At 66.8% G+C, this 56,711-nt stretch carries 53 protein-coding genes (1 of these 53 running past the window's edge); 42 read left to right on the forward strand and 11 right to left on the reverse strand.

All coding sequences use genetic code 11. From position 1 onward, the window contains the following. The first annotated feature begins 373 nt into the window (after positions 1-373). Positions 374-760, forward strand: coding sequence for an ester cyclase (locus ODR01_RS21760; RefSeq protein WP_316979815.1), 387 nt, complete (start codon positions 374-376; stop codon positions 758-760). A gap of 68 nt (positions 761-828) precedes the next feature. Here ODR01_RS21760 and ODR01_RS21765 read toward each other — a convergent pair whose 3' ends face one another. Beyond that, a complete protein-coding gene (locus ODR01_RS21765) occupies positions 829-1,611 on the reverse strand; it encodes a GntR family transcriptional regulator (protein ID WP_316979816.1) in 783 nt (260 codons plus the stop codon). Between the two features lie 198 nt (positions 1,612-1,809). Here ODR01_RS21765 and ODR01_RS21770 point away from each other — a divergent pair, with 198 nt between their 5' ends. Further along, a complete protein-coding gene (locus ODR01_RS21770; RefSeq protein WP_316979817.1) occupies positions 1,810-2,904 on the forward strand; it encodes a 4-hydroxyphenylpyruvate dioxygenase family protein in 1,095 nt (364 codons plus the stop codon). 5 nt (positions 2,905-2,909) lie between these two features. Further along, positions 2,910-3,821: a hypothetical protein gene (locus tag ODR01_RS21775; RefSeq protein WP_316979818.1), complete on the forward strand. Its 912-nt coding sequence runs from the start codon at positions 2,910-2,912 to the stop codon at positions 3,819-3,821. A 133-nt stretch (positions 3,822-3,954) separates the two neighbouring features. On the opposite strand, the gene ODR01_RS21780 is transcribed toward ODR01_RS21775, so the two are convergent. Then, complete coding sequence (locus tag ODR01_RS21780; RefSeq protein ID WP_316979819.1) at positions 3,955-4,635, reverse strand: GntR family transcriptional regulator; 681 nt, start codon at positions 4,633-4,635, stop codon at positions 3,955-3,957. A 293-nt stretch (positions 4,636-4,928) separates the two neighbouring features. On the opposite strand from ODR01_RS21780, the gene ODR01_RS21785 reads away from it, so the two are divergent. From ODR01_RS21785 to ODR01_RS21830, 10 genes are all read left to right on the forward strand, one after another. Then, complete coding sequence (locus ODR01_RS21785; RefSeq protein ID WP_316979820.1) at positions 4,929-6,335, forward strand: aldehyde dehydrogenase family protein; 1,407 nt, start codon at positions 4,929-4,931, stop codon at positions 6,333-6,335. Between the two features lie 85 nt (positions 6,336-6,420). Then, the gene (locus tag ODR01_RS21790) at positions 6,421-8,181 is read left to right on the forward strand and encodes a thiamine pyrophosphate-binding protein (RefSeq protein WP_316979821.1); all 1,761 of its coding nucleotides are present in this window, start codon (positions 6,421-6,423) and stop codon (positions 8,179-8,181) included. A 13-nt stretch (positions 8,182-8,194) separates the two neighbouring features. Continuing rightward, the gene (locus ODR01_RS21795) at positions 8,195-9,118 is read left to right on the forward strand and encodes a hydroxymethylglutaryl-CoA lyase (RefSeq protein ID WP_316979822.1); all 924 of its coding nucleotides are present in this window, start codon (positions 8,195-8,197) and stop codon (positions 9,116-9,118) included. Positions 9,119-9,234: 116 nt separating this feature from the next. Further along, positions 9,235-10,209, forward strand: coding sequence for a sugar phosphate isomerase/epimerase family protein (locus ODR01_RS21800; RefSeq protein WP_316979823.1), 975 nt, complete (start codon positions 9,235-9,237; stop codon positions 10,207-10,209). A gap of 114 nt (positions 10,210-10,323) precedes the next feature. Next, positions 10,324-10,770 carry a type II 3-dehydroquinate dehydratase gene (aroQ, locus tag ODR01_RS21805; protein ID WP_316979824.1) on the forward strand — a complete coding sequence of 149 codons (447 nt, stop codon included), beginning with the start codon at positions 10,324-10,326 and terminating at the stop codon, positions 10,768-10,770. Positions 10,771-10,777: 7 nt separating this feature from the next. After that, positions 10,778-11,614: a shikimate dehydrogenase family protein gene (locus ODR01_RS21810; protein ID WP_316979825.1), complete on the forward strand. Its 837-nt coding sequence runs from the start codon at positions 10,778-10,780 to the stop codon at positions 11,612-11,614. Positions 11,615-12,032: 418 nt separating this feature from the next. After that, positions 12,033-12,941 carry a LysR family transcriptional regulator gene (locus tag ODR01_RS21815; RefSeq protein ID WP_316979826.1) on the forward strand — a complete coding sequence of 303 codons (909 nt, stop codon included), beginning with the start codon at positions 12,033-12,035 and terminating at the stop codon, positions 12,939-12,941. A 286-nt stretch (positions 12,942-13,227) separates the two neighbouring features. Beyond that, the gene (locus tag ODR01_RS21820) at positions 13,228-14,232 is read left to right on the forward strand and encodes a Bug family tripartite tricarboxylate transporter substrate binding protein (protein ID WP_316979827.1); all 1,005 of its coding nucleotides are present in this window, start codon (positions 13,228-13,230) and stop codon (positions 14,230-14,232) included. A gap of 80 nt (positions 14,233-14,312) precedes the next feature. Continuing rightward, the gene (locus ODR01_RS21825; RefSeq protein ID WP_316979828.1) at positions 14,313-14,819 is read left to right on the forward strand and encodes a tripartite tricarboxylate transporter TctB family protein; all 507 of its coding nucleotides are present in this window, start codon (positions 14,313-14,315) and stop codon (positions 14,817-14,819) included. Position 14,820: 1 nt separating this feature from the next. Further along, a complete protein-coding gene (locus ODR01_RS21830; protein ID WP_316979829.1) occupies positions 14,821-16,341 on the forward strand; it encodes a tripartite tricarboxylate transporter permease in 1,521 nt (506 codons plus the stop codon). A gap of 127 nt (positions 16,342-16,468) precedes the next feature. Here the strand turns inward: ODR01_RS21830 and ODR01_RS21835 are convergent, their stop codons facing one another. From ODR01_RS21835 to pcaQ, 3 genes are all read right to left on the reverse strand, one after another. Beyond that, entirely contained in the window at positions 16,469-17,854 is a 1,386-nt protein-coding gene (locus tag ODR01_RS21835; protein ID WP_316979830.1) for a hypothetical protein, read from the reverse strand. Between the two features lie 135 nt (positions 17,855-17,989). Beyond that, positions 17,990-18,760, reverse strand: a complete 771-nt coding sequence (locus tag ODR01_RS21840) for a division plane positioning ATPase MipZ (protein WP_316979831.1) — start codon at positions 18,758-18,760, stop codon at positions 17,990-17,992. A 187-nt stretch (positions 18,761-18,947) separates the two neighbouring features. Next, positions 18,948-19,874: a pca operon transcription factor PcaQ gene (gene pcaQ, locus ODR01_RS21845; protein WP_316979832.1), complete on the reverse strand. Its 927-nt coding sequence runs from the start codon at positions 19,872-19,874 to the stop codon at positions 18,948-18,950. Positions 19,875-20,026: 152 nt separating this feature from the next. Here pcaQ and pcaD point away from each other — a divergent pair, with 152 nt between their 5' ends. The 12 genes from pcaD (at position 20,027) to pobA (ending at position 30,934) form a co-directional block, all read left to right on the forward strand. After that, positions 20,027-20,812 carry a 3-oxoadipate enol-lactonase gene (gene pcaD / locus ODR01_RS21850; protein WP_316979833.1) on the forward strand — a complete coding sequence of 262 codons (786 nt, stop codon included), beginning with the start codon at positions 20,027-20,029 and terminating at the stop codon, positions 20,810-20,812. A 4-nt stretch (positions 20,813-20,816) separates the two neighbouring features. Then, on the forward strand, positions 20,817-21,200 hold the full coding sequence (gene pcaC / locus ODR01_RS21855) for a 4-carboxymuconolactone decarboxylase (RefSeq protein ID WP_316979834.1): 384 nt from the start codon (positions 20,817-20,819) through the stop codon (positions 21,198-21,200). Between the two features lie 11 nt (positions 21,201-21,211). Next, a complete protein-coding gene (gene pcaH / locus ODR01_RS21860; protein ID WP_316979835.1) occupies positions 21,212-21,937 on the forward strand; it encodes a protocatechuate 3,4-dioxygenase subunit beta in 726 nt (241 codons plus the stop codon). Positions 21,938-21,940: 3 nt separating this feature from the next. Continuing rightward, positions 21,941-22,558: a protocatechuate 3,4-dioxygenase subunit alpha gene (pcaG, locus tag ODR01_RS21865; RefSeq protein ID WP_316979836.1), complete on the forward strand. Its 618-nt coding sequence runs from the start codon at positions 21,941-21,943 to the stop codon at positions 22,556-22,558. Between the two features lie 2 nt (positions 22,559-22,560). Further along, a complete protein-coding gene (locus ODR01_RS21870; RefSeq protein ID WP_316979837.1) occupies positions 22,561-23,424 on the forward strand; it encodes a CoA transferase subunit A in 864 nt (287 codons plus the stop codon). After that, a complete protein-coding gene (locus tag ODR01_RS21875) occupies positions 23,421-24,194 on the forward strand; it encodes a CoA-transferase subunit beta (protein WP_316979838.1) in 774 nt (257 codons plus the stop codon). Before ODR01_RS21870 ends, ODR01_RS21875 begins: the two co-directional genes overlap by 4 nt. A 223-nt stretch (positions 24,195-24,417) precedes the next feature. Then, the gene (gene pcaB / locus ODR01_RS21880) at positions 24,418-25,731 is read left to right on the forward strand and encodes a 3-carboxy-cis,cis-muconate cycloisomerase (protein WP_316979839.1); all 1,314 of its coding nucleotides are present in this window, start codon (positions 24,418-24,420) and stop codon (positions 25,729-25,731) included. A 104-nt stretch (positions 25,732-25,835) separates the two neighbouring features. Next, on the forward strand, positions 25,836-26,852 hold the full coding sequence (locus ODR01_RS21885; RefSeq protein WP_316979840.1) for a TRAP transporter substrate-binding protein: 1,017 nt from the start codon (positions 25,836-25,838) through the stop codon (positions 26,850-26,852). A gap of 214 nt (positions 26,853-27,066) precedes the next feature. After that, a complete protein-coding gene (locus ODR01_RS21890; protein WP_316979841.1) occupies positions 27,067-27,564 on the forward strand; it encodes a TRAP transporter small permease in 498 nt (165 codons plus the stop codon). Further along, positions 27,557-28,945, forward strand: coding sequence for a TRAP transporter large permease (locus tag ODR01_RS21895; RefSeq protein WP_316979842.1), 1,389 nt, complete (start codon positions 27,557-27,559; stop codon positions 28,943-28,945). The genes ODR01_RS21890 and ODR01_RS21895 overlap by 8 nt, the downstream gene beginning before the upstream one ends. A gap of 242 nt (positions 28,946-29,187) precedes the next feature. Then, positions 29,188-29,751, forward strand: a complete 564-nt coding sequence (locus tag ODR01_RS21900) for a bacteriohemerythrin (RefSeq protein WP_316979843.1) — start codon at positions 29,188-29,190, stop codon at positions 29,749-29,751. Positions 29,752-29,758: 7 nt separating this feature from the next. Continuing rightward, entirely contained in the window at positions 29,759-30,934 is a 1,176-nt protein-coding gene (pobA, locus tag ODR01_RS21905) for a 4-hydroxybenzoate 3-monooxygenase (RefSeq protein WP_316979844.1), read from the forward strand. Between the two features lie 32 nt (positions 30,935-30,966). Here pobA and ODR01_RS21910 read toward each other — a convergent pair whose 3' ends face one another. Next, on the reverse strand, positions 30,967-31,698 hold the full coding sequence (locus ODR01_RS21910; protein WP_316979845.1) for a FadR/GntR family transcriptional regulator: 732 nt from the start codon (positions 31,696-31,698) through the stop codon (positions 30,967-30,969). 189 nt (positions 31,699-31,887) lie between these two features. On the opposite strand from ODR01_RS21910, the gene ODR01_RS21915 reads away from it, so the two are divergent. From ODR01_RS21915 to ODR01_RS21965, 11 genes are all read left to right on the forward strand, one after another. Next, entirely contained in the window at positions 31,888-33,426 is a 1,539-nt protein-coding gene (locus ODR01_RS21915; RefSeq protein ID WP_316979846.1) for a sulfatase, read from the forward strand. 79 nt (positions 33,427-33,505) lie between these two features. Further along, the gene (locus ODR01_RS21920) at positions 33,506-34,435 is read left to right on the forward strand and encodes a tripartite tricarboxylate transporter substrate binding protein (RefSeq protein WP_316979847.1); all 930 of its coding nucleotides are present in this window, start codon (positions 33,506-33,508) and stop codon (positions 34,433-34,435) included. 70 nt (positions 34,436-34,505) lie between these two features. Continuing rightward, complete coding sequence (locus ODR01_RS21925) at positions 34,506-34,961, forward strand: tripartite tricarboxylate transporter TctB family protein (RefSeq protein WP_316979848.1); 456 nt, start codon at positions 34,506-34,508, stop codon at positions 34,959-34,961. Between the two features lie 3 nt (positions 34,962-34,964). Further along, the gene (locus ODR01_RS21930; protein WP_316979849.1) at positions 34,965-36,512 is read left to right on the forward strand and encodes a tripartite tricarboxylate transporter permease; all 1,548 of its coding nucleotides are present in this window, start codon (positions 34,965-34,967) and stop codon (positions 36,510-36,512) included. Between the two features lie 358 nt (positions 36,513-36,870). Next, positions 36,871-38,163 carry an anaerobic sulfatase maturase gene (locus tag ODR01_RS21935; RefSeq protein ID WP_316979850.1) on the forward strand — a complete coding sequence of 431 codons (1,293 nt, stop codon included), beginning with the start codon at positions 36,871-36,873 and terminating at the stop codon, positions 38,161-38,163. A gap of 297 nt (positions 38,164-38,460) precedes the next feature. Beyond that, on the forward strand, positions 38,461-39,756 hold the full coding sequence (locus ODR01_RS21940; RefSeq protein WP_316979851.1) for an ATP citrate lyase citrate-binding domain-containing protein: 1,296 nt from the start codon (positions 38,461-38,463) through the stop codon (positions 39,754-39,756). Between the two features lie 18 nt (positions 39,757-39,774). Beyond that, a complete protein-coding gene (locus tag ODR01_RS21945; RefSeq protein ID WP_316979852.1) occupies positions 39,775-42,486 on the forward strand; it encodes a hypothetical protein in 2,712 nt (903 codons plus the stop codon). A gap of 230 nt (positions 42,487-42,716) precedes the next feature. After that, complete coding sequence (locus tag ODR01_RS21950; RefSeq protein ID WP_316979853.1) at positions 42,717-43,283, forward strand: EF-hand domain-containing protein; 567 nt, start codon at positions 42,717-42,719, stop codon at positions 43,281-43,283. A 94-nt stretch (positions 43,284-43,377) separates the two neighbouring features. Beyond that, positions 43,378-43,935: a sigma-70 family RNA polymerase sigma factor gene (locus ODR01_RS21955; protein WP_316979854.1), complete on the forward strand. Its 558-nt coding sequence runs from the start codon at positions 43,378-43,380 to the stop codon at positions 43,933-43,935. Then, positions 43,919-44,335, forward strand: a complete 417-nt coding sequence (locus tag ODR01_RS21960; RefSeq protein WP_316979855.1) for a hypothetical protein — start codon at positions 43,919-43,921, stop codon at positions 44,333-44,335. The genes ODR01_RS21955 and ODR01_RS21960 overlap by 17 nt, the downstream gene beginning before the upstream one ends. Before the next feature lie 2 nt (positions 44,336-44,337). After that, positions 44,338-44,787 (forward strand): periplasmic heavy metal sensor, encoded by a 450-nt coding sequence (locus ODR01_RS21965; RefSeq protein ID WP_316979856.1) that lies wholly within the window; start codon positions 44,338-44,340, stop codon positions 44,785-44,787. 51 nt (positions 44,788-44,838) lie between these two features. Here the strand turns inward: ODR01_RS21965 and ODR01_RS21970 are convergent, their stop codons facing one another. The 5 genes from ODR01_RS21970 to ODR01_RS21990 form a co-directional block, all read right to left on the reverse strand. After that, a complete protein-coding gene (locus ODR01_RS21970; RefSeq protein WP_316979857.1) occupies positions 44,839-45,159 on the reverse strand; it encodes a DMT family transporter in 321 nt (106 codons plus the stop codon). Between the two features lie 45 nt (positions 45,160-45,204). Beyond that, entirely contained in the window at positions 45,205-45,759 is a 555-nt protein-coding gene (locus tag ODR01_RS21975; RefSeq protein WP_316979858.1) for an NADPH-dependent FMN reductase, read from the reverse strand. Between the two features lie 11 nt (positions 45,760-45,770). Further along, positions 45,771-46,244, reverse strand: a complete 474-nt coding sequence (locus ODR01_RS21980; RefSeq protein WP_316979859.1) for a DUF302 domain-containing protein — start codon at positions 46,242-46,244, stop codon at positions 45,771-45,773. A gap of 216 nt (positions 46,245-46,460) precedes the next feature. Continuing rightward, entirely contained in the window at positions 46,461-46,883 is a 423-nt protein-coding gene (locus ODR01_RS21985) for a hypothetical protein (RefSeq protein WP_316979860.1), read from the reverse strand. A 185-nt stretch (positions 46,884-47,068) separates the two neighbouring features. Further along, positions 47,069-47,599 carry a cupin domain-containing protein gene (locus ODR01_RS21990; protein ID WP_316979861.1) on the reverse strand — a complete coding sequence of 177 codons (531 nt, stop codon included), beginning with the start codon at positions 47,597-47,599 and terminating at the stop codon, positions 47,069-47,071. Positions 47,600-48,214: 615 nt separating this feature from the next. Between ODR01_RS21990 and ODR01_RS21995 the strand changes: the two genes are divergently transcribed. From ODR01_RS21995 to ODR01_RS22020, 6 genes are all read left to right on the forward strand, one after another. Further along, on the forward strand, positions 48,215-49,054 hold the full coding sequence (locus ODR01_RS21995) for an ABC transporter substrate-binding protein (protein ID WP_316979862.1): 840 nt from the start codon (positions 48,215-48,217) through the stop codon (positions 49,052-49,054). Further along, positions 49,051-50,055, forward strand: coding sequence for a FecCD family ABC transporter permease (locus ODR01_RS22000; protein WP_316979863.1), 1,005 nt, complete (start codon positions 49,051-49,053; stop codon positions 50,053-50,055). Before ODR01_RS21995 ends, ODR01_RS22000 begins: the two co-directional genes overlap by 4 nt. Next, positions 50,052-50,816 (forward strand): ABC transporter ATP-binding protein, encoded by a 765-nt coding sequence (locus ODR01_RS22005; protein ID WP_316979864.1) that lies wholly within the window; start codon positions 50,052-50,054, stop codon positions 50,814-50,816. Before ODR01_RS22000 ends, ODR01_RS22005 begins: the two co-directional genes overlap by 4 nt. Before the next feature lie 7 nt (positions 50,817-50,823). Further along, positions 50,824-52,335, forward strand: a complete 1,512-nt coding sequence (locus tag ODR01_RS22010; protein WP_316979865.1) for a cobyric acid synthase — start codon at positions 50,824-50,826, stop codon at positions 52,333-52,335. Between the two features lie 139 nt (positions 52,336-52,474). Next, positions 52,475-55,729: a PAS domain S-box protein gene (locus tag ODR01_RS22015; protein ID WP_316979866.1), complete on the forward strand. Its 3,255-nt coding sequence runs from the start codon at positions 52,475-52,477 to the stop codon at positions 55,727-55,729. Positions 55,730-55,852: 123 nt separating this feature from the next. Then, positions 55,853-56,711, forward strand: the 5' portion of a protein-coding gene (locus ODR01_RS22020; RefSeq protein WP_316979867.1) for a Vgb family protein. It continues 107 nt past the right edge of the window; 859 of the gene's 966 nt are visible here — the first part of the coding sequence; its start codon is at positions 55,853-55,855; its stop codon lies off the right edge, out of view.

Below are 56,711 nucleotides of genomic sequence, written 5' to 3' on the forward strand. Positions count from 1 at the left end.
CCCCCCCCCCCCCCCCCCCCCCCCCCCCCCCCCCCCCCCCCCCCCCCCCCCCCCCCCCCCCCCCCCCCCCCCCCCACGCCGCGGCCTCGCCCACCTCACCCGGCCCGGCTGCGCCGGTCCACCCTCTCCCCCCTTGAAGGGCGGAGAGGGAAAGGAGGCGGGCTATCCCGCCCTGCGACCACCTTCCGGCGCGGCTTGTCCTTGGCGAGGAAATGGGCGGTGGAATCCTGGGCGCCCTTGTCGATGTGGTGGGCCGGGAGTTCGTTTCCCCGCGACGCGGGAAAGCTTGTGATAGGCGGCGACGATCCGGCAAATTGCACGCTGCCAAATTACCTTTAGGGTGGCCTTCAGAATTTGGAGAGAGGAGAATTCCATGACCCCCGACGAATTGCGGGAGATCTATCGCGGTTATATCGATTGCCTGAACAGGCAAGACTGGGACCGGCTCGGCATGTTCGTTGATGATGCGGTGGAATACAATGGAACCCCTGTCGGACTGACAGGCTATCGCGGAATGCTGGAAGGCGACTTTCGGGCAATTCCCGATCTTCACTTCGGGATCGAACTTCTGATTTCCGACCCGCCCCGCATTGCGAGCCGTCTGCATTTCGACTGTACGCCGCGCGGCATGCTGTTTGACCTTCCTGTCAACGGCAAGCGCATCAAATTCGAAGAAAATGTGTTCTATGAATTTTCCGCCAGGCGAGTTCGGAAAGTGTGGTCGATCATCGACAAGGCAGCGATCGCGCAACAGGTCTGAAGCGTTCGGGGAACCCGTAAAACGGCCTCACCCTCGAGGCGGTCGAAGGGCGTGCTGTGTCCTCCGCTCTACCCCACCCCTTGCGCCGCCTTCCTGCGCGGCTTGTCCTTGGCCAGGAAGTGGGCGGTGGAATCCTGGGCGCCCTTGACGATGTGGTGGGCCAGCAACTCGGTGGCGCGGGGGGCGTCCCTTTCCAGCGTCGCCTCCAGGATCAGCTTGTGCTCGCGGAAGGTGGCGTCCCTGGGGATCGAGGTTTCGACCAGCGACAGCATGCGGTAGCGCTGGCTCTGGTTGTACATGACGCGCTGGAACTGCAACAGCCACGGCGACGGGCAGGCCGAAATCAGCGCGCTGTGGAATTCGCGGTTGCGGTTCTCCCATTCCAGGCCCCAGCGGGCCTGATCGTCGTTCAGCTTCTCCTCGACGCGCGACAGCTTGTGATAGGCGGCCACCACCCGGCCTTCCCAGTCGAGGTCGCCCGCCTCGATGGCCTGGGCCAGGGCCCGGCATTCGAGGAACTGGCGCATCTCGGTGATGTCCTTGAGATCCGATAGCGACGTCGGCTTGACGATGAAGCCGCGCTTGCCCGAGGTCAGCACCAGGCCGTCCATGGTGAGGCGGGCCAGGGCTTCCCTCAGCGAATTGATGCCGATGCCGTATTCCTCGTGCAGCTTGTCGACGCGCAGCTTGGTCTCGGGGCGCAGGTTGCCGCACAGAATGTCGCTGCGCATGCGATCGTAGGCGAACTCGACCACCGTCTTCGGCGACTCGGGTGCGGCTTCCCCGGGGACGCTTTCCGCCGCCGGGTCGGGCTTCGCGCCTTCGCCCCACGACCGCCTGTTCCGTGCCACCGCCCGAACTCCCATATCATCAAGGATAGGAAGAAAATTACACCATCGCCGGCGGGGGCGAAACGGATTCCGGCGCCTTTCGAAAAATATCGATTTTTTCGAAATGTTCCCAATATTGATTTGACAGGGGATGAGCCCGAAAATCATACTTTGGATGATGCTTCGCCCCGCCCGATGAGAGAAAGGGTGCCCTTCCCGATGTCCGACGCGGAACCCGTAGACTGGCGCACGGCCCCGAATCCCCATGGCCTGGCGGGCATCGAGTTTCTGGAATTCGCCACTTTCACCGACGCCGAGCAGGAAGAACTGAAACGGGTGTTCGGGGCGCTGGGTTTTGCCGAAGCCTCGCTGCATCGCTCGAAGAAGGTGACGCGCTTCAACCAGGGCGACATTAACTTCATCCTCAACACCGAGCCGGACTGCTTCGCCCGCTCGTTCGCCACCGTGCACGGGGTGTCGGTATGCGCCATGGCGCTGCGCGTCGCCGACGCCAAAAAGGCCCATGCCTTCGCGCTGAAGCAGGGCGCCCAGACCTACAACGACGGCACCATCGGCCCCGGCGAGCTCAGGATCCCGGCCATCCGCGGCGTCTACGGCAGCCTGATCTATTATGTCGACCTGTTCGGCAAGAAGGGTTCTATCTACGACAAGGACTTCCGGCCGGCTGGGGGCGCGGCGAAGCCCGCCGCCGCCGGGCTGACCCGCATCGACCACGTGTCCCTGACCGTGCTGCCCGGGCGCACCGCCAAGTGGGTCGACTTCTTCAAGGACCTGTTCGGCTTCCACACCTGGTCGCACAACGTCTTGCGCGACCCCGCCGGCTCCGTCATCAGCAACGTGGTCAGCAGCCCCGACGGCACCGTCCATTTCCCGATCAACGAATCGACCGACACCGGCACCGACGCCAACCGCTTCGTGACCGAATACTTCGGCGAAGGCATCCAGCACATCGCGTTGCAGACCGACGACATCTTCGCCACCGTCCGCGCCATCGAGGCGGCCGGGCTCAACCTGCTGCCGATACCGGGGCGGGTCTATGACGAGATGGCGGCGGCCGGCAAGCACCCGGCGGCCGAAGTCAGGGCGCTGCGCGAGCACAACATCCTCCTCGACACCGAGGGCGGCGGGCGGTTCCGGCACGCCTACACCCATCCCATCTGCAACCGCTTCTTCTTCGAGATCGTCGAGCGGGACGGCTACACCGGCTTCGGGCGCGCCAACGCTTCCGTCCGCCTGGAAGCCCTGCGCGAATTCTATGGCGCCCGGCACCGCGTGGGCGCCCCAACGGAGTGACGGCAATGACGACGACGCCCCGGACCGACCGGCAACCACCCCTGGCGGGCGGCCTCTTTTCGGCCCTCGATCACCTGATGCCGCTGAGCCCCGAGGCCCGGGTCTTCTGCGTGCTGGGGCCGGACGACATCGACGTCGACGCCATCGACATCATCAACAAGCGCTTCGCCGGTCGCGGCAAGGACGCCATCTGGCTGCCGATGCGGGTGGCCGCCGAAACCTTCGATGCCGTGGTGAAGACACTGGACCTGGTCCAAAACATCGCCGGCATGGCCATCCACGATCCCTACCAGGCGGCCATCCTCCCCCATCTCGACCACCTTTCGCCGCTGGCCAAGCTGGCCGGCGCCGCCGACGTGGTGCGGCGCACCGCCGACGGCCAGTGGGAAGGCGACATCGCGTTGCTCGACGCTTTCAGGCGCACGCTGCGCGCCGAGGGGGTGGACGCCAAGGGGGCCCGGGTGTGGCTGGTCGGCGCCCGCGGCGGCGCGGCGGCGGCCTTCGCCCTGGCCGAGCGCGGCATCGCCACGCTGACCATCGCCGATCCGCGCATCGGCGCCGCCACCGAGCTGGCGGGCCGCGTGCAGGCGGCGTTCCCCAGGGTTTCGGCCTCGGTCGGCGTGCCCGACGCCCACTCCATCGACATCGTCATCGACGGCGCCGCCCCTGGCGAGCCGGAAAACGCGCTGCTGGCCTTCGACCCGGCCCGCCTTCGGCCCGAGGCGCTGATCGTCGATGGCCTGGCCCGCCCGCGCCTGAGCCCCTTCATCGAACGCGCAGCCGAGGCAGGCCTCACCACGCTGGCCGGCGACCTCGTGCAGGCCAGCCTGATGAACCTCTACGAGGAATTCTTCGGCTTCGGCCGGCTGCCCTACAAGGACGCCACCATCCGCCATCCCATCTGCCCCGACGCGTAGGGCGCGACGGCTCGCCCCCACCCCAGCCCTCCCCCATCGAGGGGGAGGGGGAAAAAGGCGAGGCGACGCGGCACTTCCCTCCCCCCTTCGTGGGGGAGGGCAGGGAGGGGGGGGCGCCGCGCGCCAGGGCTCGCTATTCCCCCGTCGGTTCCGGGGGGCGGCGGATGTGGCATTCCAGCAACTCGACGGCCTTCTTGGCGTCGCGCGCCAGGGTGGCTTCCATGATCAGGCGATGATCCTCGAACAGGTCGGGCGACAGGTTCGGGCTCTGCATCGAGGAACGATGCGTGCGGTTGTGCAGGTCGAAGACGATGTGCTGGAAGCGCAGCAGCCACTTCAGGGGGCAGGCGGCGATCAGGGCCTCGTGGAACAGGCGGTTGCGCTCCCACCACTCGGCGAAACTGCCGGACGGCTCCTCGGCGAAGCGCTGCTCGACGCGATGGAGGTTGTGATAGGCGCCGACGATCTGCCCTTCCCACTCGTCGTCGCCCTGCTCGATGCTGGCGCGAAGGGCATAGGTTTCCAGCACGACGCGGGTCTCGACGATGTCTTCGTTGTCTTCCACCGACACCGGCGGTACCCAGAAGCCGCGCTGCCCCCTGGCCGTCACCAGGCCCTCGGACACCAGGCGCGACAGGGCTTCGCGCAGCGGGCTGGTGCCGACCCCATAACGGGTGCGCAGTTGGGCGATGCGAAGCTTTTCGCCGGGCTTGAGCTCGGAAGCGATGATGTCCTTGCGGATGCTCTCGAAGGCCTTGCCGATCAGGGTGTTGGAATGATCGGACGTGCCGGGGCGTGGGGCTTCTGAACTCATCTTAAGGCTTCCTCATGGGCCGTTGGCCCCAGTCTAGGGCATCGCGGCCGGAAGGAAAGGGCGGAGTTGGCGCCGAAATCCGCCGTTTCCGATTTTTTAGGTTAAAATCGAAAAAATACCGTTGCACAAAAAATATCGATTTTTTATGATTTATGTCAACCCCAATGGCTGATGGGAGATAAACGGGAGCGGCCGGTTTTTTCATCGCTCGCCCCCCCGCCCTTCCGGCACAGCCGCCCCGCTCCCGCGGGGCCGTCCGACGGGGAGAAAACGTGAGGCAGGAGTATCCGACGATGGCCCGACCGATTAGCCCTGAAGAGAAGGAATACGCCCAGCAGCTTCTGGCCAAGGCCAGGGCGGCGATGAAGGCGATCGAGGAGTACGACCAGGCGAAGATCGACCGCCTGTGCCAAGCCGTCGGCTGGGCCACGGCCAACGAGAAGACCTTCACGCGGCTGTGCCGCCAGGGCGTCGAGGAAAGCGGCATCGGCGACTGGGACGGCCGGCCCGGCAAGCGCTTCAAGATCATGGGCATCCTGCGCGACTGCCTGCGCCAGAAAAGCATGGGCATCGTCGAGGAGATCCCCGAAAAGGGCATCGTGAAATACGCCAAGCCGGCCGGCGTCATCTGCGGCGTGGTGCCGATGACCAACCCGACGCTGACGCCCTCGGGCGAGGGCGTCCTGGCGCTCAAGGCCAAGGACGCCATCATCTTCGCGCCCCATCCGCGCACGAAGAAGACCTCGTTCGAGAACGTCGAGATCATGCGCGAGACGCTGCGCCGCCTGGGCGCGCCCGAGGATCTCTTCCAGTGCGTCGAGACGCCCAGCATCCCGCTGACCCAGGAGCTGATGGCGATCTGCGATTTGACGATTGCCACCGGCGGCCAGCCGATGGTGCGCTCGGCCTACAGTTCGGGCCGCCCGGCCTATGGCGTGGGCGCCGGCAACTCGACCATGGTCATCGACGAGACCGCCAACGTCGAGGAGGCGGCGCGCAACACCCGCATGAGCAAGACGTCGGACTTCGGCTCGGGCTGCTCGGCCGACGGCAACCTCCTGGTCCACGCCTCGATCTACGACGCGCTGCTCGACCAGCTGATCAAGGAAGGCGGCTATCTCGCCAGCGACGAGGAAAAGGCCAAGCTCCAGGCCGCCATGTGGGACGACCACGGCGGCAGGACGCTCGAAACCATCGCCCAGGCGGCCCCCAAGCTGGCCGAGAAGGCGGGTTTCAAGATCCCCGATGACCGCAAGTTCATCATCGTCAAGCAGGACAAGATCGGCAAGGAGCACAAGTTTTCGGGCGAGAAGCTGACCACGCTCATGGCCTACTACAAATTCAAGGATTTCGACGAGGCCTTGGGCATGGTGCGGGCGATCTATGACGTCGGCGGCAAGGGCCATTCCTGCGGCATCTATTCGTTCGACGACGACCACATCCACCGCCTGGCCCAGGTGGCGCCGGTCAGCCGCATGATGGTGCGCCAGCCGCAGTCCAAGGCCAACGCCGGCTCGTTCACCAACGGCATGCCGATGACGTCGAGCCTGGGCTGCGGGGTGTGGGGCGGCAACATCACCAACGAGAACATCTCGCTCAAGCATTACCTGCAATACACCTGGGTCAGCCGGCCGACGCCTGAGGACAAGCCCTCGGAGAAGGAACTGTTCGGCGAGTTCTACAACAGCGAAACTTTGTGAAGCACCTCCCGTTGGAAACTCCCGGGGACGGGTCCCTTCCTGCCCTTCCCCGGGCAATTTCACCGGAGAGAGCCTGGAGAGCGCCATGAAGGACCTGGTTTCCCATCAACTCGTGAAATACCTCGAAGACCGGGGGGTCCGGCATATCTTCGGGCTGTGCGGCCACACCAACATCGCCGTGCTGTCGGCCATGGCCAACAGCCGGCTCAAGTTCGTCAATGTGCGCCATGAGCAGATCGCGGCGCACGCGGCGGACGGCTACGCGCGCGCCACCGGCAAGACCTCGGTGCTGCTGACGCATCTCAGCCCCGGGCTCACCAACGCGGCGACCGGGGTCGCCAACGCCTCCCTCGACTGTACGCCGATGGTGGTGATCGCCGGCGACGTGCCCAGCCACTATTTTGGCAAGCACCCGCACCAGGAAGTGAACCTCCATGCCGACGGCTCGCAGTTCGAGATCTACCGCCCGTTCGTGAAACGGGCCTGGCGGGTGGATAAGGCCGAGCTCTTCCCCGAGATCATCGAGAAGGCGTTTCTGATGGCCGAAAGCGGCCAGCCTGGCCCGGTGCTGGTCGACGTCCCGATGGACGTCTTCTCGGCCCAGATCGACGTCTCGCTGTTCGACCGCCTGAAGGGCAACGCCAAGACCCTGAAAAAGCCCTCGCTCGACGAGGAGACGGCGGCGACCATCGTGCGCGCACTGGGCGAGGCGGCGCACCCGCTGCTCTACGTCGGCGGCGGCATCGTGCTGGCCAAGGCGGCCGACGAACTGATGGACTTCGTCGACCACATGGCCATCCCGGTCGCCCACAGCCTGATGGGCAAGGGCGCCCTTTCCGACGATCATCCGCTGACGCTGGGCATGAGCGGCTTCTGGGGCACCAAGTTCATCAACCAGCAGTGCCTCAAGGCCGACTGGGTGCTGGGCCTGGGCACCCGCTTCAAAGAGGCCGACTGCTCGTCCTGGTACCCCGACTTCACCTTCAACTTCCCGCCGTCGAAGCTTATCCACATCGACATCGACCCTTCCGAAATCGGCCGCAATTTCCCGACCGAGATCGGCGCCGTGGCCGACTTGAAAGCCGCCCTCAAGGTCTTGAACAAGGTGGCCCGCCAGATCTACCCGAAGGCCCGGCGCAACCCGGGCCTCGAAGCCGAGATCGCCGCCTATCGCAAGGAGTTCAAGGCCTCCAACGTCAAGATGGCGACCAGCGACGCCTTCCCGATGATGCCCGAGCGGATCCTCGCCGACGTGCGCGCCGCGCTGCCGCGCGATGCCTTGATCACCACCGACGTCGGCTGGAACAAGAACGGCGTCGGCCAGCAGTTCGGCATCTTCACGCCGGGCAGTTTCATCACGCCTGGCGGCTACGCCACCATGGGTTTCGGCCCGGCCGCCGCACTGGGCGTCAAGATGGCCTGCCCGGAAAGAACCGTGCTCTCGCTGGTCGGCGACGGCGGCTTCGGCCAGAACCCGGCCATGCTGGCGACGGCGCGCGAGGAAAACCTGGGCGTCGTCTGGGTGGTCATGAACAACAACGCCTTCGGCACCATCGCCGGCCTGCAGAAGGCCCACTACGGGCTCACCTACGGCACCACCTTTCCCAAGGACGGCGACGAGTACATCCCCAACTACGCCGAGGTCGCCAAGGCCTATGGCGTGGAAGGTGTCAGGGTCCGTTCGGCCGACGCCTTCAAGCCGGCCCTGGAGGCGGCCCTGGCTTCCGGCAAGCCCACCGTGATCGACGTCGCCATGATCAACAACCCGACGCCGACCAGCGGGCATTGGAACATTCTCGACATCTACTCGCCGGACAAGAGCGTTTCCCACGTGGCAACCGACTGATCGGGGAATGGACATGAAGCTTCCCGCCCGCGTCGTTATCGAGGACGAGGTTCTGCGCGACGGCATGCAGAACGAGCAGCGGATCTTCTCGGTCGCCGAGAAGCTGGGCATCGTGCGCGGCCTGGAAGAGGCCGGCGTGACGCGCATCCAGGTCGGTTCGTTCGTGCATCCCAAGTGGGTGCCGCAGATGGCCAATACCGACGAGGTCTTCGCGGCGCTCACGCGCACCGAGGGGGTCGTCTATACCGCGCTGATCCTCAACGACAAGGGGCTGGAACGGGCGCGCTCCGCCGGCGTTTCGCATCTCAGCATGTCGATGTCGGCCAGCGAAAGCCACAACCGCAAGAATGCCAATTGCAGCCGCGACGAGGCCAAGGTCCGGGTCCGCGACATGGTGACGCACGCCAAGGAAGCCGGCATTACGGTCAGGGCCGGTATCCAGTCGGCCTTCGGCTGCGCCTACGACGGGGCTATCGATCCCGCGTTCGTGCTGGGGGTGGTCGAGATGTACCGCGATCTCGGTGCCGACGAGGTCAACCTCGCCGATAGCGTCGGCCTGGCCAACCCCAAGGCCGTCTACGAGATGACGGCCCGGGCCAAGGACATCCTGGGGGGCAAGGCCGAGGTGTCGCTGCATCTGCACGACACCCGCGGTTTGGGGTTGGCCAACATGGTGGCCGGGCTCGAGGGCGGGGCGACCGTTTTCGACGCCGCCCTGGGCGGTCTCGGCGGCTGCCCGTTCATTCCCGGCGCCACCGGCAACGTCGCCACCGAGGATGCCGTCTTCGCCCTGGAGGAAATGGGGGTCGCCACCGGCATCGACTGGCGCCGTCTGGCCGCCATGGTGCCGGGGATCGAGCAGGCGGTGGGCCGCGCGCTGCCCGGCCGCATGGCCCACCTGGCGGGCGGCGCCTGCACAAGCCCGGCCAAAAATTAACATCGTGTAGGGGTTTACCCCCAACTTGATCATGGGATGGTAAGTCGCGAACGCCATAATGGTCGTCAAGAACAGACGATTCCGCTGAACGGGATCAATGGAAGAAGGAGCAGACCATGGGCCGATCCACGCCTTCGGCGGAAAAACTGGCGGCGATTGTGGCCGGCACCCGTCGTGGAGACATCGAGAACGCCGGCATGGTGACGTCCGGGCATCTGGCCCAAACCGCCGCGAGGCGGGGAACCGAGCCCCAGTATTCGCTGGCCCATTTGACCGTTCTCGGCTGCCCGCCGCCCGAGATGACCTACATCGCGGCCCGGGCCGGCTACGATTTCGTCAGCCCGCGCATCATCCACATGGGCCTGCCCGGCGAGAGCAACTACGCGCTGGCCGAAAACCCCGAGATGTTGCGCCAGACCAAGCGGGCGCTGGCCGTCACCGGGCTTAAGGTGCACGACATCGAGCTGGCGCGTATCTATGACGACATGCACGCGACCCGCTACCTGCCGGCCATGGAAGTGGCGGCCGAACTGGGGGCGCGCGCGGTACTGTCCAGCATCTGGACGACCAACCGCGGCTACGCCATCGAGAAGTTCGCCGAGGTCTGCGATCTCGCCCAGCCGTTCGGGCTGACGGTCGATCTCGAATACGTGCCCATTGCCGGGGTCAAGACGCTGGCAGGCGCCGTCGACGTGCTGCGCACCGTGAATCGCCCCAACGCCGGGCTGATGATCGACACCCATCATTTCCACCGGGCACACGACAGGGTCGAGGACCTGGACGGCCTGCCCGCGGAATGGTTTCACTTCGCGCACCTGTGCGACGCGCCGACCGAAATGCCGGCCGACCCCGAGGAGATGACCCGCATCATGCGCGAGGGGCGTCTGTACGTGGGCGAAGGCGGTGTCGACATCGCCGGCATTCTCAATCGCCTGCCGCCGATGGTCTATTCGATTGAACTGCCGAACCTCGCTCGGGTCAGGGAAATGGGCTACGCCGAACACGCGTTCCGTTGCCTGGAATCGGCGAAGGCCTATGCGGCGGCGAAGTTCAGCAGAATCGACGAAACGTCCTACCGCCTCAAGAACTGATCGACGACGCAATTTGGCGACCCTCCTTCCGGGGCTGCACGGCGTCGAGGAACGATGCCGCCCCCGGGCAAAAGGCCGCAATCCATATCTGGACCCACCGAGAGGGAACATTCCATGAGCCGATCCATTCTGGTTCTCAACGGACCGAACCTGAACCTGTTGGGAACACGCCAGCCGGAAGTCTATGGCCGCACCACGCTTGCCGACGTCGAGCGCGACTGCCAGGCGAAGGGCAAGGCCCTCGGCGTCGACATCGACTTCCGCCAAAGCAACCATGAAGGCACGCTGGTCGACTGGATTCACGAGGCCAAGGGCCGGCACGCCGGCATCGTCATCAACGCGGGCGCCTACACCCACACCTCGGTCGCCATCATGGACGCCATTGCCAGCGTCGAGCTGCCGGTGATCGAAGTCCACATCTCGAACATCCACAAGCGCGAGCCGTTCCGCCACCTCTCCTACATTTCCAAGGTGTCGGTGGGCATGATCTGCGGGCTCGGCCCGATCGGCTACCTGCTGGCGCTCGAAGGCCTGGTCGATCATCTGGCGGCCAGGAAATAGGGGGCGAATGGTGCCGGAAAGTCATCTGTCGCCCGCCCTGGCGGGTATGCGAAAACCAATCCAGGGCTCGACCATCCTGACGGGAACCATCGCCGATCCCGTCGCCCATGTCCAAGCGCCGGAATCGATGGGGGCGTGGTTCGCCGAACGCGGCATCGATGCCGTGTGGCTGCCGTTCCACGTTCGGCCCGAGGGCCTGGCGGCCTTCGTCGAGGGGGCGCGCGCGCTCGTCAACCTGGCCGGCTTCACGGTGACCATGCCGCACAAGCAGGCCATCGTCCCGCTGCTCGACGAGGTCAGCCCGCGGGTCGGCCGCTGCGGGGCCGCCAACCTCATCCGGCGCGAGGCCAACGGGCGACTCATCGGCGACATCGCCGACGGAATCGGCTTCGTTGCCGGCCTTCGCGACAGCGGGGTGGCGATCGCCGGGCGTACGGTTGGGCTCATGGGCGCGGGCGGCGCCGGGACCGCCATCGCCTGGGCCCTCGCCGAGGAAAATCCGGCGGCGCTTGCCATCGCCGACCTCGATGGCGCGCGCCTGGACCGCCTGACCGCCGACATCGCCGCCGCCTTCCCGAACGTCAGCGTCAGCCGCGGCTGGCCCGACCTCCGCGCGTTTGACATCGCCGTCAACGCCACGCCCTCCGGCTTGCACGCGGGCGACCCGTTGCCCTTCGAGCCCGGCGATCTGCGCCGCAACGCCACGGTGGTGGAAATCATCATGAAGCCGCCGGTCACTCCGCTGATGGCCCGGGCCGCCGCGCTTGGCATGAAAGTCGTCCCCGGCCAGCGCATGCTCGACGGCCAACTGGCCATCTACGCCCAATACCTTGGCCTGGCCTGAGGCCGTTCCGGCAAGAAAGGCGTGGACCTGCCTTCGCCGAAGCGAAGCTCCGGCTTCGCGCAGGCAGGTGCCCGGAACAAGTCCACGGCTGTCCGGTTTAAATTTTTCCGCCATCATGACGAGTTTTTCAGATATCCAACACTCTCCCAAATCGTCATGCCCGCAACAAGTCCGGCCATGACGATAAAAAGGAGAATTGTCGCTCTGCCATGCAATCCTAATCCTTAAACCGGACAGCCGTGCAACAAGTGCGGCCATGACGCGTGGGGGGCGGGCCGGATACCCGCCCTTTTCCGTGATGCCCGGACTTGTTGCGGGCATCAACGACTTCCCTTGACGGGAGTTAACATCGACGCTCTGTATTTCCAAACCCCACACAAAATGTTAATTTTCTCGCAAACCAAGGGGAGGCGGCGGCGTGCTGACTTTGCGGCAGATCGAGGTGATCCGGGCGATCATGGTGGCCGGCACCGTGAACGGCGCGGCACAACTCCTCAACGTCTCGGCACCGGGCGTCAGCCGGGTCATGAAGCACGCCGAAAACGTCCTCGGGATGCGCCTTTTTTCGCGCCGCCACGGCCGCTTCATCCCGACCGCCGAGGCCAAGGGCATCGTCGATCAGGTCAACGACATCTACCGCAAGGTCGAGAACCTTCAGTTCTCCATCGATTCGCTTAAGCGCGGCGCCGCCTCGGTATTCTCGTTCGCCTCGGTCCCCAGCATCTCGCAGTTCGTGATGCCCAGGGCCGTCAAGCGTCTGAGCCAGAAATACCCCGACCTGGTAATGAACATCGACATCCTGAAGATCGAGGAAGCCATCGACTACCTGCTGTTCCGGCGCGGCGAGCTGGTGGCCATGAGCTATCGCCTCGACCACCCGGGCATGGTCTTCCATCCCCTGGCCAAGGGCGAGCTGGTGGCCATCGTCGCGGAAGAGCATCCGCTGGCGGCGCGCTCGGAGGTATCGGTCGGCGAGTTGGCGCATTTCCCCTTGATCGGCATCGATGCCGGCGATCCCTACGGCAACATCATCGCCCGGGCGTTCACCGGCAACGGCCATCCCTTCGAGCTTTCCATCAAGGCGCGCTTCGCCTACACCGTGCTTTCCCTGGTGCGCCAGAACCTGGGGATCGCCGTCATCGACGAATTCTCGGTCGCGGCGCCGACGATTCCGGGGATCGTCCGGCTGCCGATCATCGAGCCCACGGAAATCCACGCTTATGCCGCGGTCAATGCCGACGTTCCCGAATCGCTGTTCGCCGAGGACACGATCCGCATCCTGCGGGAAGAAATGGTGGCGTCCGTCCGCAATCGGGCGTGGCGTTGAAAAATTAACCGCAGGGCAAGGGTTTGCGTCGAATCGTTAATTGACGTTATTTTCCGGGGGGCGAATACTGATTTCGCCGATCGGCCCGAATGGCCGGCCGCGCCGACATTCCGTCGAAAGGGATTTAGCCAATCCGCATCGGGGAGGAGGAGGTCCAGATCCGCTAGCCGACACGCCGCCGGCCCTGCCGTCGGCGACAACCATTCAACAAAAAAATTCAATAAAGATAAGGCTCTAACGGCCACCGCATCCCCGACGGGCATTACGTTGGAAACAGGGAGCTGACATGCATACCAAACATCTCATCGGGGCCGTTGCGGCCCTGTCCATGACCTTTGCGGCGGGCGCCGGAATGGCCGCCGATTTCCCGACCAAGGATTTGCAGGGCGTCATCATGTGGGGCGCCGGCGGCGCCACCGACGTCGTGGCGCGCGCGGTGACCCCGCTGGCCGAGAAGGCGCTCGGCAAGTCGATCGTGCTGACCAACAAGACCGGCGGCACCGGAGCGATCGCCACCGCCTACGTGCGCTCGCGCCCGTCGGACGGCTACACCATGCTCTACGGCGCCGAGAACCCGCAGATGTACAAGGTTCTGGGCCTGGCCGAGATCGACTATGACAACTACTACGCCGTCAACGTGCTGGCCCGCGGCGTTGCCGTGGTCGTGGTCAATGCGGATTCGCCGTGGAAGACCTTCAAGGATCTGGTCGCCGACGTGCAGAAGCGGCCCGGCCAGGTGAAGATGGGCACCACCGGCGTCGGTGGCCTGCCGCATACCGTGGGCTCGATGCTGAAAACGGTGATCAAGTTCGACGTCACCGCCGTGCCGTTCGACGGCGAGGGCCCCGGCATCACCGCCCTTCTCGGCAACCATATCGAATTCATCCCGGTCGGCATCGGCGCGGCGGCCGAGCATGTGAAGTCCGGCCGCGTGCGGGCGCTTTCGGTGGTCAACGACCAGCCCGTCGCCTCGATGCCCGGCGTTCCCCCGATCGTTGCCGACTTTCCGGCCTTCGGCAAATACCTGCCGTGGGGGCCGTTCTATGGCGTGTTCATCAACCGCGACACCCCCGACGCCGCCAAGACGGCGCTGACCGCCGCCTTCAAGAAGGCGGCCGACGATCCCAAGTTCGCCGAGATGATGCAAAGCCGCGGCAACGTCATGATGAACATCTCGGGCGCCGAGGCCGACAAGTTCCTGACCAAGTGGCGCTCGGTCAGCTCGTGGATCCTGCAGGACGCCGGAGTCACCAAGGAATCGCCCGAGAAGTTCGGCATTCCTAAGCCCTGAACCCAATTTCCGGCCCGGGCCCCGGAACCTTTCCGGGGCCCCCATTTTTCGTCGATAAAAAAGACAGGGAATATCGCGGCATGCGGCGGCTTCTCCCCGGGGAAACGGCATTCGGCTATCTGATGCTGGCCTTCAGCCTGTTCCTGCTCTACCAGACCTACAAGATCGCGGGCTTTTCCAGTATCAGTTCGGGTGGCGCCTATCCGATGTTCGCCGCCGCCCTGATGGTGGTTTCCTGCCTCGTCATCGTGCTGCGCAACCGCCGCTCGCCCAAGGTCGAGGCGGCCGGCCCGGCTGGGGAATGGCACCGCTTCCGCAAAGAAGTGGCGCCGCCCTACCCGTTGATCGGCTACGTCGTCATCATGGTCCTCTACATGGTGCTGATGGAGCCCCTGGGCTTCAATATCAGCTCCTTCCTCTTCCTGTTCGGTTCCTTCGCCTATCTCTATCGCCGGGGCATCTGGCTGGCGCTGGGCTTAAGCCTTGGCTCCGTGGTCGTCATCTACGTCGTCTTCCGCCTGGTCTTCCGCGTCATCCTGCCGGAAGCCGAATGGCTGGATCTCGGCTTCCTCGGGCTGGGAGGCTGAGATGGAACAGTCGCTTGCCTACTTCATGCTGGCGTGGACGGACCCCTACCTGATTTTTCTCACCGCGGCGGGCACCTTCGCCGGCATCTATGTCGGGGTCATCCCCGGCCTTTCCGTCACCATGGCGGTGTCGATCCTGATTTCCTTCACCTTCACCTGGGACGTCAACGAGGCGCTCGCCGTGATGGCCGGCGTCTTCCTGGGCGGCGTCTACGGCGGTTCGCGCACGGCCATCATGATCAACATCCCCGGCGCGCCGGCCGCCATCGCTGCCGGCTTCGACGGCTATCCGTTGGCCAAGCTGGGGCTGGCCGGCATGGCCATCGGGGTCTCGACCACGGTGTCCTTCTTTGGCGCCCTCTTCGGCATCGTCATCCTGGCCTGCGCGGCGCCCATCGTCTCGGAATTCGCGCTGCTGTTCGCGCCGCGCGACTATCTGCTGCTGGCCATCCTGGGCATCCTTTTGATCGGCGCGTTGTCGGGGGAATCGCTGGCCAAGGGCATCTTCTGCGGCGTGCTCGGCGTGCTCATCGGCACGGTGGGCCTCGACCCCATTTCAGCCCAGCCGCGGCTCACCTTCGGCTCGATGTCGCTGATGGGCGGCATCCATTACGTCACCGCCATGATCGGCTTCTTCGGCGTCTCCGAGGCCCTGGTGCAGACGCTCGATCTGAAGAAGCGGATCATCAAGCAGAAGGTCGACAAGATCCTGCCGTCGTGGGGCGTCATCCTGAAGCACCTGCCGCTGTCGCTGCGCTGCTCGGCCATCGGCACCATCATCGGGGCGCTGCCGGGGACCGGCGGCGACATCGCCGCGCTGATGGCCTACGGCCACGCCGTGCGTTCGGTGAAAAAGCCGACCCGCCCCTTCGGCGAGGGCGCGGTCGAGGGCGTCATCGCCCCGGAATCGGCCTGCAGCTCGGCGGTCGGCGGCGCCTACATCCCGATGATGACGCTGGGCATCCCCGGCGACGCGGTGACCGCGGTGCTGATCGGGGCCCTTTACATCCACGGCCTCAAGCCCGGCCCCATGCTGATGATCGAGACGCCGCATCTTTTCTGGTTCACGGTCGGCAACCTGGTGATGGCCTCGATCTTCATGCTGATCTTCGGCCTCACCGGCATCCGGGCCTTCGCCAAGATGGTCGAGATGCCGCCGGCGCTCTTGATGCCGATCATCGTCATCCTCTCGGTGGTCGGCACCTACTCGATCCAGAACAGCCTGACCGACGTCTACTGGATGCTGGCCTTCGGCGTCTTCGGCTACTTCCTCAAGACCTACGGCTTCCAGATCGGGCCGATCATCCTGGGGGTCATCCTGGGGCCGATCATGGACATCAGCTTTAGGCGCGCCATCATCACGGTGCGCGGCGACTTGGGCGACTTCTTTCTCGACTTGGTGGTCAACCCGATCTCCCTGGTCCTGACCGCCGCCACGCTGGCCCTGCTGATCGGCCAGACCCCGACGTGGAAACGCTACGCGGCGGGGCGCAAGGCGAAGAAGGAAACGGCCGCCGGGTGAGACGCGAAGGTGCCGGCCGCTCTTTCCCGTCACTCCCGCGAAGGCGGGAGTCCAGGGCCCGGCTCCGCCTGGATTCCCGCTTCTGCGGGAATGACGACGGGAGTGAGCGATCGAAGGATGACCGCTTTCAGACCAATCCGGTGAAGAACCGGTACGGCGGTTTCCCGGCCGCGTCGCGGGCGATCATCAGGGCCAGTTCGCGGAAGTGGTAGTCGCCCCACTGGCAGCTTTCGCCGCTGGGCACCTTGCGCCCCGCGGGCACGTGGTCCCAGCCGTTCGGGCGGTGGTAGATGGCGTGCAGCAGCAGGCCCTCGTGATCTTCGTCTTGGCTGAGGTAGGTCGGCGTCAGCAGGGTCCTGGCGACGGTCAGGCCGGCCTGGCGGTAGCGGCGGGCGGCGGTCGCTTCCCCCTCGGCTTCCAGCACGGTGGCCAGCCTCAGCAGGCCCTGGGCCATGATGGCGGAAGCCGAGCTGTCGACCGGCTCGTGGTCGTTATAGGGATCGGCCGGGCGGTCCCTGTACCCCGGCATGGCGGCCAAGCCGGGGGCGCCGGTATCCCAATAGCAGACGCCGTCGGTGGGCGTGTTGGCGATGTAGTGGTCGGCGGTGGCCTGGGCGCAGGCGGTCATGATGTCGACGAGATCGCCATAGGCGTCCGCCTCCGGCCGGCCGGCCGCCTTCAGCGCCTGGAAAAGTTCAAGCTCCTCGGCGTAGCCGAGCGTGATCCAGGCCTGGCCGCGCGTCCAGGTGGTGAAGGGCGAGTAGCCCTGCTGCGAGCTGGGGCAGCGGAACTGGCCGTCGTTCACATTGAAGATGGCCTCGTGGCAGGTGCGGCCCCATTCGTCGTAGGCGTCGCGCTTCTTGCCGAAGAAGACGGCGGTCTCGGCGGTGACGGCGGCGTGCGCCGCCAGGCGGTCCAGCAGCGAGATCGACTGGTCGTGCTCGCCCTTGAGCGCGCGGCCCAGCAGGTGGGCGACGGCGAGTGCGCGCAGCGAGCGCATGGTGTCGACGAACAGCGAATGCGGCCCGTTGAAGGAATAGATGTAGCCCTTGCCCTTGCCGAGGTCGGTCCAGCGCGCCGCCTGGACGGCGCCGCTGGAGGCCAGCGCCATCTCGAGGTACGCCTTCTCGTCGGCCTTCTCGGGCAGCCGGCCCTCGGCCATCAGGCGCAGCAGGTTGCCGTAGGTGGAAACGCAGTTGAAGCCGTGGTCATGGACGCCGACGTGGGTGACGTGCTTGCCCATGTGCTCGCGCGTGCCGTTGCGCCCGAATTCCAGCGCCCATTTGTCGCCGGTGGCGTCGAACTGCAACAGGCCCGAACCGTAGACGAAGCCCTCGGTCCATTCGGTCCAGCCGCGGTTGACGTACTGGCCCTTGACCGTGAATACCGGCGCCCCCTTCTCGGGGTCCCAGCGCTCGGCCAGGCGGCGGATCTTCACCCCGGAAAGCGCCCACAGCTGCTTGATGCCCTTGGCGAGGTCGCGGGACGTCAGCTTGTCGTCGATGTTGATCATGGCGCTTTCCTCTATACTATTTCGGGGACAGCATACTTAATTCCCGCGCCAGGAACGAGCCGTCTGGAACCATGCGGAATTAAGTATGCTGTCCCCGAAATTACTGTCACCGAAATTACTGTCACCGAAATTATTTCATAGCGTAAAAGTCCCGGCCGGCGATAGGGCTTCGACCAGGCGGCGGATCTCGGCCCGGGCGGCGACGTGCGACATCGTCAGACCGACACCGGTCTCGGCCTCGCGCAGGTCCAAGAGCGTCAGGCCGTCGGGGAACATCTCCTGGAAGACCGTGCGCTCGGAAAAGCCGGGCACCAGGCGGAAGGCGAAACGGGACGCGAGGTCGGTCAGCGTGCGCGCCACCTCGCGGCCGACCCGGGTTTCCGGCTGGCGGCGGCGGTTGTGGCAGACGAACCACTCGGCCGGGGGCAATCCGGCCCGCGCCCGCTGCTGGCGCACGCTCCACACGAACTCGGCGTAAGGCCCCGGCTTGACGGCGCGGCCCTGGCGGCGGTCGAGGTTGCCGATGAGGTCGAGGTCGAGATGGCTTTCCCCGACCGGGGTGACGATGACGTCGGCCAGCACGTGCACCGCCATCGAAACCTCGTCGACCCGCCCCGGGGTGTCGACGATGACCAGGTCATGGCCGTCGAGGAGGGCCGCCACGTGGTCGGCGGCATCGGTCGGGGTCACCGGGTTGGGGCCGCGCTTATGCGTCGGCATCGGCAGCGGCACGCCGCGCCCCGCGGCGAAGGCGGCGCGGTTTTCGAGATAGCGGGTGAGGGAGGCCTGGCGGACGTCGAGGTCGAGGCTGCCGACCTTCAATCCGGCGCGCAGGAAGCCGACCACCAGGTGCATGGCCACCGTCGACTTGCCGCTGCCGCCCTTCTCGTTGCCGATGACCAGCACGCGGGCGCGCCTGCCCCCGGCAGTAGCGACAGTGGAAGGCGGGGGAGAAACGGCCGGGCTGGCATCATCCATGGGCGGGGCGGGGATCGCGGTTGGAGACGAGGCCCGCAAAGTGCCGGCCCGGGGACGATCCGTCAAGGCCGGTGGCATATCCCGCGGCCATCCCTTATCTGTCGGGCCCCGGTACCTACAAACTGCCGCCGAATTTGGCGGCCACCTCGCGCACCGCCTGCATCAGCATTTGCGTCGCCAGGCCGGGCGGGGCGTCGGCGCGCGTGGTCAGGCCGACCGGGCCGGTGGTGCCCTCGGTCTCGACCGGCAGTTCGACCAGCAGGCCGTCCTCGATGTCGTCGGCGACGACGCCGGTCGAGATCGCCCACACGGCGTCGGACTCGCGCAGGTACTTGCGCCCGAAGGCCGGCGACACGGTCTCCACCGTATCGGGCAGGCTGCCGATGCCGTTGACGATCAGCAGCCGCTCGACGTAGGGCTGGATGGCGGCGCCCGGCGGCGGCACCAGCACGGTGTAGTCGCGGATGCGCGCCAGATCGAACGGCCGCTCGGCCAGCAGTGGATGGCCGGCCCGCACCAGGAAGCCGACCTTTTCCGAATAGAGATGCTCGAAGGTCAGCCCGATCATCAGGTCGGGGCTGGACAGCCGTCCCACCACCAGGTCGAGGTCGCCCACCCGCAATTGGGACAGCAGCACCGTGTTGTAGCCGGTGACGATCCGCACCGTGGTTTCCATACCATCCGCCTTGAAGGCCCGTACCGCCGCCGGCATGACGCGCGCCGCCACCGTGGGCAGGATGCCGATGGTGACGGTGAGCCCGCCCTTCTCGCGGGCCTGCTCGATGCTGTCCACCCCCTGGCGCAGGGCGCTGACGCTGGTGCCGGCATAGCGCAGGAAGACCTCGCCGAAACGGGTCAGGCTGGCGCCGCGCTTGGAGCGGTCGAACAACTTGACGTCGAGCGTCTCCTCCAACTCGCGGATGGTCTTGGAGACCGCCGGCTGGGTGACGTTCAGCACCTCGGACGCCTTGACCACGCTCTTCTGGCGGGCCACCTCGAGAAAGCATTGCAGGTGCCGGAACTTGATTCGCTGATAGAGCATGCGACTTGCCTTCCCCGACCGGGGCCCGACGCGAGCGGAGGTTATATGCACTATAGGTTATGATAGCTGTTTGATTTGTCATTTTACATAATTTTTTAAATTGGGCACCGTACGCCCTCGAGATCTCAACCCGCGGCCAAGGCGTTTTCCCCATGCAGGCAGTCAGGACCCGCGACGTCGTTCTCCATGCCGCCGAGGGGGGGCGGGCCGATGGCGCGCCCATCGTCTTCATCAACTCGCTGGGCACCGATTTCAGGATCTGGGACGAGGTGGCTCGCCGCCTGGCCCCCGACCACCGGCTGATCCGCTTCGATCAGCGCGGCCATGGCCTGAGCGGCTGCCCCGACGGCCCCTATGTCATCGCCGATCTGGTGGCCGACCTGTTTGCCGTGCTCGACCATTTCGCCGTGGAGGAGGCTACCTTGGTCGGCCTCTCGGTCGGCGGCATGGTCGCGCTGGGCGCCGCCCAGGCCCGTCCCGACCGCGTCCGCCGCTTGGTGCTTTCGGACACCGCGCACCGCATCGGCCCCCGCGAGTTGTGGGAGCAGCGTATCGCCGCCGTCAATGCCGGGGGCGTCGCCTCTATCGCCGAGGGCGTGCTGGAGCGATGGTTTTCCGCCCCCTTCCGGTCCGGGCGCGCCGACGAGCTGGCCCTGTGGCGGGCCCTGCTGACGCGCACGCCGGCTCCCGGCTACGCCGCCACCTGCGCCGCCATCCGCGACGCCGACCTCACGGTGGCCGCCTGTTCGGTGGCGGTGCCGACGCTCTGCCTCGTCGGCTCCGAGGACAAGGCGACGCCGCCCGTGCTGGTTCGCGAACTGGCGGGCCTCATCAAAGGGGCCCGGCTTGACGTCATCGAGGGCTCGGGCCATCTGCCTCCCATCGACAACGCCCAGGCCTTCACCCGCCGTCTGGCCGCCTTCCTGAAGGAGAACTGAGCCCATGTCGGAGGATCGCTATCAACGGGGCATGCGGACGCGCCGGGCGGTGCTGGGCGACGTCCACGTGGACAAGGCCGAAGCCGGCAAGAATGGGTTCGACGCCGAGTTCCAGAAGTTCATCGCCGAGGGGGCGTGGGGCACGGTGTGGGCCGGAGACGCCATCACCCGGCGCGAGCGCAGCCTGGTGACCATCGCGCTGCTGGCGGCGCTCGGCCATCACGAGGAACTGGCCATGCACATCCGCGCCAGCCGCAACACCGGGGCCACGGTCGCCGACATCCGCGAGGTGCTGTTGCACGTCGCCGTCTATGCCGGGGTGCCGGCGGCCAACCGGGCGTTCGCCACCGCCAAGCAGACGTTCGCCGAATTGAACATCGAGGTTTGAGGGAGAGGGGAATGGAGGGCAGCGCAGAATACATGCCGCGCAACCGCGGCATCCATCCGCCGGCGCTGACGCCGGGCTACAAGACGACGGTCCTGCGCTCGCCGCAGAAGGCGCTGATTTCGTTGCAAAATTCCTTGTCCGAAATCACCGGCCCGATGTTCGGCGACCAACCGTTGGCGCCGCTGGAGAACGACCTTCTCAAGAACGCCGCGGTGGATGGCGATCCCATCGGCGAGCGCATCATCGTGCACGGCCAGGTGCTGGACGAAAGCGGCCGGCCGGTCCCCAACACCTTGATCGAGGTGTGGCAGGCCAACGCCGGCGGCCGCTACCGCCATCTGAACGACCGCTACCTGGCGCCGCTCGACCCCAACTTCGCGGGCGTCGGGCGCTGCCTCACCGACGCCGAGGGGTATTACTTCTTCCGCACCGTCAAGCCGGGACCGTATCCCTTTCGCAATCACCTGGACAGCTGGCGGCCGGCCCACATCCACTATTCGTTGTTCGGGCCGGCCTTCGCCACCCGGCTGATCACCCAGATGTATTTCGAGGGCGATCCGCTGATCCCCTATTGCCCGATCCTCAATACCATTCCGGACCCGGGCGCCAGGGAGCGTCTCGTCGCCCCCATCGACCTCAGGGCCGGGGTGCCTCTCGACTGCCTGGCCTATCGCTTCGATATCGTGCTGCGCGGCCGGCGCTCGACGTTGTTCGAAAACCGCCTCGAGGGGAACTGAGCCATGCCCGTCAAATACCTGGTCGAGACGGCATCCCAGACCGCCGGGCCGTTCCTGCATATCGGCATGGTGCCTTCCGCCATCGGGCTCAAGACGCCCGACCTCGCCGGCAGCGTGCTGGCCACCCCGGAAACCAAGGGTCAGCACATCCGCGTCGAGGGGTATGTCATCGACGGCGCCGGCACGCCGGTCAAGGATGCGCTGATCGAACTGTGGCAGGCCAATGCCGACGGCGGCTACAACCATCCGGCCGACACCCAGAAGAAGGCCATCGACCCGGCCTTTTCCGGCTTCGGGCGCGCCGCCACCGATTTCAAGACCGGCCTTTACTGGTTTCAGACCGTCAAACCCGGCCGGGTGATGGGGCGCGACGGCCGCCTGATGGCGCCGCACCTCAACCTCGCCGTCTGCGCGCGCGGCATCAACATCCACCTCAACACGCGGATGTATTTTTCAGACGAGGCGGCGGCCAACGCCGAGGACCCGGTGATGGCCCTGATCGAGCAGCCGGCCCGGCGCGACACCCTGATCGCCAGGCGCAGCGAAAAGAAGAAAACGGTCGTCTACCGCTTCGACATCGTGCTCCAGGGCGCCAACGAAACCGTCTTTTTCGATATCTGACCATGGCGAAATTCCAGACCCTGAGCGAGGCCCTGGCCGAAAACCTGCATGACGGCGATGCCGTGGCCTTCGAAGGCTTCACCCACCTGATCCCGGCCGCCGCCGCCCACGAGGCGATCCGCCAGGGCCGCAAGGACCTGACGCTGATCCGCATGACGCCCGACATCATCTACGATCAGATGATCGGGATGGGATGCGCGAAGAAGGTCATCTTTTCCTACGCCGGCAACCCCGGGGTCGGGCTGCTGCGCCGCCTGCGCGACGCGGTCGAGAACGGCTGGCCCAAGCCCATCGAGATCGAGGAGCACAGCCACGCCGCAATGGCGAACGCGTATGAGGCCGGGGCGGCCGGGCTGCCGTGCGCGGTCTTTCGCGGCTACATCGGGGCCGGGCTCAAGGCGGTCAATCCCAACATCCGCTCCGTCACCTGCCCCTTTACGGGCGAGGAACTGGCGGCGGTGCCGGCCCTCAACCCCGACGTCGGCATCATCCACGCCCAGAAGGCGAATGAGCGCGGCGACGTGCTGGTCGAGGGTATCGTCGGCGCGCAGAAGGAGGTGGTGCTGGCCTCAAGGTGCGCCGTCGTCACCGTCGAGGAGGTGGTCTCGGATTTCGCGGGGGTCCACGTGAATGCCTGTGTGCTGCCCCATTGGACCATCGCCTCCATCGCCGTGGTGCCGGGCGGCGCGCATCCGTCCTACGCGCATGGCTATTACAGGCGCGACAACGCCGCTTATCTGGCCTGGGACGAGATCGCCGCCGATCGCGAGCGCTTCGCGGCCTGGATGGAGGAGAACGTGATGAAGGCGACGCCCGAGGCCTTCATCGGCCGCGTCGCCGGCCTCGGCAAGGAGGCCCGTCGGTGAGCGACTTCACCCCCACCGAGATGATGACGGTCGCCGCCGCCCGGGCGCTTCGGAACGACGACGTCTGCTTCGTCGGCATCGGCGCCCCCTCGGCCGCCTGCAACCTGGCCCGCTTGACCCATGCGCCGGACATCACGCTGATCTATGAAAGCGGCACCATCGGGACCAAGCCCGACATCCTGCCGCTTTCCATCGGCGACGGCGAATTGTGCGACACCGCCGTCACCACCGTGCCGGTGGCCGAAATGTTCCGCTATTGGCTGCAGGGCGGACGCATCACCATCGGCTTTCTGGGCGGCGCCCAGATCGACCGCTTCGGCAACCTCAACACCACCGTCGTCGGCGACTACAAAAAGCCCAAGGTGCGCCTGCCCGGCGGCGGCGGGGCGCCGGAAATCGCGGTCTCCTGCGGCCAGATCTACATCACCATGGCGCAATCGAAGCGCGCCTTCGTTGAAACCATCGACTTCGTAACCTCGCTGGGCCACGGCAAGGGCGGCGACGATCGCGTCCGCCACGGGGTTAAGACCCAGGGGCCGACGCTGCTCATCACCGACCTCGCGGTGTGGAAGCCCGATCCCGTCACCAAGGAATTCACCGTCGTTTCCCTGCATCCCGGGGTGACCCGTGAGCAGATCCAGGAAACGGTCGGCTGGACGGTGCGCTTCGCCGCCGAGGTCACTGAAACGCCGCCGCCGACGGATGAAGAGCTGGCCGTCCTGCGCGACCTCAAATCCCGCAGCGACGCCGCGCACCGGGGGCAGGGGTAAGGGAATGGACGCGCACGCCAGCCCCCCCCTCCCAACCCTCCCCCACAAGGGGGGAGGGAAGAGGGCGCCGTTTTCCTCTCTTTCTCCCTCCCCCTTGATGGGGGAGGGCAGGGAGGGGGTGAGCCGTCATGCCCGCACTGCGCGTAAGGCACTTGGAATTCCCGCCGGCCGCGACCATTTTGAGGACCGGCGGCCGGGGGGCGCCGGGAAGGGGGACTGGGGCATGACCACCTCGCCGTTCGATTCCGCCGTGCTCGGGCCGCTGTTCGGCGACCCGGAGATGGCGGCGTTGCTCGCCGATAGTGCGCAGATCCGCGCCCTCCTTACCGTCGAGGCGGCGCTGGCCCGCGTGCAGGGGCGGCTGGGGGTGATTCCGGCCGACGCCGCAACCCGCATCGCCGAGGTGGCCGCGCACCTGGAGCCCGACATGGCCGCCATCGGCGCCGGCACGGCGCGCGACGGGGTGCCCATTCCGGCCCTCATCAAGGCGCTCAGGGCAGGCGTCGGCAAACGGGCGGCGCCCTATGTCCACTGGGGGGCGACCAGCCAGGACATCGTCGACACCGGCCTCGTGCTTCGGCTCAGAGACGCGCTCACCCTGCTCGCGGCCCGCCTGGAAGAGGTCATCGCCGCGCTCACGGCCCAGGCCCGCGCGCATCGCGGCCTGGTCATGGCGGCGCGCACCCGCTCGCAGATCGCCATGCCGACGACCTTCGGGCTCAAGGTCGCCACCTGGCTGGCTCCGCTGCTGCGCCACCGCGACCGCCTGGCCGAGTTGCGCCCAAGGCTGGAGGTCGTGCAGTTCGGAGGCGCCGCCGGCACGCTGGCCGCCCTCGGCGAGCACGGCATCGCGGTGATGGAGGGCCTGGCCGCCGAGCTGGGGTTGGCGCCGCCGCCGCTGCCCTGGCACAGCCAGGGCGACATCATCGCCGAACTGGGAGGCTGGCTTTCGCTTCTCACCGGCAGCCTCGGCAAGATGGGGGAAGACCTCGTCCTCCTTGGCCAGTCGGAAGTGGGCGAGGTCACCGCCGGGGACGGCGGCGGCTCCTCGACCATGCCCAACAAGTCCAACCCCGTCGCCGCCGAAACCCTGGTGGCGCTGGCCCGCTTCAACGCCGGGATGGTCGGCACGCTGCATCAGGCCCTGATCCAGCGCCACGAGCGCGACGGCGCCGCCTGGCCGCTCACCTGGCTCGCCCTGCCGCCGATGCTGATGGTGACGGCCGGCGCCCTGGCCCATGCCCAGCGCCTTGCGGCCGCCCTGGAACCCAATGCCGCCCGCATGGCCGAGCACCTGGAGGCCACGCACGGCCTCATCCTCGCCGAGGCCGCCACCTTTCTTCTCGCGGCCCACATGCCACGGCCGCAGGCGCAGGAACTGGTCGCCGCCTGCTGCAAGGAGGCGACGGCTGCCGGCCGTCACCTCTTCGACATCCTGGCCGAACGGGCCGACGCCCCCATCGACTGGCCGGCCGAGAAGGACCCGGCCCGCCACGTCGGGGCCGCCGAGGCGTTGGTGAAGCGCCTCATTCCATAACCGGCCAAGTATGCAAAATGTACGAGGTTTCATTTTTTATAACCATTAAAAGAAACTATCTTTCGCTATCGCCAAGTGCGCAGCAAACAACGGGGAGTAGGGAGATGCGCAAGTTCAGCCTTCTGGCCACCGGTCTTGTCGTCGCGGTGGGGGCGGCCCTGCCGGCCCGCGCCGCCGACGTGACCCTGACGGTTCATCATTTCCTGAGCGCGACGTCGCCGGCCCAGGCGTCGTTCATGCAGCCGTGGGCGGATAAGGTCGCCAAGCAGTCGAACGGCCGCATCAAGGTCGAGATCTATCCTTCGATGTCGATGGGCGGCAAGCCGCCGGAGCTCTACCGGCAGGTGCGCGACGGCGCCGCCGACATCGTGTGGACGCTGATCGGCTACACACCGGGCGTCTTTCCGCGCTCCGAGGTCTACGAACTGCCGACCGTGCACGGCGGCAGCGCGGAAGCCACCAACCTCGCCATCCAGGACACCTTCAAGTTGGTCGCCGAGGACTTCAAGGACTTGAAGCCGCTGCTGGTGCACGTGCACGCCGGCAACATGATCCACACCCGCGACAAGGCCATCAAAAGCGTCGACGACCTGCGCGGCCTCAAGCTGCGCACGCCGTCGCGCACGGGGGCCTGGCTGATCGAAAGCTGGGGGGCGGAACCGGTCGGCATGCCGGTCCCGGCGCTGCCCGAGGCGCTTTCCAAGGGCACGGTGGATGGCGCCCTGGTGCCGTTCGAGATCTTCCTGCCGCTGAAGCTCCAGGATTTGACAAAGCATTCCGTCGAGGGCGAGGATGGATCCCGCTTCGGCACCTCGGTCTTCCTCTATGCCATGAACAAGGCGCGCTACGACGGCCTGCCCGCCGATCTCAAGAAGGTGATCGACGACAATTCGGGCGCCGCCATCGCCGCCGACGTCGGCAAGGTCTGGGACGAGGTCGAGGGGCCCGGCGAAAAGGCGCAGGAAGGCAAGATCATCAAGCTGTCGGCAACGGCCAAGGCGGCATTCGATGAGCGGGGCAGGACGGTCGAAAAGCGTTGGATCGACGAGGCCAAGGGCTTCGACGGCGCCGCGCTGGTCGCCGCCGCCAAGGCCGCCGTGCAGAAGCACGCCAAGCGCTAGCGCCATCTTGCCGTCCGACGGAACGGCTCACCCCCACCCCAACCCTCCCCCACCTGCCTTCGCCGAAGCGAAGCCGCTTCGGCTTCGCGCAGGCAGGTCGAGGGGGAGGGGGTCGCGCCGACGCTCCGCTTTTCTTCCCTCCCCCCTTTGTGGGGGAGGGCAGGGAGGGGGGCCGGGCCGCGTTTCCACGCCCAGGCTGGACTGAGAGAGCCCCGTGCACGCCCTCGTTCAACGATTCGTCACCTGGTGGGCGCTGGCCGCCGGCGTCGTGCTGCTCCTCATCGTCCTGGTGACGACCATCAACGTCACCGCCTTTTCGATGGACAAGATCGCCCGGCTGTTCGACGGCGGGGTTTCGGGGCTGCCCGGCTACGAGGATTTCGTCGATCTCGCCGCCGGTGTTGCCGGGCTGATGCTGATGCCCTATTGCCAGCTCAGGCGCGGCCACGTCGCCGTCGATCTTTTCACCGCCATGGCGCCGCGCGCCGTGCAGAAGGCGCTCGACCTCGTTTCGCTCATCGCCGTCGCCGCGCTGACCCTGTTCCTCGCCTACTGGATGGCGGTCGGCCTCGCCGAGACGCGGGCCGACGGCGTGCTCTCCCCGGTGCTGGGCTGGCCGGTGTGGCCGTTCTACCTGCCCGGCGTCGTCTCTCTTCTGCTGTGGGCGGCGGTGGCCGGCATGCAGGCCTTCGCGAGGGACGCCGATGGGTGAGCGCGAAATCATCGGCATCGCCGGCATCGTGGTGCTGTTCACGCTCCTGATGCTGCGCATCCCGGTCGGCGTCAGCATGGTGGTGGTCGGCATCGGTGGCAACTATGCGCTTAGCCTCGCCGTACCGTTCCTGCGCTTCGAGCCGTACCTGCGGCAGTTCAAGACGCTGCTGTGGAACACGGTGGCCAACTACGACCTCTCGGTGGTGCCGCTGTTCGTGCTGATGGGCTATCTGGCCTCGCACGCCAACCTCAGCCGCGACCTCTTCCAGGGGGTCAACGCCCTGGTCGGGCGATTCCGGGGTGGGGTCGCCATCGCCGCCATCGGCGCCTGCGCCGGCTTCGGGGCGGTGTGCGGCTCCTCTCTGGCCACTGCCTCGACCATGGGCCGCGTCGCCCTGCCCGAACTCAAGCGCATGAACTACGACCCCCGGCTGGCCACCGGCACGCTGGCGGCCGGCGGCACGCTGGGCATCCTCATTCCCCCCTCGGTGGCGCTGGTGATCTACGCCATCATCGTCGAGGGCTCGATCATCCAGATGTTTCAGGCCGCCGTCATCCCCGGCCTCATCGCCGTCTTCTCGTTCATCACCGTCATCGCCCTCATCGCCCGCCTGAAGCCCGGGGCGGCGCCGGCATCGCCGCCCATGGACGCCACCACCCGCCGCTTGGCCCTGCTGCGTCTGGCCCCGGTGGTGGTGATCTTCGGGGGCATCATCCTGGGCCTCGGCATCGGCCTCTTCACGCCGACGCCGGCCGCCGCCATCGGCGTCTTCGTCATCCTCGCCTACGGCCTGCTGCTCCGGCTGCACGGCGAGGGGCTCTCGGGCGAGGGCATCCGCCGCTCGGGCCTCGAAACCGCCGTCACCGCCGGCATGATCTATTTCATCCTGTTCGGCGCCGAGGTGGTGAAGGGCTTCTTCACGCGGGCCGGCCTGCCGGCGGCGCTGGCCGATTGGGCGGGGGCCAGCAGCTTCGATCCGTGGCTGGTGCTCGTCATCATGCTGGCGATTTTGATCGTGCTGGGCTGCTTCATGGAAAGCTTGGCCATGATCCTGGTCGTGGTGCCGTTCTTCTGGCCGGTACTGGTGCACATCAACGGCGGCGAGGAGGTGACGGCGGCGATGGCCGCCTATGGCATGGATAGCGCCGACCTCAAGATCTGGTTCGGCATCCTGGCCCTCATCGTGGTGGAACTGGGCCTCATCACGCCGCCGGTCGGCCTCAACGTCTTCATCATCAGCTCGCTCGCCCAGGACGTCGCCATGCGCGACGTCTTCAGGGGCGTCATGCCGTTCTTCTGCTCGGAAATCGTGCGCGTCGCCGTGATCGTGGCGGTCCCCGGGCTGAGCCTCTATTTGCCCCATCTGCTGGGAGGGTAGCGGGATGGCAAGGGGATTTGTGCCGCCGGGCTCATCTCCCTCTCCGCCCCCTGGGGGCGGAGAGGGGCGGGGTGAGGTGGGGGGGCAAGCATTCCCCGCGGACACCACGGCGGCACCCCCACCTCACCCTCCCCATCGCTGGCGCGATGGGTCCCCTCCCTCTCCCCCGCCGTGCGGCGGAGAGGGCGAATGGGCATGACGGACTGTGAAGGATCGGGCCTCAAGCAACATGGACCATCGCCATGACCTATTTCGAATGGAAAGACGGCTATAGCGTCGGCGTCGCCTCGCTCGACGCCCAGCACAAGGAACTGATCCGCCTCATCAACCGGCTGCACGACGCCGACGAGCGGGGCGGCGACATGGGGCCGGTGCTGGAGCACCTCGACTGGTATGTCCATCATCACTTCACCTTCGAGGAGCAGCTGATGAAGGCGGCCGACTACGACAAGCTGGCCGAGCACCAAGACGCCCACCAGGAGTTCGAGAAGTGGCTGAAGGCCAGCCGCCAGGCCCTGGCCGCCGGCATGGACGTGCAGGAGCTGACCCGCGTCATCGCCGACTTCCTCAAGGTGTGGCTCTCCAAGCACATCCTCGTCGTCGACATGCATTACAAGGCGTTGCTCACCGCCCACCGGAGCCGCCATGAGGCCCTGCAGGTGCTGACCGCCGAGCTCATCCGCGTGCTGGAAGACGCGCACGGCTCGCTCGCCGCCGAGAAGTTCGATCGCGTGCTGTCGCTTGCCCGCGACATCCAGCTGTGCGCCCAGGGACCGGCCGAACCCGGCGGTCCGGTTAAGGAATGATGCCGCCATGAAAACCCAGGTCGCCATCATCGGCGCCGGACCGTCCGGGCTCCTGCTTTCCCAGCTTCTTCATCGCCGGGGGATTGCCAGCGTGGTCCTGGAAAAGCGCAGCCGGGCCCACGTCATGGGCCGCATCCGTGCCGGCGTGCTCGAACAGGGCATGGTCGACCTGCTCCGCGAAGCCGGGGTGGCGGCGAGGCTGGAGCGCGAGGCCCTGATCCACGAGGGCATCGACATCGCCTTCGCCGGCCGCCGCCGCCGCATCGATCTCGCCGGCCTCACCGGCGGGGCGCACGTCACCATCTACGGCCAGACCGAGGTCACCAAGGACCTGTTCGAGGCCCGCGACGCCATGGAGGGCATCGTCATCGACGAGGCCGAGGCGGTGACGCCCCAGGGCGTCGACACGGCGGCGCCCTTCGTCACCTTCACGAAGGATGGCCGCACCCACTGCGTGGAGTGCGATTTTGTGGCCGGCTGCGACGGCTACCACGGGGTCAGCCGCACCGTCATCCCGCCCGCCATGCTCAAGGTCTTCGAGCGGGTCTATCCGCTGGGCTGGCTGGGCCTGCTGTCCGAGACGCCGCCGATAGCGGACGAGCTTATCTACGTCAGCCACGAGCGCGGCTTTGCGCTCTGTTCCCTGCGCTCGCCGACCCGCAGCCGATATTACCTGCAATGCCGGACCGACGAGGACGTGACCCAATGGCCGGACGACCGCTTCTGGGCGGAACTGAAGCGCCGCCTGCCGGAAGACGTGGCCGGCCATCTGGTGATGGGCCCCGCCATCGAGAAGAGCGTGGCGCCGCTGCGCAGCGTCGTTGCCGAGCCCCTGCGCCACGGCCGCCTGTTCCTGGCCGGCGACGCCGCCCACATCGTGCCGCCGACGGGGGCCAAGGGCCTCAACCTCGCCGCTTCCGACATCCACTACCTGTCACAGGGCCTGATCGCCTATTACCAAAACGGCGACGAAGCGGGGCTGACCGGCTATTCGCAAAGGGCGCTGCGGCGCATCTGGAAGGCCGAGCGCTTCTCGTGGTGGATGACCAACCTGCTGCACACCTTTCCCGACGACGATGGTTTCACCCGCGGCATCCGCCGCGCCGAACTCGACTACCTGGTGAATTCGAAAGCCGCGATGACGGTCTTGGCCGAGAACTACGTCGGGTTGCCCTACGAGTGAGGGGGGCGGGCATCCTTTCTTCCTCGTTGTGCCTAGGCCCCTCCCGTTGGTGCCGGCGGCCGCTTGCGAAAGCTGGAAAGGAACGTGCCGACGCGGTCGAGGTGGGCTTGCATGGCGGCGGCGGCCCCGTTGCCGTCGCGGTCGATCAGACATGTGTAAATGGCCAGATGGTCGGCGACGGCGGGGCCAAGATTCTCGGGGCGCCGAGCGAGCTCTCCGGCCTCGCTGATCATGAAACGGCGATATCGATCCCACAGCCCGGAAACGATGGTGACGAGCGCCGGATTCCGTGTCGCTTTGGCAATGCCGATGTGAAAAGCACGATCGGCCACATGCCGCATCACGAAGGGGGCGGTATCCCGTTCGATTTGGTCCAACGCCGCCTTGATGCGCGTCAAATCGTCCGGAGCCGCAGTGAGAGCGGCCAGCCGTGCCGTCTCGGCTTCGACCATGCGTCGCGCCATCAGGATATCGAAGGGACCTACATCGTCGAAGGACAGGCCGGCCTCTCTCTCTCCTGCCGACTCGTCCCTGGGCTCGACCACGAAGGTCCCGGCACCCATCCGGATGTCCACCAATCCTTTGAGTTCCAATACGATCAGTGCTTCGCGCAGCACCGACCGGCTGACCCCGAAGTGCGAAATCAGGGCGCGTTCGGCGGGCAAGCGGTTGCCCACTTTGAACTCGCCAGCCCGGATGCGTTCTTCCATCTGCTGGGCGACCTGCTGGTAGAGGCGTGTGGTATCGGCGGCGCGCAGGGGCATGGCGGCTCTCCGCATTGATTGGCCGGACCAATGTGGTCAGGCCAATCAATATACCGGGTTGGAAGGCAAGCTCAAATTATTATCTTGTGTCGCGCGAGAGAAGAAATTGGAAATTAGGTTGCCTGCCTGCCTTGGATTGGTATAATAGGTAAAATTGGTCAGTCCAATAATCCAGGGGGATGCCAAGGAATGCGGACGGTTTTCCTGCTGTTCGATTCGCTGAACCGGCGCGCGCTTGAGTGCTATGGCGGCACGGCCATTGCCACGCCGAACTTCAGGCGGTTGGCGGAGCGCGGGGTCGTTTTCGACAGCCACTGCGTCGGCAGCTTGCCCTGCATCCCGGCCCGCCGGGACATGCATACCGGCCGCATCAATTTCCTGCACAACCAGTGGGGACCGCTCGAGCCATTCGACGACTCGGCCCCACGCATCCTGGAACAGAACGGCGTCTATTCGCACCTGATCACCGACCACTACCATTATTTCGAGGACGGCGGCGTCTGCTACCACGGTCGCTACAGTTCCTTCGAGTTCGTCCGCGGCCAGGAAAAGGACAAGTGGAAGGGGCTGGTCGACCTGCCGGTGGAAAAATGGCGCGGGTCGATCCACGAGATGCGGTTCGCCGATCGTCGCGACGTCGAGTTGAACGCCGTCAACCTGGTGAACCGCGAGTATATCCGCGACGAGGCCGACTTCCCGACCGCCAAGAACACCGAATTGGCCATCGAGTTCCTTGAGACCAACAAGGACGCCGACAACTGGCTGCTCCAGGTCGAATACTACGACCCCCACGAGCCGTTCATCGCGCCGGCTCGCTTCCGCGAGGGCCTGGAGACCGGATACGACGGCCCGACCCTCGATTGGCCGCGTTACCGGCGGGTCTGCGAAAGCCCCGAGGAAGTGGCCGAGATCAAGGCCAACTACCTGGCCAGCGTGCGCATGGTCGATCACTATCTCGGCAAACTGCTCGACACCATGGACCGCCTCGACATGTGGAAGGACACCGCCATCGTGCTGACGGCGGACCACGGCTTCATGCTCGGCGAGCACGACTGGTGGGGCAAGAACCGCATGCCCTGCTTCGACGAGGTTTGTCGCATCCCGATGATGTTCTACCATCCCGATTTCGTCGGCCAGGGCGGCACCCGCCGGCAGGCCCTGACCCAGACCGTCGACGTGATGCCGACGCTGCTGGGACTGTACGGCGTGACGCCGCCGGCCGACGTGCAGGGCCACGACCTGTGTCGGGTGCTGGCCGAGGACAAGCCGGTTCGCGAGGCCTGCCTTTACGGCATGTTCGGCGCCGCCGTGAATGTCACCGACGGCCGCTATACCTATTTCCGCTATCCGACCGCTTCGGACGGGCACGACCTCTATCAATACACGGTCATGCCGACCCACATGCGCACCCTTTACGATCCCAAGGAGTTCGACGGAACGGTCATGGCCGGACCGTTCCGTTTCACCAAGGGAATGCAAGTCATGCGGATCCCGGCAAACGTCAACTCGGAGGGCAGCCCGATGAAGGGGCAGACCATCGAGGATGCCCGGAACGCTCTCTACGACTTGGCAGCCGATCCCGGCCAGAAGTTCCCAATCGATGATCCGGCGGTGGAGACCAGGCTCGTCGATCTCATGACCCGACTGATGCGCGAGGCCGACGCTCCCGGAGAGGCCTTCCGGCGGCTCGGGCTTTCGGTTCCCGACGACATCTCGGTGGGCCGATAAGGAACGGAGATTCCATCGCCCACTCGACAAAACGCCGTTATTGGAAGAGGAGGTACCGATGAGGAGACGAATACTGTTAATGGCACCGCTGCTGGCGGCCGGCTTGGCGCTCGCATTCACCGCTCAGGCGGCCGACTATCCCTCGAAGCCGATCAAGCTGATCATCCCGTACAAGCCAGGCGGCGGTTCCGACGTCATCATGAGAATTGCCGCCCTGCATCTCGAAAAAATCCTCGGCCAGAAGATGCCGGTGGTCAACATCGACGGGGCCGGCGGCGCCGTCGGCTGGACGCAGGCGGCCAAGGCCAAGCCGGACGGCTACACGATCACCCAACTGACCAATGCGATGATCGTCAGGGAGGCGACCAAGTCGGCGAATGTCACGATCGGCGATTTCACGCCGGTCGCCAACATCGGCTTCGTTGCGTTGACCGTGACCGCGAAGGGTGACGGCCCGTACAAAAACCTGAAGGACCTTTACGAAGCGTCCAAGGCGCGGCCGGGCGAGGTCAGCCTGGCAATGGGTGTCGGGACTCCGGCGCAGTTTGTCGCGGCGCAGGTCGAAAATGTGTTTGGCACCAAGATGAAACTGGTCAACGCTGGCGGCGGCGCCGACAAGATCGCGGGCGTCCTCGGCGGCCATATGGATGCCCTGGTCGAACCGGTATCCAGCTTGGCCGGTCAGCACAAGTCAGGCCAGCTTCGCATCCTGGCGGTGCTGAGCGACAAGCGCCTGGCGTTCCTTCCTGACGTGCCGACCGCCAAGGAGCAGGGGTTCGATCTGACGGCCGGGCTCTTCTACGGCTTCGGGGCGCCGAAAGGGACCCCGCAGAAGGATATCGACACGTTGGCCTCCGGCATCGAGAAACTCGGTGGAAACGCCGAGTTCCAGGAGCAATTGAAGAAGATCGATTTCGAATGGCAGTTCTTGGCGGCGGCGGACTTCGGCAAGTTGATCGCAGCCGAGCATAAAACGACCATGGAGATCGGCAAGAAACTCGGCTTCTAGCCGATGGGACGTTCGGGTAGGGAAGCGCCGAAGGCGGCGCTTCCCCCATAATCGAGGGTAGCGAGGACCCATGAGGGACGGCTCGGAAATTCCCATCGACCGCTGGGTTGGCGTCGTACTTCTGGTCGTCGCGGCGGGACTTTTCTACGACACCTTCTTCTTCCGGACCTTCAACTGGGATCCGGTGGGCATGACCTTCTGGCCGCGGGTCCTGCTGGCCGCGATGGCGGCGATCGCCATTTGGCACATCGTGAAGGGACGCGTCGCCGCCGGGGCGGCGGAGCGCTTTACGCTGCGGTCCTTCGTCGTTTTCGGCGGTGGGGTCGTCTATGTCTTCCTTCTCGACTACCTTGGATTCTTCATCATTACACCGGTGGCCCTGTTCATCTACAGCCTGTGGCTGCGCCCGATGTCGGCGCGGGCTGTTGTTTCGAGTGTGGTCGTGGCGGTTTCCGGCACCGGCCTGGTCTACGCGATCTTCGAGTACGGCATGGACGTAATTCTGCCGCGCGGAATTCTGGGGTAGGACATGTCGATCGACCTCGGCGTCATCATTGCCGCCCTCGCGAACGTCTTGCAGCCGTGGAACCTCGTGTTCCTGATTCTCGGCGTGGTTGGCGGGCTTATCATCGGCATCGTCCCGGGCCTCGGCCCGACGATGGCGGTGGCGCTGCTCATCCCGATCACCTACGCGATGTCGCCCGAGGCGGGACTCAGCATTCTGATCGCCGTGTTCGTCGGCGGCATGTCCGGCGGATTCGTCACGGCCATCCTGATCCGCATACCGGGAACGCCGGCCTCGATAGCGACCGTGCTCGACGGCTTTCCGATGGCGCAGCAGGGGCGAGCCGGGGCGGCGATCGGCAACGCCATCGTCGCCAATTTCGCCGGAACGATCATCAGCGCGATCTGTCTGGTCACCTTCGCGCCGTTGCTGGCCGCCTTCGCCCTCAAGTTCTCTTTTGCCGAGTACACGGCCGTGTGCCTGTTCGCCATGACCACCGTGGCCGCCATCACCGGGTCTTCGACGTCGCGCGGTTTCATCACCGCCATCATCGGCATGTTGGTTGCCTGTGTCGGCCTGACTCCGGTGGACGGCCTGCCGCGTTTCGATTTCGGGTTTCCTGAACTGGAGGGGGGGCTGGACCTGCTGCCGGCCCTGATCGGCCTCTTCGCCGTGTCGCAGATGATGAAGGAATCGGACCGCCAGGTCGGGGCGACGCCACGGCCGGTTTCGGCCATGGCGAACATCCTGCCGAGCCGGCGCGACATGACCGGCAACGCCTTCAACTACCTGCGATCGGGACTGATCGGTACCTGGGTCGGCGTCATGCCGGCCCTGGGCGGAGGCCCGGCGGGGCTGATTGCCTACGCTCAGGCGCGCAACGCCTCGAAAACGCCCGAAAGGTTCGGTCAAGGTGCGGTGGAGGGCGTGATCGCCTCGGAAACCGCCAACAACGCGACCATCGGCGGCGCGCTGATCATCGCACTAACCCTTGGAATTCCGGGCGATCCAACGACGGCCGTGCTGCTCGGTGGGCTGATGATCCACGGCCTCCAGCCGGGGCCGCAGCTCTTCCTCAACAACCCGGAAGTGCTTTACGGGATCTACTTCTCCCTGTTCTTCTCCAGCGTCGTCATGATGCTGGTGCTTTTCCTGTCGGTCAGGGCGCTGGTCAAGGTCATCTACGTTCCGAGATTCTGGTTGCAGCCGATCCTGATCGCCATGTGCGTGGTTGGCGTCTTCTCGCTTAACAACCGCATTTTCGACATCGGGGTCATGTTCGCCTTTGGCCTCGTCGGCTACGGTTTGGAACGCCTGCGCTACCCCTTGCCGCCGATGGTGCTGGGGATCGTCCTGGGGCCGCTGCTCGAGGCCAATTTCCGCAAGATGCTGGCGGCCGACGGCTTGCTGCCGCTGGTCCAAAGCCCCATCGCCCTGACCTTCCTGCTGCTGTCGGTCGCCTCCCTCATCTGGGCGGCGCGCTTGCGCAGGAAAAGCTTGCCGGAAATTGCCAAGGATTCAGGTTCGGGCGCGACGATACGGGACGAAGATGACGTCCCTTCCCGATTATGACCAAGTCGGGTGGGCCACACTGCGGGGCTATGGCATGCGACTTGCTATGTGACGTTCAGGGTGGTGGGTTCCCTTTCCAGAAGGATCGGAATACAGACCAATGACATATATAAAGACGTTGTGGAAATCGACCGTCGAGGATTCGCTCCATGGTATTTCCGATTGGCTTAAGCAGGTCCTCAAGGCAACGCACTACCACCCGGAGAAGGCGTACATGCGGGCGCGTCAACAGGACCGCGGGCGGGATCGTCCCGTTTCTCCGGGTGGCGAGACGTCGATCCGGGGAAGTTTCTAGGTCCCAGGATTCAAAAGGACCGGCACGGTGACGGAACCGGCAAGCGCGCGCCCTTTTCAGGTGATGACAAAGCCGAACGGGCCGCGCTGCAACCTGGACTGTACCTACTGCTACTACCTGGAGAAGGAACGGCTCTATCCGGACACCAAGAAGTTCCGGATGCCCGACGACGTGCTGGAAACCTACGTGCGCGACTATATTGCGACGCAGATCGCGACGGGCGCACCGGAAATCTGGTTTTCCTGGCAGGGCGGCGAGCCGACGATGCTGGGGGTGGAGTTTTTCCGCCGCGCAGTGGCCCTTCAGGAGAAGTATCGGCCGGCGGACAAGGCCATTCGCAACGCGTTGCAGACCAACGGCACGCTGCTGGACGAGGAATGGGCGCGGTTCCTCAAGGAACACGGTTTCCTGGTCGGCCTCAGCATCGACGGTCCGCGCGATCTGCACGACCGCTACCGCATCGACCGGAACGAACGGCCCACCTTCGATAAGGTGATGGCGGCAGTGGACTTGTTGGACACGCACGGGGTGGCGTTCAACGCGCTGACCGTGGTGCACCGGCAGAACGCCCGCAAGCCGCGCGAGGTCTATCGGTTTCTTAAAGGTATCGGCGTCGAGTTCATGCAGTTCATTCCGATCGTCGAGCGTTCGGCCGACGGCGCGACCCTGGCCGGCGCGCCGCAGATCGACGAAGATGGGGCAGCCTGCCGGGTGACTCCCTGGAGCGTGCTGCCCAAGGACTACGGCACCTTCCTTACCCGGGTGTTCGACGAATGGATCAAGGCCGACGTGGGACGCGTCTTCGTGCAGTTCTTCGACGTGCAACTCGGCCTGTGGGCGGGCGGGCCGTCGTCGCTGTGCTGGTTTGCCGAGACCTGCGGCCAGGGGCTGGCCATGGAGCACAACGGCGACCTCTACGCCTGCGACCACTACGTCTATCCGGAATACCGGCTGGGCAACATCATGGAGACGCCGATCGGGACCCTCGCCGCATCGCCGGCCCAAGCCAAGTTCGGCGACGACAAGCGGGACACGCTCCCGCGTTTCTGCCGCGAGTGCGACTACCGGTTCGCCTGCAACGGCGGCTGCCCCAAGCACCGCTTCCTGACGACGCCCGACGGCGAGCCGGGGCTCAACTATTTCTGCGAGTCCTACAAGGGCTTCTTCGCCCACGCCGCGCCCTGCCTGCGGACCATGGCCGACCTTCTGAACAGCGGCCGCCCGCCCGCCGGGATCATGGAGGTCTCCCGTCGGCACCGGAAGGGCGCCGCCAAGCCGGAGATCGGCCGCAACGACCCCTGCCCGTGCGGCAGCGGCCGGAAGTTCAAGCATTGTTGCAAAAACCCCGCATCCTGACGACGTCGGTTCTGGGTCACGACCTGCCGATTGGGCGTCACCGGCATGGTGCCTCGTTTGACCCTTGATGGCGATGGCGGAGGGGAATGGCGCCTCCGCGTTCACGTCTTTTTTTCGTTTTCCATCGACCTGGTTTGCGCCGGCCTCTAAGGTAGAGGTACGGCGGGATGGACCGGTCGCATCTTTCGTCTTCCAGCTGTTGGGCATGCTGATCCCGGTGTCGCCCAACGCGGCACTGACGAGGGTTTCGCGGCGTCAAGGGGTCCCACCGGCCACCGGCATCGCGAAGGGATGATCATGCAGATCACGGGAATGCTCTACGGTTCGAAACTGCTGGAACACGTCGGGTTCCCGGCGGCCGAGGTGCTCGGCCCCGATGCCAGCGAAAGCCAGATCCGCGAGCTGATCCGCCGCCACGGCACCATCTTCGTCAAGCCGCTGTTCAAGGGCGGGGTCGGCAAGAAGGGCAAAGCCGGGCTGATCGGCAAGGCCACCGATCTGAAGACCGCGCTGGCCGAGAAGGAGCGCCTGTACTTCGTCGAGCACCGCCACGGCAACGTGGTGGCCAAGGCCTTCGGGGTCACCTTCGAGGGCGGCGTGCCGGCCGAGCACGAGGTCTATTTCTCGATCACCGACGCCACCGAATTCCGCGCCCCCACCATGACGCTGACCCACAAGGGCGGCGTGGCCATCGAGGAGCTGGATCGGGGCTCGGTCGCCCGCGTGCCGTTCGAGGCGCTGACCGGCCTCAAGGCCTTCGTGGTCGCCAACGCGCTCACCGAAATCGGCGCGCCGCGCGAGATCATCTCGCCGCTGGTCCAGCACCTGCCCAAGCTGTGGGAGCTGGTGCACCACTACGGCTTCACCACGCTGGAAATCAATCCGATCCGCATGCGGCGCGAGGCCGACGGGCGCCTGATGCCGATCGCCTGCGACTTCAAGTGCGGCTTCGACCGCGACGATCCGCGCTGGCAACGTCTGGGCTTGCCGCGCGACCTGTTCGCGGTGGACACCTCGGGCTTCGAGCAGGAGGTCAACGAGCTGCGCACCCATCAGGGGCAATCCGACGTCTTCGTGATCAACGAGAAGGGCACCATCCTGGCCCCCACCTTCGGCGGCGGCGCCAACGCCCTGGTCACCGAGGTCCTGGGCGACAGGGCGGTCATTTCGTCGGACTTCGGGGGCAATCCCCCCTACGAGAAGATGCGCCAGGTGGCCAGCATCTGCTATCGCTATTGGCTGAGGCAGGCCAACGTGCTGTTCGTCATCGGCGGCAAGTCCAACAACACCGACATCTATGAAACCTTCCGCGCCATGGCCGATGCCCTGCGCGCCCATTTCAGCGAGCACGGGCCGACGCCGCTTTACGTCGTGGTCGGGCGGGGCGGGCCCAACCTGGTGCGCGGCCTGGGGACCCTGGCCGAGGTTTGCGACGCCCTTGGCATACCCTATCGCATGTTCGGCTTCGACAGCGCGCTGTCCGACGTGGTGGGCTACGCCAAGAAGATCGACGACTGGATGAAGGCCGGCGGCCGCGATGAAATTGCTGCCGGCATGGGCATCCGGCCCGCTGCCACCGGCACGCACAACTGACGGCCCGGGGAGAAGACCATGTTCAAGAAAGGGATCGAGGGTTTCCCATACTACATGGGCGTGAACTCGCTGGCCGACATCGCGACGGCCGAGGATCGCGTCTGCGTGCTCAACATCCTGGGCGGCGAGTCGAAGGTCGTCACCCCTATCAGCCATGCCTTTTCGGGCGGCAACGTGGTGTTCGGCACCTCGGCCGGGCGGCGCGGCCAGGTCCTGAAAACGCCGGCCGGCGACATTCCGGTCTTTAACAACGTGCTGGAGGGCCTCGACGACGGTTTGACCTTCAACACCGGGGTGGTCTATCTGCCGCCGTCCGGGGTCCGCGACGGCGTCGCCGAACTGATCCGGGTCAATGCCGCGCTTGAGAAGATCGTCATCCTGACCGAGAAGGTAGCGGTCCACGATGCCCGCGAGATCCGGGCGCTGGGACAGATCAACGGCATCGACATCTTCGGCGCCAACTGCCTGGGCATCGCCGATTCCTGGAACCGGGTGCGCATCGGCGGCGCGCTGGGCGGCGATCACCCCGATGAATCGCTGTTCAAGGGCTCCATCGCCATCTTTTCCAACTCCGGGGGCTTCACCACCACCATCGCCCAGTACCTGGCCATGGAAGGCTGGGGGACGACGACGGTGATCTCCTCGGGCAAGGACGTCTACATCCACTATGCCGCGCGCGATTTCGCCCACGGGCTCAAGAACGACGGGCGCTCCGCCGCGGCCGTCCTCTACTGCGAGCCGGGCGGCTATTACGAACGCGGCGTGGATTTCGGCAAGCCGGTCGTCGCCTGCGTGGTCGGCCGCTGGAAATCCAAGATCACGCGCGCCGTCGGCCACGCCGGCGCCATGGCCGGCTCGGGCGACAGCGCCGAGGACAAAGAGCGCTGGTTCCTGGAATCCTTGGGCGTCGAGGCCGAATTCACCCCCGAACACCCGGTCTGTTCGGCCAAGGGCGCCCTGGTCACCAACATCGCGCATATCCCGGCCGCGCTGACCGCCGTCATGAAGCTTCATGGCGCCAAACCCGATTTCGCGCCGCGCGGCACGCTGACGCTGAAACCCTGGCTGGCCAACACCCAGGGCATCCGGCTGCCGGCCGAGCTCGACCTGCCGGTGGTGACGGCGCCCGAGCCTTACGCGGCGCAGATCGTCGCCCTGCAACGCCAGATCGGCGCGGTCATCCCGCGCCAGGGGATGAAGGACAGGTCCGGCGCCTCGGTCATGGACGGCCAGACCCAGGTCACCAGCGTCCATGGCCACTCGGTGCTCGATCTCGCCATGGAGCCCCTGGAGGCCAATTTCGCCCTGCCCCTGGTCCACGAGATCTGCGGCGAGAACGACCGCAAGATGCTGGACATCGCCATCGCCGCCGAGGTCAACCTGGTCGGCGACGCCACGCTGATCGCCGCCGACGCCGCCCGCGAGGCCGGCAATTCGCCGAACAGCGTGATGGCGGCGGCGGCCTCGATCGTCGGCCCCAAGCGGGTGGAGCGGGCGCTGGCCTGCACCAAGGCGCTTATCGACCTCTTCGCCCACTCGGGGCTCAAGGATTCGCGCGACGAGGGATTCGATTTTTCGAAAATCAAGGTGGACGAGGCGACGCGGACTCTCTTCATGGCGACCCCCGCCGAAAAGGACGATCCGCGGCCGGAGGCCATGCTGAAGGCCGTCGGCGATCGCGGCAGCACCTCGGCGTTCCTGGCCTTCCTGGGCACGCTCAAGGGCCGTCCCTCGCGCGACGCCATTCTGGCGGCCATCGCGCTCACCATCTCGTGGGGGCCGCTGATGCGCAAGCGCATCTCGCGCCTGACGGCGGAAACCCTGCCGTGGTACCTGCGCCTCTATGGCGTCATGATCGGGGCGACAATCCCGGGCCGCCATCATCAGAGGGGCTCGCTCTACGGCATTCCGCGCGCCGAGCGGTTCGGCCGCTGGACGGTGGCCGACCTGATGTTCCTGGCCATCACCGGCAAGAAGCCCGAGGGCGACGAGGCCCGGCCGCTGCAGATGCTGATCGGGCTTCTGATCTCCAACGGCCCCGGCTCGATCTCGGCGCAGGGGGCCAAGGGCGCCGTTTCGGCCGACGGGCCGCAGACCCCCGGGCGGGTGCAGATCAACAAGGGCATGGTCGGCTTTTTGACCCACACCGGCTATTCGCACGGCGGCAACGGCTTCGAGGGCATGGCCTTCCTGCTCGAGCGCTTCAAATCGACCGGCCTCAAGGACCCGACGGATGCCGGCCACGGCCTCGACTTGAAGGCGATGGCGGCGGAATTCGCCGCCACCTACAAGGCCGAGAAGGCGCGCAGCAAGGAGATGGGGGATGAAACCCGCGCGCTGCCGGGCGTCCATCATCCGGTGTTCAAGGGCAAGGCCGTCAACTACGACCCGCGCGAGCGCTTCATCGCCAAGCTGCTGGAAGATCGCGGCGACTACAACATCTTCCACGCCTTCTACTGCGAGCTGGTCCAGGCGCTCTATGCCGCCGGCGCCTCGCGCTACGTTTTCTGCGTCAACGTCGACGCCGTGATCGCCTCGCTGCTGCTGGCGGTGCTGTGGAAGGATTACAAGGAAGGACGGCTGACCGAAAAGGATCTCGAATCGGCGGCGTTCACGGTGTTCCTCTACGGGCGCATGATCGGCTGCGCGGCGGAAATCGACGACCATCTCAATCGGGGTCGCAACATGGATACCCGCACGTCGGCTTCCGCGTGCGGCTTCGTCGTCTGAGGTGTGGATCTGCAAGGGCGCCGGCCGTCCCCAGTGCCTCGTTGACTCCCCGTGTTGCAGGCGGGCAAGCGGCCCATCGTTTCCGCGCCGCAAGTTTTTTCCGGATTCTGCGTAAGAGGCGGCGGCGTTCGGCCGTGTAATCATCAAGACGCCCGTTTTGCCGGGTGTTCGCGACGGGCGGCCAGAAGGACCTCCAACGCCGCCAACCTTTATCAAGGAGCCAAAAAATCATGGTCTCATCCATCTCGTCCGCGCTCAGCAGCGCCATCGACTATGCGCGGATGCAGAAAGACCTGTTCGCCAAGGCCGACAGCGACGGCGACGGCGAACTCAGCCTCACCGAGTTCGGGGCCGCCAAGCCGGCCGACGCGCCGGTCGAAGGCCCGACGTCGAGCGAACTGTTTGCCAATCTCGACTCCGATCAGGACGGTTCCCTGACCGAGGAAGAGATGCAGGCCGGCGCCCAGAAGATGGGCCCGCCGCCCGGCGGCATGCCGCCGGCCCAGGGCCTGAGCGACGACAGCGTCAAAACCCTGCTCGAACTGCTGGCCGAGGAACTCGAAGAGTCCCTGACCCAGATCGCCAGCGACGAGGAGGAGGCATCCGAGGAAGCGACCTCGGCCGCCCAGGCTGAAGACGGATCCGAAACCGCCGCCGAAGTCAGCGACGAGGAGGAGGAAAAAGCGCTTGCGCTGATTCAACAAGTCATCGACGACTATCGAAACGCTCAGGCCTCTTACATGAGCGCGCAGAACCTGGCGGCCGATACCACCGGCAGGGTTTCGACGGTCGGTTGAAACCCGGCCTTCCGGCCGGCCTGTTTCGGGGGGGTGATGGCAAGACCCGGGGTCGAGAGGGGCGCGGGTGTCCCGGTCAACCGGTGAAAACCGTGTGGACGTCGACCTTTTGCGCCTTGTCGCCCGGGGTGATCCGGCGGCGCTGCGCGCCCTGGTCTCGCGCCATCTCCCCCGCGTTCTCAGGATGGCCGAGCGGCTGACCGGCAATCCCTCGGACGCCGAGGAAATCGCCCAGGAGACGATGATTCGCCTGTGGCGGGTGGCGCGAACCTGGAAGCCGGAGGGGGCGCGTTTCGACACCTGGCTTTATCGGGTCACGGTCAACCTGTGCATCGACCGCCAGCGGAAGCGGCCGATGGAATCGCTGGACGGGGTGGCCGAGATGGCGTCTTCGGAAAAAGGCGCCTTCGCCGCCGTCCATGGCGGCCAGATGAACACCCTGGTCCGTCAACTGCTGGAGTGTCTGCCGGAAAAGCAACGCATCGCACTTGTCTTGTCTTACTATGAGGAACTGACATCTCGGGAGGTCGCCGAGATCATGGAGACAACTCCCGGCGCGGTATTGGGACTGCTGTTCCGCGGGCGCCAAGCGCTCAAGGGCATGCTGACCGCGGCGGGAGTGGAGGGTTGGGACAGTGAACCAGAAACCTGAAGACGACGCCGACATTCTCGGCGTTTTCGGCGCCGATCCGAAACGCTGGCCGCCGGATAGGCGGGCCGCGACGGAACAACGTTTGCGCGATGATCTGCGGGCCCGGCGCGCCTGGGCCGAGGCGGCCCGCCTCGATGCCGTCCTCGACGGCTATGGCCTCGCCGACGATCCGGCGCGCCTGGCCGCCGTCGGCGAGGCCATCCTTGCCGAGATCGCGGGGATGGAGGACGCCGATGACTGGGCCTTGGGCCCGATCGGCTGGCCGCAGGGGCTCGGCGTGGCCTCCGCCGTCGGCCTGCTGACCGCGGCGCTTCTGGTGTTCGGCCTGCCGATGGCGACCGGTACCGAGGCCGGACTGCACGACATGCTGGCCTCGACCCTGTGGCTGGGAACCTATTAGCCATGAAGGCTCCGGTCGCGCTCAGGCGGTGGCGGGCGGCCCTGTTCTGGGGCTCGCTCGCGCTCAACATCGTGCTGGTGGGGATATTCGTCCTTCACCCGCGCCTGCCGTTCATGCCGCCCCCGCCACCCCCGCCGCCGCCCGAGGTCATCATCGAGGAGATGGCGGACCGGCTGGACGCCGCCGATCGCAAGGTCTTCGAAACCGCCGTCGCCACGCGGAAGGCCGAGATCCTGGCCCGCCATCAGGCCATCGGCGCCCATTTCGACGCCTTCAAGGCGGAATTTCTCCGCCAGCCGTTCGACGGCCACCGCTTCCAGGATGCCAAGGCCAAGTTGGACGACGCCCGCGCCGCCTTCGAATCGGTGGTCATGGAAACCATGGTCGAATCGCTTGCCGCCATATCGCCGTCCGGCCGCGAGCGCCTGAGCCGGATGCCCGGCCCGCCATGAGCGAATAATTTCGCTGACCGTGCATGGGCAAGGACAGGCGGGCGCCCGATCCTACGCCGGGCTGGACAGCTTCATGAGCACGAGACCGCCGACGATCATCAGGGCGGCCAGGATGCGCATCCCGCCGGCGGGTTCGCCCAGGAGCGCGATGCCCAGCACGAAGGCGCCCAACGTGCCGATCCCCGTCCACACGGCGTAGGCGGTGCCCAACGGCAGCGAGCGCATCGCCCACGCCAGCAGCGCGAAGCTGGCCACCGCGGTCACCGCCGTGACCACGCTTGGCCAGGGGCGGGTGAAGCCGTCGGACTGCTTCATGGCCGTGGCCCAGGCGACCTCGAACAGACCGGCGACGATCAGCGCAAACCAAGCCACGGCAGCCTCCATCGATTGAAATGCCCGGCAGGAAGCGGCGGAACCTCAGCCGCCTCCGCCGATGAACTTCGCGAAGCCTTCGATGAACCCGGCCACGCGTTCGCGGGTGTCCTCGTCGGTCAGGTTGCCCTCGCCATCGAAGAGCGTGCCGGCCCTGGCCACCAGCAGGCGGCCCTCGAACCACGGCCTCGTGCCTAAGGTGCGCAGCACCGGCAGCCAGTGGGCCTGGGAGAGCGTCGTGCCGAAGCCGCCCGGCGAGGCACCCATCAGCGCCACCGGCTTGCCCTTGAAGAGATCCGTGCCGCCGGGCGGGCGGCTCATCCAGTCGATGGCGTTCTTGAAGACGCCCGGAATGCCGTTGTTGTATTCCGGCGTCGCCAGCAGCAGCCCGTCGGCACCTTTCAAGGCTTCCTTCAGGCGAGCCACGGCCTCGGGCACGCCTTCGCCGGCCTCGACGTCGGCGTCAAAAAGGGGCACGCCACGGATCGATCGGGCATCGAGGGTGACGCCTGGCGGCGCCGCTTCGACGGCGGCGCGCAGCAGTCCCGCGTTGTAGGATGCCTTTCGCAGACTGCCGGAAATTCCAAGGATGCGGGTCATGCCGGCCGCGCTCAGGACAGGGCGTCGTCGACGATCTTGGCGAAGATGGCGTCGAGTTCGCCGGCCATGGCGTCGAGCTCGGCCACGCCATAAGGCGCGAACACTTGGCTCGGCGTGCGATAGGTCAGTCGGGCGGTGCCATCCGGCCGTTCGGTCACGTAAAGGCGCAGCGGCGCCTCGATGCCGGCCGCCTCGCTGGCCTTGAGCATGCGCACCGCGAAGTCGGGGCGGAACACCATAAGGACCCGGTTGCCCGGGATGGTGGCGCCGATCGTCTTGGCGCCGCAATCGGCGCACGCCTGGGCGACGACGGCCATGCGGTTGGCCTGGATGGCGCCGGTCAGCTTTTCGACGAAGGCCGCGAAGGGTTTGCCGGTGTCGACGGAACGCGCCCCCGGATAGGGCGACGGATTCTCGGCAACGGCCGGAATGGCGACAAGAAGCGTCAGCAGTCCGATCCACAAGGTTCGCGGGAAGACTCGCATGTCCAACTCCTTGGGCGGGTTGCGGCGACGGCCGGCAACGTCCGGGGAAGGGAACGGGTAAGGGCCATGGATATGGGGAGAGCGAGCGGCCCCGTCAGCCCCGGCGGCGAACACACAACCGTGAGCGCGATGACGCCGCGGCGAGGGTCATGGCGCCGGGGGCGGCGGGTGCCTTAAGCGCTCTCCTCCGCCGCCGCGCCGTAATCTGCGGCCGGGTCAGCTTTCCGGCTTCTCGGCGGCCGGGGGATCGAAGTCGATGCGCTTCCACGCGTTGCAGCGGATGCTTTCCTCGCCCGGCTCGTTGCCGGTCGGATTGGGGATCCTGAACGTAATCGACTGGACGGGGATCTCGAAGATGTCGCGCAGGTTGCCTTCGATCTCGATGGTATTGCCGTTGCGAAGACTCACCCTCCCGAACCCGATCCTGCACGTGCCGCTGATCCTCAGCGCCTGGATGGAGGCGATCTCATCGACCGGCAGGTTCACCGGCCCGTGGGTGCCAAGGTCGCTCACCTGCCACGCCGGGACGTCCTTCATCGGAACGATGGCGCCCTTGAGCTCGCGGCCGACAAGCTGGACGGTGGCCGTGCGCTCGGCCGCGCCGGCCATGGCCGGGGCCAGAATGGCAACGCCCGCCAAGGCCGCAAGAAGCCACCCGCAGATCCATCGCCCCGTTATTGCGCCTGTCCCTGTTGCCACTGTCCGCTCCTGATCAGCCGCCGAAAAAGCGTGTCATGCCGATTTTGGTTCCTAACCGGGCCGGCCGCAAGCCCGCCCGTAAAGGCGCGCCGCCGGCGCCGGGGCGGTGGGCGCTTCGAGCGGTCTCAGCCGCCGTTGCGCCAGTGGCGGATGAGCGGGCCGGCGGCGCCGTAGACGGGGCAGGCGGCGGGCAGCGCCACCCGGGCGATGGCGGCCTTGGCCCGCTCGTGCTCGGCCGGGTCGCCCCACAGGAGGTCGGGGCCGATGCCGCCGGGATAGGCGCCGACGACCACAAGGTCGGCGCTGGCCCGCTCGCGCTTGTGGCCGGTGCCGGCCGGCAGGAGGACGACGTCGCCGGCCGCGACCTCGACGGCGGCGCCCGCCGGCCCGCCCAGGGTGACGGTGGCGGTGCCGGCGACGATGCCCAGCACCTCGTGTCCGGTGGAATGGAAGTGATGGTCCGCATAAATCCCGTTGCGCCAGGCGCCGGGCCAGCCGTTGGCGGCGAAAAGCGCGGCGCAGGTCTCGGCGTCGACGGCGTCGGGAACCAGCGCCCCGCGATAGAGGAGGGCGGGCAGGGACGGGTTGTTGGGAATTCGCCCGTCGTCGGCGAACGTCAGGGTTTCCACCTTCAGGTGCTCAACCGGTACCGGCATGGTGCCCTCGCTTTCCAATCTCTCTGGCATATGGGCGCCCGGCCGGCCCCGGTCAAACCGAGTCCCGGCGGGGCCGAGGGGGCGAGCCTGAGGCTCTGCAGAACCGCCCAGCAGCGGGATCTTGATATTATCCTATGATAGGTATATATTCATCATTAAAACCTTGCCTCCAGGCCTGGGTGCTGGAGGCTTCGGGCGGCGGCCCCGGGCGGGGCACCGGTCCCGTTCGAGACTCGCTCGAATACCATAACGCACTGAAATCAAACAGGAAAACGCCAAAATGATGACAAATGGCGACAGATGATGACATTCCTATCGATGAAATTGCCTTTTTCCCGTTTGATGTCAGGAGGTTGGCGAGCGGCGAAGAGCCCGACCGTCGTCATCTTGCGGCCGGGGCGGAAGGCCGGCGGGCGCGGTCTGAATCGACGAGTCTAGGCGATGCGCGTTGATGAAACCAACCTTGCGAGCGCTCGCCTCTCGTCGATCCGGTTCTGCCCGTCGCCCCGAAGTCGTGGGCGGGAACGGCCGCCCGCGCAGCCCCGTCCCGCCTCATTTCCCATCGACCCGATTTGCGCCGGCCTCTAAGGTAGGCGCGGCGGGATCGGTTGGGATGTGGGATCGTCGATGCGGGTGTGGGCGGCGGCTTTGGTTTTCTTGGGCGTGGGCGCGGCTTCGGCCGGCGCGGCGCCGTTGCCCCGCGTCGTCTCGCTGGATTACTGCGCCGACCAATACGTGCTGGCCTTGGCCGACCGCGAGCAGATCCTGGCCGTGTCGCCGGCCGCCGGGGCCGAGTATTCCTACATGGCCGAGCGCGCCCAGGGCGTACCCCGCGCCCGCCCGACGCCCGAGGCGGCGCTGATGCTTTCGCCCGACATCGTCGTGCGCCAGTGGGGCGGCGGCTTCGGGGCGCCGGACGTGCTGGGCCGCTTCGGCATCCCGGTGGCGCAGATCGCAGACGACGTCAGCCTGGAACAGGCCCGCGCCAGCCTGCTTGCCATCGGCGCCGCGCTGGGCCAGTCGGCACGCGCCGAGGCCCTGGCGGCCGAGATGGACCGCCGCCTGGCCGCCCTCGCGGGTTCGTCCCCGGCTTCCCGGCCGCGCGCCCTTTACGTCACGGCGGGCGGCATGAGCAGCGGCGCCGGCACCTTCATCGACGCCATCCTTCAAGCCGCCGGGGTGCGCAACCTGACCGCCGAGAAAGGGCGCCGCGGCTGGGCGTGGGTCGACATGGAGGCCCTGGCCCTCGACCCGCCCGACCTCTTCGTCACCGGCTTCTTCGACAAGCGCGAGCGGCTGGTCGACAACTGGTCGCCGTCGCGCCACGCCTTCCTTCAGGATGCGCTGGCGTCGCGCCCGGCGGTCCATCTGGCCAGCCGCCAGGTGGCCTGCTCGGCGTGGTTCGTCGTCGACGCCATCGAGGCCGTCGCCGCCAAGCGGAGCGCGCTCAAATGATCGCGGCCGGAAGGCGCCCCCGGGCGGTGGCGGGCGTGCTGCTGGCGGCCCTCATCGCCGTCATGGCGGCAAGCTTGCTGGTCGGCGACGCCGCCCTTGGGTCGGGCGACGTGCTGGCGGCTCTCTTCGGGGCCGGCGATCCGCGCCACGTCTTCATCGTCCAGGACATCCGCCTGCCGCGCATCCTGCTCGGCGCCCTGGTCGGGGCCTCCCTCGGCCTGTCGGGGGCCGCCGTGCAGGGACTCTTGCGCAACCCGCTGGCCGATCCCGGCGTGGTCGGCATCTCGGCCAGTGCCGGGCTGGGCGCCGTGGTGGCTCTCTATTACGGCATCGCCGCCAGTTTCGCGCTGGCGGTGCCGCTCTTCGCCATCCTCTTCTCGCTGGCCGCCACCGCCGTGCTGGCCTGGCTGGCCGGGCGCGACGCCAGCGTGCTCACCCTGATCCTGGCCGGCGTCGCCATCTCCAGCCTGGCCGGCGCCCTGATCGCGCTGGCCATGAACCTGTCGCCCAACGCTTATCTGCTGAGCGACATCGTGCTGTGGCTGCTGGGCTCGCTGGCCAACCGCAGCGCCACCGAGGTCATCCTCGCCGGCCCCTTCATGGCGGCCGGCTGGGCGCTGTTGCTGGCCGCCGCCCGCCACCTGCCGGCCCTCACCCTGGGCGAGGAGGCGGCGGCCTCGCTGGGCGTCGATCTTCGCCGCCTGCGCCTCCAGGTCATCGTCGGCGCCGCGCTGTCGGTTGGGGCATCGGTGGCGGTTTCCGGCATCGTCGGCTTCGTCGGGCTGGTGGCGCCGCACCTGGCCCGGCCCTTCGTCGGCTACGACCCCGGCCGGCTGCTGATTCCCAGCGGGCTCGGCGGCGCGCTGCTGGTGGTCGCCGCCGACCTGCTGGTGCGCAGCGGGCAGGGCGCCGCCGAGCTCAAACTGGGCGTCGTCACCGCGCTGCTGGGGGCGCCCTTCTTCCTGTGGCTGGTCATCCACACCCGGCGGACCATGCGATGATCGAGGCCCGCGCTCTTTCCGCCGCCATCGGCGGCCGCGAGGTGGTCACGCAGGCGTCGATCGCCGCCCGGGGGGGCGACATCGTCGGCCTGATCGGCCCCAATGGCGCCGGCAAGACCAGCCTGCTGCGCGCGCTGCTGCGCCTGGTGGCGCCGACGGCGGGCCAGGTGATGCTCGACGGCGTGGACATCACCGCCGATCCGCCGCACCGCCACGCGCGGGCCATCGCCTATCTGCCGCAGGGCCAGACGGTGGCCTGGCCGCTGACGGTGCGCCGGCTGGTGGCGCTCGGCCGGGCGCCGCACCGCACGGCCTGGAGCGGCCTGACGCCGGCCGACGAGGCGGCGGTCGAGCGGGCACTGGCGGTCGCCGACGCCGCGGAGTTCGCCGAGCGCCCGGTCACCGAACTGTCGGGGGGCGAGCGGGCCCGCGTGCTGCTGGCTCGCGCGCTGGCGGTCGAGGCCCCGGTGCTGCTGGCCGACGAGCCGATGGCCTCGCTCGATCCCTACCACCAGTTGGCCACCGTCGATGCGTTGAAGAAGGTGGCGGCCGACGGCGCCGCCGTCATCGTCGTGCTGCACGACCTCGCGCTGGCGGTGCGCACCTGCACGCGCCTGTGCCTGATGGACAGGGGCCGGGTGATCGCCGAGGGGGCGCCCGAGGCGGTGCTGACGGATGCCAACCTCGCCGCCGTCTACCGGGTGGCGGTGCGGCGCGGCGCCGGCGGCGATTTCGCCATCGGCCGCCGGCTGGACACGTAAGGCCGCCATGGCCGCCGTCCTCATGCTCCAGGGCACCGGCTCCGACGTCGGCAAGTCGGTGCTGACCGCCGGGCTGGCCCGCGCCTTCACGCGCCGGGGCCTGACGGTGCGGCCGTTCAAGCCGCAGAACATGTCGAACAACGCGGCGGTGACGGATGCGGGCGGCGAGATCGGCCGCGCCCAGTGGGTACAGGCGGTGGCCTGCCGGGTGGCGCCAAGCGTGGACATGAACCCGGTGCTCTTGAAACCACAGTCCGATTTGGGCGCCCAGGTGGTGGTGCACGGCCGGGTCGTCGGCACCGCCGAGGCCGGCGCCTATCAGGCCCGCAAGGGCGAGCTGCTGGGCGCCGTGCTGGAAAGCTTCGCGCGGCTTGCCGCCGAAGCCGACCTGGTGCTGGTCGAAGGGGCGGGGAGCCCGGCGGAAACCAACCTCCGGGCCGGTGACATCGCCAACATGGGTTTCGCCGCGGCGACCGGGACCCCGGTGGTGCTGGTCGGCGACATCGACCGTGGCGGCGTCATCGCCGCCCTGGTCGGCACGCACGCGGTGCTCTCCACGGTCGACCGCGCGCTGGTCAAGGGTTTCATCATCAACAAGTTCCGGGGCGACATCCGGCTCTTCGATGACGGCCTCGTCGACATCGTCCGGCGTACCGGCTGGCCGTCCTTCGGGGTGGTGCCGTGGTTGGTCGAGGCGCGCCGGCTGCCGGCCGAGGACGCCGTGGTGCTGGACGACCCCGTAGTTTTGGGGACACCATACTTAATTCAAAGTGAATTAAGTATGGTGTCCCCAAAACTACTGGTTGCCGTGCCGATGCTGTCGCGCATCGCCAATTTCGACGACCTCGACCCGCTGGCCGCCGAGCCCGACGTCGCCGTGCGTTTCGTGCCGCCGGGCACGCCGCTGCCGGCGGACGCCGGCCTCGTGGTGCTGCCCGGCAGCAAGGCGACGCTGGCCGACCTCCGTTTCCTCAAGGCCCAGGGCTGGGACATCGACATCCTCGCCCACGTGCGGCGCGGCGGCCGGGTGCTGGGCCTGTGCGGCGGCTTCCAGATGCTGGGCCGCAGCATTGCCGATCCCGACGGCATCGAGGGGCCGCCGGAAACTGCCGCGGGCCTCGGCCTCATCGACGTCGAGACCCGCCTGGAGCCGGCGAAGACCTTGCGGCGTGTCGCCGGGTCGGCGTGGCCCGGGGGGCCGGCCTTGACCGGTTACGAGATCCACAACGGGGTGACGGCGGGAGACGGGCTTGCCCGCCCGTTCCTCGCCCTCGATGGCCAGCCGCATGGGGCGACGAGCGCCGACGGCCGGGTGGCCGGCTGCTATGTCCACGGCCTCTTCGAAACCGGCGCCTTCCGCGGCCATTTCCTGGCCGGCCTCGGACTGGCCGGCGAGAGGCCCGATCAGGCGGCCCGCCTGGAGGCGGCACTCGACGGCCTGGCCGCCCATCTGGAAGCCCACCTCGACCTCGACGGCCTGCTGGCCGTCGCCGGATCGTACAAGGCCCTACCCGGCTAAGGATTTTCCCTAAGTCGAGGCCAAATATAGACTCGCTCCAAAGAAACCCATGGCTTTTCGAGGGGCTCTTGCGGTAGTTTGCCGCCAGAGGGTGGGGGCCCGCTTGGCGGTGCCGGCCGGGTAACGTCGAGTAACGTATGTGACGAGCGCTGGTTTTCGGGCGGGCGCCCTCTTCTGCGGGTTGTTCGCTCTCGTTTCCCTTTCCGTCGGCGCACGGGCGGACGACGCCGTTCCGCGGCCCCATATCCTGGTCGGCAGCGAGTTCGACTATCCCCCCTACGCCCTGGTCACCGAGGAAGGCGAGGCCGACGGCTTCAGCGTCGATCTGATGAAGGCGGTCGGCGAAGCCGTGGGCATCGACGTCACCTTTAAGGTCGGCCCCTGGAACGAGGTGCGCTCCGCCCTCGAACGGGGCGAGATCGACGCCCTGCCGCTGGTCTCCTATTCCAAGGAGCGGGAAAGGGTCTTCGACTTTTCCATACCCTACATCGTGGCGCACGGGGCCATCTTCAAGCGCAAGGGAGCGCCGGACATCACGTCCGTCGTCGACCTGCGCGACAAGCACATCATCGTCATGTCGGCGGACGCCGGACACGACTGGCTGGTTCGCAACGACATCTCCAATAACCTCGTCCTCACGCCGACGGTCGAGGAATCGCTGCGCCTTCTGGCTGAAGGCAAGTTCGACTACGCCCTGGCTCCGCGCCTGGTCGGGCTGCTGATCGCCCGCGACCTGGAGCTGACCAATCTTGAGACCACCGGTCCGGTGATCGACGCCTATGGGCGCGGCTACGGGTTCGCGGTGAGGAAGGGGAACGTCCCGCTGCTTCTCCAGCTCGGCGAAGGCCTCAGCATCGTCAAGGAATCCGGCCGCTACGACGAGATCTATGAGAAATGGTTCGGCCTTGTCGACCCGCGGGGCGTCCCGGCCGGTGTAATCGCCCGCTACGCTCTGTGGGCCGCCCTCGGCGTCGTGGTGCTGGGCGGGGTGGCATTTGCCTGGATTTCGGTGCTGCGAAATACCGTCGAGGCGCGCACCAGGGAGCTGCGGGAAGCCCATGGCGGCCTGGAGCAACTGGTGACCGAACGGACCCGCGAGTTGCAAGACAAGAATTTCATCCTCGACGCCGTCATCGAGGGCGCCGCGGACACCATTTACGTCAAGGATCGCGACGGCCGTTACCTGCTTGTCAACCGGTCGGGGGCCGAGGCGTTCGATGTCGACCCGGCGGACATGACGGGCAAGACTTCCGCCGACATGTTCGTGCCGGCGGTTGCCGCCGAAATGGCCCGGCGCGACCGCGCCGTCATGGAGACGGGAAGGGCCAGCGACGTTGAGGAAGTGCTCGCCCTGCGGGGCGAGGACCGCATGGTCCACACCTACAAGACGCCCTATCGTGATGCCGAGGGCAACATCATCGGCGTCATCGGCATCACCCGCGACATTACCGAACGCAAACGGGCCGAAGCGGCGCTGGCGGAGAGCGAGGAGCGCATGCGCCTGCTGCTCAGCGGCGTCGCCGTCGGCATCGGCGTCGAGGATCTGGAAGGGCGCACCATCTCGGTGAACGAGGGCCTGGCCCGCATGTTGGGCTACACCCCCGAAGAGCTCAAGGCTATGCGCTTCACCGAATACACCCACCCCGACCATGCCGGGCGGGACGCCGAATTGTTTGCCGAAATGGCCGCCGGCGCGCGCGACGGCTATCAGCTGGAAAAGCGCTACATCACCCGCGACGGGAGCATCGTCTGGGGGCGGCTGACCCGTACCGTGGTGAAGGATGTCCAGGGGGCGCCCAAATATTGCCTCGGCATGGTCGAGGACATCACCGAACGCAAGCGCGCCGAGGAGGCCCTGCGCGAGAGCGAGGAACGGTTCGCCAAGGCTTTCCGAGCCAGCCCGGCGCCGATGTCGATCTCGACCATCGACGACGGCGTGACGCTCGACGTCAACGACGAATGGCTGGCCATGCTGGGCTATTCCCGTGACGAAGTCATCGGCAAGAGCTCCATCGAACTCGGCTGCTGGGGCGGCTCGCAGCGGGCCGCCTTCATCGGCCGCCTGCGCGATGACGGCTCCTTCCGCGGCTTCGAGGCAAGCGTGCTGACCAAGGAGGGCCGGGAGCGGCGGGTGATCCTGGCTGGCGAAACCATCGACGACGGGCGCATGCTGCTGGTGTTCCACGACATCACCGAGCGCCTGCGGATGGAAAGCCGCTTGGCCCATGCCCAGAAGATGGAGGCGGTGGGGCAGTTGACCGGCGGCATCGCGCACGACTTCAACAACCTGTTGCAGATCATCCATGCCCGCCTGGAGATCATCGGCGCCGCCGTCAAGGCCGACGATCCCCTGCGAAACCATGCCCAAAGCGCCCTGGCGGCGGCGCAACGGGGCGGCAAGCTGACCCAGCAGCTTCTGTCGTTCTCGCGCCGCCAGGTGCTGCGCCCGGCTACCGTCGATCCCAACGCCCTGATCGAGGGCATGGTCAAAATGCTGGCCCGCACCCTGGGCGAGGACATCGAGATCGAGACGGTGCTGGACCGCGACGTGCCCTCCATCACCATCGATCCGCACGGCCTGGAAAACGCCGTCCTCAACCTCGCCATCAATACCCGCGACGCCATGCCGAAGGGCGGCCGGCTGTCGGTGAGGACCAGCTGCAAGCGTCTGGAGCGCGATATCGTCGTCGACGACGAGACGCTGCCGGCCGGCCCCTATGTCGAGGTCTCGGTCACCGACACCGGGTCCGGCATGACGCCCGAAACCCTGGGCCATGCCTTCGAGCCCTTCTACACCACCAAGGGGGTGGGCGAGGGCAGCGGCCTTGGGCTTTCCATGGTGTACGGCTTCGCGCGCCAGTCGGGCGGCCTCGCTACGCTGGAAAGCGAGGTCGGCCAGGGCACGACGGTGCGCATGCTGCTGCCTCTCGTCAACGCCGCAGCCGCGCCGGCCCGGCCCGAACCGCGCGCTGGCGACGCGAAAGCGCCGGTGGCGGCGACGGTGCTGCTGGTCGAGGACGACCCCGACGTGCGTGCCGCGGTGGCCATGGTCCTCAAAAGTGCCGGCTACAGGGTCCGCGAGGCCGAAGACGGCGCCACCGCGCTGACCGTGCTCGACGCCGACGCCTCGATCGGCCTGGTGTTCAGCGACGTCGTCATGCCGCGCGGCATAAACGGCTTCGATCTGGCCCGCGAGGCGACCCGCCGCCGCGGCGACCTCAAGGTCATCCTCACCTCGGGATACCCGGAATCGGAGTTGCAAAACTCCGGGCTGGCGAAGAGCGGCTTCCGTCTGCTTGCCAAGCCCTATGCCAAAAGCGAGCTTCTCGAGACCCTGGCCGCCATGCTGGGCGGCGAGGAGTCTTCCGCCGGGTCGAGCACCCGCCGGGCCTGACGCGGCGGGGGCTCCCCACCTCAACCCTCTCGCATCGAGGGGCAGGGAGGGGCCGCAGCGCGCCTTGCCGGGCCGGCCGCGCGTTCCCACATCCAGGGCTTCTCTGGCGAGCGGGAGGCGGCGATGACGCGAACCCTGTCCCTGGCGATCCTGGCCCTCGCGCTGGCGGTGGCGGCGCCCGCCGAGGCCGAGGTCAAGGTGCAATCCTATCCGGTGCTCAAGGGGGCACATCCCCACGACGTCGCCCCTGACCCGGCCGGTGGCGTTGTCTGGTACACGGCGCAACGACAAGGCGCGCTGGGCCGTCTCGATCCGGCGACCGGCCAGGTCCGTCATATTCCGTTGGGCGAAGACTCGCGTCCGCACGGCGTCGTCGTCGGACCGGATGGCCGGGTGTGGATTACCGACGGCGGGCTGAATGCCATCGTCGCCGTCGATCCCAGGACCGAGGCGGTCACCTCCTATCCGCTACCCTCCGGGCGGCGCAACGCCAACCTCAACACGGCGGCCTTCGATGGCGCCGGGGTGCTGTGGTTCACCGGCCAGAACGGCATCTACGGCCGGCTCGACCCCAAAAGCGGCCGGATGGACGTCTTCGACGCTCCGCGCGGCGTCGGCCCCTATGGCATCGACGCCACGCCAACGGGCGACATCTGGTTCGTGTCCCTCGCCGGCTCCTATCTCGGCCGGGTGGATCGCGAAAGCGGCAAGGTCGAGGTCATCGACCCGCCGACGGCGGACGCCGGCACCCGGCGCGTGTGGTCGGATTCCAACGGGACCCTGTGGATCTCGCAATGGACGGCCGGGCAGTTGGCCCGCTACGACCCCAAGGTCCGGGCGTGGAAGGAATGGAAGCTGCCGGGCGACGACCCGGCCGCCTATTCTGTCTACGTCGACGATCGGGACAAGGTGTGGGTCAGCGATTTCGACGCCAACGCCATGTTGCGTTTCGACCCCGCGACCGAGGCCTTCGAGGCCTTCC

The organism is Shumkonia mesophila, from assembly GCF_026163695.1.
Classification (GTDB): Bacteria; Pseudomonadota; Alphaproteobacteria; order Rhodospirillales; family Shumkoniaceae; genus Shumkonia; species Shumkonia mesophila.

What these genes read in the sequence shown, in the direction of transcription:
- ODR01_RS21760 (WP_316979815.1), top strand. Translation starts at nt 374, where the DNA reads ATGACCCCCGACGAATTGCGGGAGATCTATCGCGGTTATATCGATTGC.
- ODR01_RS21770 (WP_316979817.1), top strand. Translation starts at nt 1,810, where the DNA reads ATGTCCGACGCGGAACCCGTAGACTGGCGCACGGCCCCGAATCCCCAT.
- ODR01_RS21775 (WP_316979818.1), top strand. Translation starts at nt 2,910, where the DNA reads ATGACGACGACGCCCCGGACCGACCGGCAACCACCCCTGGCGGGCGGC.
- ODR01_RS21780 (WP_316979819.1), bottom strand. Translation starts at nt 4,635, where the DNA reads ATGAGTTCAGAAGCCCCACGCCCCGGCACGTCCGATCATTCCAACACC.
- ODR01_RS21785 (WP_316979820.1), top strand. Translation starts at nt 4,929, where the DNA reads ATGGCCCGACCGATTAGCCCTGAAGAGAAGGAATACGCCCAGCAGCTT.
- ODR01_RS21790 (WP_316979821.1), top strand. Translation starts at nt 6,421, where the DNA reads ATGAAGGACCTGGTTTCCCATCAACTCGTGAAATACCTCGAAGACCGG.
- ODR01_RS21795 (WP_316979822.1), top strand. Translation starts at nt 8,195, where the DNA reads ATGAAGCTTCCCGCCCGCGTCGTTATCGAGGACGAGGTTCTGCGCGAC.
- ODR01_RS21800 (WP_316979823.1), top strand. Translation starts at nt 9,235, where the DNA reads ATGGGCCGATCCACGCCTTCGGCGGAAAAACTGGCGGCGATTGTGGCC.
- aroQ (WP_316979824.1), top strand. Translation starts at nt 10,324, where the DNA reads ATGAGCCGATCCATTCTGGTTCTCAACGGACCGAACCTGAACCTGTTG.
- ODR01_RS21810 (WP_316979825.1), top strand. Translation starts at nt 10,778, where the DNA reads ATGGTGCCGGAAAGTCATCTGTCGCCCGCCCTGGCGGGTATGCGAAAA.
- ODR01_RS21820 (WP_316979827.1), top strand. Translation starts at nt 13,228, where the DNA reads ATGCATACCAAACATCTCATCGGGGCCGTTGCGGCCCTGTCCATGACC.
- ODR01_RS21825 (WP_316979828.1), top strand. Translation starts at nt 14,313, where the DNA reads ATGCGGCGGCTTCTCCCCGGGGAAACGGCATTCGGCTATCTGATGCTG.
- ODR01_RS21830 (WP_316979829.1), top strand. Translation starts at nt 14,821, where the DNA reads ATGGAACAGTCGCTTGCCTACTTCATGCTGGCGTGGACGGACCCCTAC.
- ODR01_RS21835 (WP_316979830.1), bottom strand. Translation starts at nt 17,854, where the DNA reads ATGATCAACATCGACGACAAGCTGACGTCCCGCGACCTCGCCAAGGGC.
- pcaQ (WP_316979832.1), bottom strand. Translation starts at nt 19,874, where the DNA reads ATGCTCTATCAGCGAATCAAGTTCCGGCACCTGCAATGCTTTCTCGAG.
- pcaD (WP_316979833.1), top strand. Translation starts at nt 20,027, where the DNA reads ATGCAGGCAGTCAGGACCCGCGACGTCGTTCTCCATGCCGCCGAGGGG.
- pcaC (WP_316979834.1), top strand. Translation starts at nt 20,817, where the DNA reads ATGTCGGAGGATCGCTATCAACGGGGCATGCGGACGCGCCGGGCGGTG.
- pcaH (WP_316979835.1), top strand. Translation starts at nt 21,212, where the DNA reads ATGGAGGGCAGCGCAGAATACATGCCGCGCAACCGCGGCATCCATCCG.
- pcaG (WP_316979836.1), top strand. Translation starts at nt 21,941, where the DNA reads ATGCCCGTCAAATACCTGGTCGAGACGGCATCCCAGACCGCCGGGCCG.
- ODR01_RS21870 (WP_316979837.1), top strand. Translation starts at nt 22,561, where the DNA reads ATGGCGAAATTCCAGACCCTGAGCGAGGCCCTGGCCGAAAACCTGCAT.
- pcaB (WP_316979839.1), top strand. Translation starts at nt 24,418, where the DNA reads ATGACCACCTCGCCGTTCGATTCCGCCGTGCTCGGGCCGCTGTTCGGC.
- ODR01_RS21885 (WP_316979840.1), top strand. Translation starts at nt 25,836, where the DNA reads ATGCGCAAGTTCAGCCTTCTGGCCACCGGTCTTGTCGTCGCGGTGGGG.
- ODR01_RS21895 (WP_316979842.1), top strand. Translation starts at nt 27,557, where the DNA reads ATGGGTGAGCGCGAAATCATCGGCATCGCCGGCATCGTGGTGCTGTTC.
- ODR01_RS21900 (WP_316979843.1), top strand. Translation starts at nt 29,188, where the DNA reads ATGACCTATTTCGAATGGAAAGACGGCTATAGCGTCGGCGTCGCCTCG.
- pobA (WP_316979844.1), top strand. Translation starts at nt 29,759, where the DNA reads ATGAAAACCCAGGTCGCCATCATCGGCGCCGGACCGTCCGGGCTCCTG.
- ODR01_RS21910 (WP_316979845.1), bottom strand. Translation starts at nt 31,698, where the DNA reads ATGCCCCTGCGCGCCGCCGATACCACACGCCTCTACCAGCAGGTCGCC.
- ODR01_RS21915 (WP_316979846.1), top strand. Translation starts at nt 31,888, where the DNA reads ATGCGGACGGTTTTCCTGCTGTTCGATTCGCTGAACCGGCGCGCGCTT.
- ODR01_RS21920 (WP_316979847.1), top strand. Translation starts at nt 33,506, where the DNA reads ATGGCACCGCTGCTGGCGGCCGGCTTGGCGCTCGCATTCACCGCTCAG.
- ODR01_RS21925 (WP_316979848.1), top strand. Translation starts at nt 34,506, where the DNA reads ATGAGGGACGGCTCGGAAATTCCCATCGACCGCTGGGTTGGCGTCGTA.
- ODR01_RS21930 (WP_316979849.1), top strand. Translation starts at nt 34,965, where the DNA reads ATGTCGATCGACCTCGGCGTCATCATTGCCGCCCTCGCGAACGTCTTG.
- ODR01_RS21935 (WP_316979850.1), top strand. Translation starts at nt 36,871, where the DNA reads ATGACAAAGCCGAACGGGCCGCGCTGCAACCTGGACTGTACCTACTGC.
- ODR01_RS21940 (WP_316979851.1), top strand. Translation starts at nt 38,461, where the DNA reads ATGCAGATCACGGGAATGCTCTACGGTTCGAAACTGCTGGAACACGTC.
- ODR01_RS21945 (WP_316979852.1), top strand. Translation starts at nt 39,775, where the DNA reads ATGTTCAAGAAAGGGATCGAGGGTTTCCCATACTACATGGGCGTGAAC.
- ODR01_RS21950 (WP_316979853.1), top strand. Translation starts at nt 42,717, where the DNA reads ATGGTCTCATCCATCTCGTCCGCGCTCAGCAGCGCCATCGACTATGCG.
- ODR01_RS21965 (WP_316979856.1), top strand. Translation starts at nt 44,338, where the DNA reads ATGAAGGCTCCGGTCGCGCTCAGGCGGTGGCGGGCGGCCCTGTTCTGG.
- ODR01_RS21975 (WP_316979858.1), bottom strand. Translation starts at nt 45,759, where the DNA reads ATGACCCGCATCCTTGGAATTTCCGGCAGTCTGCGAAAGGCATCCTAC.
- ODR01_RS21980 (WP_316979859.1), bottom strand. Translation starts at nt 46,244, where the DNA reads ATGCGAGTCTTCCCGCGAACCTTGTGGATCGGACTGCTGACGCTTCTT.
- ODR01_RS21990 (WP_316979861.1), bottom strand. Translation starts at nt 47,599, where the DNA reads ATGCCGGTACCGGTTGAGCACCTGAAGGTGGAAACCCTGACGTTCGCC.
- ODR01_RS22000 (WP_316979863.1), top strand. Translation starts at nt 49,051, where the DNA reads ATGATCGCGGCCGGAAGGCGCCCCCGGGCGGTGGCGGGCGTGCTGCTG.
- ODR01_RS22005 (WP_316979864.1), top strand. Translation starts at nt 50,052, where the DNA reads ATGATCGAGGCCCGCGCTCTTTCCGCCGCCATCGGCGGCCGCGAGGTG.
- ODR01_RS22010 (WP_316979865.1), top strand. Translation starts at nt 50,824, where the DNA reads ATGGCCGCCGTCCTCATGCTCCAGGGCACCGGCTCCGACGTCGGCAAG.